The sequence below is a fragment of the Agarivorans sp. Toyoura001 genome, assembly GCF_005405585.1.
GTDB lineage: Bacteria > Pseudomonadota > Gammaproteobacteria > Enterobacterales > Celerinatantimonadaceae > Agarivorans.
Window position 1 is genome coordinate 57672 of record NZ_BJEQ01000008.1, and the last position, 57671, is coordinate 115342.

Sequence of the window (57671 nt, forward strand, 5' to 3'; positions counted from 1 at the left end):
TACCTAGTACATTAACAAGAATGATCGCTATTTTATAAGGGTGACTTTTGCGTATAGCAATGATTGTTGGAAGAAAAGCTAAAGGAAGGAATATAATTGTATCATTATGCCCTTAATGCCCAGAGCTAAGCTCAAGGCGTTATTGATGTCTATCAAAAAATATGCTTTTCTCATTTAAAATCCAATACACACAATATCCGATATAATGTATTGTATATCTCGTGTTCAAGAGTCGCTAAATCCAACACTCTTGTCTCAAAAAAAAACCGCCGAAGGCGGTTTAAAAATTAACTGTTATGGCGCCAACCTAACAAGTTAAAGAAAGCGCAGGAACCCAAAGCAAAGGGCCTGCGTTTTTTCTATAACAAGTATAACAGTCAACAAAAGGCTAAAGCCTTGAGAGACATTACTCATATAGTAAGTCCTAATTTTTCCGGTTTTTATCGGATTTGTAGCTTTTAGCTACAGCTCAAATATTTAAGCCTCCTCGTGTTGCCGGTATCCCACAAGTATTTGTGCTATATGATAAAACTCCCTTGTTTTTCATCATATTGTGGCTAACAATTGTAAATACCACTAGATGTAGTAGTCGAGTAATTTTATTCATAAATCAAATACATATGATTAAGATCAAGTGGACTTAAGAAAGGTGTTTCGTTTGCTCATAAATCCCCCAGTAATCACAAAAAATTAATGAGCCTTTCCAATTGATTAAAACCTCTGAGATCAACGACAATTGACTCTAGAGATTACAAATTTGAGGCTTCCTATTCTGTCTAACCAACATTTACACAGCCCCAAAAAATACAATCAGACACATTAATTAAATGTTTGGCGCACCGTTTCCCCTGCTTTTATCTCACGAATAACTTTAGCCGGATTTCCACCCACCAATACGCCTGCGGGCACATCTTTAGTTACTACCGCGCCAGCAGCCACAACGGATCCATTACCAACCGTTACGCCTGCAAGAATAACGGCATGACCACCAATCCATACATCATCACCAATGGTAATGGGCGCGGGGTAGTCGATCACTTCTCGCTCGCCTTGTTGATTAATGTAGGTTTTGCGTAGCTCAGGATCTAAGGCGTGATTAATCGAGAACAAACTGACATTGGGCGCAATCATCACCCGATTACCAATAGTAATTTTGCCCGAGTTAACCAAAGTGAAATTGGTATTAATGAATACGTCGTCGCCAATAAATACCGTATCGCCATAATCCACAGTAAGTGGTGGGCATACTTCGATATTGCTGCCTACTTTTACAAATAGATCACGCACCAAGGTTTCGCGCAGTTCGGCTTCTTCGGGTGCCGTTTGATTAAACTTGTGGGTAATTTGCCTGGTAGCTAAACGGCGCTCGCCCAAGTCTTTATCCCAGCGATTAAAACTAAGGCCGGCCATCATTCGCTCAAATTGGCTTTGCATTGTTGCTCCCATTATTCATTTGGCTATTTAGCCACTGTGCTAGCAAAGCAGAGGCTTGTCTATTAGCTGGCTAACATTAACCACTATTCACAAATGGTCGAATAAACAACGTAAGCAGCAAGCTGCTAAATTAGCGAACTTGTTGCGCTTTGTGCTAAGTTAAGAAAATCATTCTCTATCCAATAAAAATTTAATACAGCTCTTAAAAATGGATTTTGTAAGGAACATAAATGGAATTAAACAATGTTATTAACAGTAGAAATAACTGCTTCAACCTGATAAGAATGGTAGCTGCTAGCTTAGTTATCTTTAGTCATAGCTTCGCGCTTTCAACTGGTTTACGCACTAGTGAGCCAGTGACTCAATATCTCGGTGTATCATTAGGCTATATTGCCGTAGACATTTTTTTTCTTACTAGTGGGCTTCTGGTTTGCAAAAGCCTATTAACTACTAACTCCATTAAGTATTTTGTTGTAGCAAGATGTCTACGAATATATCCAGCGTTACTAGTATCTGTATTATTTTGCTGCTGTATAGGAATAGTGGTAACCGATTTACACACGCTGAATTTCTTAACCCATTCAGAAACGCTACAATTTGTAGTTTACAACTCTTCTATTATTCTGACCGATGCTCAGTATTTACCTAGTGTATTTTTAGACGCACCATTAGACAGGAGCGTAAATGGCTCTTTATGGACCCTGCCATGGGAACTACGGATGTATTTTTTACTAATACTACTAGGTGGCGCTTATTTTTTTACTAGAAAACTTGCTATAGATGTCTCATGGTTGCCATTCGCTACAATAACTATAGCCATATTTAGCACCTCATTCTTACTCTACTCTCATCTAAACGATGTTAAACCACATTGGTTTTATACTAAATTCTTCAGATTTTCGAGCGCTTTTTTCATTGGTGGTAGTTTATATATTATAAGAAATAGAATTAGTTTAACCTATCCACTGATGCTTACGGCTTCTGCTATTCTAGCGAGTAGTTTTTTGATTTTAAACACACAGTACTCTTTCGTTGTTTATATTTTATTTACCCCCTACCTTATTCTATGCGCAGCTTACTTACCAAATGGGAAAATACTAAATTACAATAAATTAGGAGACTATTCTTATGGTATGTACATCTATGCTTGGCCAATTCAACAATGCATAGCTATCAGCATTCCAGGTATTAAACCATTTGAAATGTTTATTTTGGCGTTTGTTGGAACTCTAATGCTGGCATATTGCTCTTGGAATTATATAGAAAAGCCTGCGTTAAGGATAAAAAGTAATCTGAGTATCAAGGGTAATATAACTCGTTGAATAAAAAACTAGGACAAGGTTTTTTACTGACCGCCAATAGTTACGATCGCCAAGGCCGCGCTTGCATTCAATTGTGGCTGGCCAGCGACAATGGGCCAATCCGCCTAGAGGTAAATGACCAGCAGCCGGTATTTTTTGTATTAAGCTCAGAACTCCCACAAGTACAAGACGTGCTAGGGAGTGCACTGGCCAAACATCAGCAGCTTGAGTTAAACACTTTTCAGCATCAAGCCATCAGCGCTTGTTACTTTGCCAGCATAGACGAGCACTACAACGCAGCCCAACAACTAAGGCAGGCTGGTTTACACTGCTTTGAAAGCGACATAAAACTGCATGAGCGCTTTCTTACCGAGCGTTTTTGTTATGGCAGCATGGCCTTTGCCGGCGAGCAAAGCACTAATCCGCAATACCCGGCAGTGCAACAGGCCAAAATCAAAACGGCCCAATATACGCCTACGCTGTCGGTATTATCGCTAGACATAGAATGCAGCGAAAAAGGCCAGCTATATTCCATTGGTTTATACAGCGATAACTACCAACGGGTATTGATGATCGGCCCCGAGCAAGCCGCCGATACGCCCATCACATGGTTAGCCAACGAATATGCTCTGCTAAAGCAGCTAGAACTTGAGTTTCAAAGCATTGACCCGGACATCATAATTGGTTGGAATGTCATCAATTTTGATTTTAGATTGCTGGTTAAACGTGCTGCCTTACATGGCTTAAAACTGGCGATTGGCCGTGAGCAAGGGGCTGCCCGCTGGCGCGAGCGCAGCGATAATGAGCACACTGGCTTTATAAGTATTCCTGGGCGCGTGGTGGTGGACGGCATCGACTCACTAAAGTCGGCTACTTACCAGTTCGATAGTTTTAGCCTAGAAAATGTTGCCCAGCAGCTATTAAATCGCGGCAAACTGGTGGATGAAGTGCACGACCGTATGGCCGAAATTAACCACAACTTCGCCCATAACAAACCGCAACTAGCGGCTTACAACCTCGAAGACTGCAAACTGGTATTAGATATTTTTAAACACACCCAGATTTTGGAATATTTGTGTTTGCGTAGCCAGCTCACCGGCTTGATGTTAGACCGAAGCGGTGGCTCGGTGGCCGCCTTTACCAACGTATATTTACCTAAACTGCATCGCGCCGGTTATATAGCGCCCAATTTAACCCGCGACTTTGTGGCCGATAGCCCCGGTGGCTATGTGATGAACTCTAAACCGGGTTTGTACAAAAATGTGTTGGTATTGGATTTTAAGAGCCTGTATCCCTCTATCATTCGTACTTTTAAAATTGACCCATTAGGGCTTATTGAAGGCCTAGCTAAGCCAGACACTGCCGTTGAGGGCTTTAGAGGCGGTGTATTTAGTCGCGACAAGCATTTCTTGCCAGAGATAATTAATCAGCTGTGGTTACAGCGCGATCAAGCTAAAGCCGATAAAGACAGCGCGCGCTCGCAAGCGATTAAAATTTTAATGAATAGCTTTTATGGGGTACTGGGATCGACCGGTTGCCGTTTTCACGATCCGCGCTTAGCCAGCTCAATTACCATGCGCGGCCACCAGCTGATGCAAGAAACCGCTGATTGGATCGTCAAGCAAGGTCATGAAGTAATTTACGGCGATACCGATTCTACCTTTGTGTGGCTAAACCAAGAGGTGAATCCAGAGCAAGCCAAACAAATTGGCCTGCAACTGGCCGAAGGTATAAATCAATATTGGCAGCAAAAATTGGCCAATGAGATGCAACTAGACAGCCATTTGGAAATTGAGTTTGAAACCCATTTTTCGCGATTCTTAATGCCCACCATTCGTGGCTCGGAAACTGGTAGCAAGAAACGCTACGCCGGTTTAACTGCGCAAAACCAAATGGTAATTAAAGGCCTAGAAACAGTGCGTTCTGATTGGACCGAAATGGCTAAGATATTTCAAACCGGCCTGTTAGAGCGTTTGTTTGCAGACCAAGATCCGCGACAGTTTGTATTAGATACTGTGGAACAGCTAATGGCGGGAAATTTCGATCAGCAGCTCATTTACCGCAAACGACTACGCCGCAAGCTAGCCGAATATGTAAAAAATGTGCCGCCTCAAGTGCGCGCAGCACGCCTAGCCGATGAACATAACAAAGCCTTAGGCAAAGCACTGCAATATCAAAACAAGGGTAGCATTGCTTATTGGATGACCATAAATGGCCCCGAACCCATTACTAACCGTATTAACCAAATTGATTATCAGCACTACTTAGATAAGCAATTACAGCCAATTGCCGATGGAATTTTGCCTTTTATTAACTTAGATTTTGAGCAAATCACCAGCGCTCAATTAGGCTTGTTTTAAATCGCTTGTTTTAAATCGCTTGTTTTTACTCGTGCGATATTGCCTGCATTGACTTCCATGGTGCAACTTACCATCAGCAATAAGGTAACCGACGCTAGTATCGTTCTCAGCAGCATGGTCCTTTGATAGAGCGCTTTATTTAGTTTCTGAGTATTCACAGTAATATTGTTCCGTTTGCTTATCACTTAACTATTCACTGCGATAACAGTGAGCAAATAATCGTTCTCATTCACATCAGTAGTGCCGCTCACTTCGATGAACCTAACAACCTTGCTAGTTCCATAGTTAAGCGGCGTCAGTTAACCCAGCAATGCGCTGAATTCAGGCCGATATTATGAAATGAACAAGTAACAAAAACTGACTAATTACGAATACAACAAGAATTTGTTATCTCAGCATAAAAATCCAACCTGAGTCACTTTTATCAAACAAATATCCGTAAGCTATTAAAAAAGTGAAACTTTCCGTTAATACTGCTCTCAAATCATTTGATAGCAAATAAACAAACATTCACAAGGACGGAGGCAAAGAGGAACAGAACATGGCGTTTTTATCGATTGGTGTGCGGGTTTTATTATTGGTGTTGATGTTGGGTAGCGTGTTTAGCTATTCACACGCTTCCCACCCATCTTGGGCTAAGCATTGCCCAGCCCTTATTACAGATAAAGCTGCTTAGCAGACATCCTCAATACGTTTTTCTATTTGCGGGTTAGCCACAAATATCATTACCGAGCGCGCCGCGACTTTAACCGAACCGGTTTCGAGCATAGGTGCCGTTTTAAAGTCATACACATCTTCTGGCGATTTTGCGGAAGTATTTACCAGCATAAACCAATGCCCTTCAATGCTTGGAACTTCAAACTCTAACTCTTCCCAGTAGGAGTTAAACACCATATACATGCGATCTTTGCTATATGGGTCTAACATGGTCATGGCAACAGAGTGACTATTCTCAGACCAATCTGGTTGACCTTGCTTTACCCCATGCCATTCAATATTGGCATCGTGAATCACATCTGACAGGCTTAAGTGAATTTTCTCTTCCAGTACATCGTCGTAACGGCGCAGCTTAATCAGCTCTTGCACAAAACGCAGTAGCTCTGGATTTTTGTCCACTAGGGTCCAATCAAACCATGAGGTTTCGTTATCTTGGCAATAGGCATTGTTATTACCACCTTGAGTACGCTTAACTTCGTCGCCCATGGTAATCATTGGTGTACCTAGCGACAGCAGCAAGGTAACAAAGAAGTTCTTCATTTGCTGTTCGCGCAAGTCATTCACTTTAGGGTTTAAGGTTGGCCCTTCTACACCGTAGTTATAACTAATGTTGTGGTTGTCACCATCACGATTGTTTTCGCCATTTTCAAGATTGTGTTTATCGTTGTAGCTGACTAAATCATTGAGGGTGAAACCATCGTGAGCGGTCACCAAGTTAACTGAGCGCTGTGGCGAGTGGTTATCTTTGTAGTAAATGTCTGGGCTGCCTAATAAACGCGAAGCAAATTTACCCACTACGCCAGAGTCACTGCGGAAGAACGAACGTACGTCATCGCGGAATTTACCATTCCACTCATTCCAACGGTCGCCAACAAACTCACCGACTTGATACAGACCTGCGGCATCCCACGCTTCGGCAATAATTTTAGTGCCGGCGAGCGAAGGATCTGAATCGATTGACCATAGCAATGGCGGCTCTTTCATTACATGACCTTTAGAGTCACGCGCGAGTACCGAGGCTAAATCGAAACGAAAGCCGTCTACATGCATTTCGTTAACCCAAAAACGCAGTGCGTCTCGAATCATCCGGCGCATTACCGAGTGGTTAGCATTACAAGTATTGCCGCAGCCAGAATAGTTGCTATACCAACGTTTCTCATTCTCTAGCATGTAGTAGGTGTCGTTTTGCAAACCCTTCATGCTTAAGGTAGGTCCGTCGTGGCCACCTTCTGCGGTGTGGTTAAATACCACATCCAAAATAACCTCAATGCCGGCTTTATGTAGCTCACGCACCATGGTTCTAAATTCGTTAAAGGCGCCACAAACACTTTTATCTGAGCTGTAAGCATTATGCGGCGAGAAGAAGTTAATTGGGCTGTAGCCCCAATAGTTGTTCTTGCCTAGTGGTGCATCTTGTAAATCGAACTGCTGCACTGGCATCAGTTCAATGGCGGTAACTCCAAGCTCTTTAAGATAAGGGATTTTTTCAATTACCCCGGCATAAGTACCCCGTTTATGCTCTGGCACCCCCGAAGATGGATGCTTAGTAAAACCCGCTACGTGCAATTCGTAAATCACCGTATCTTGCAGCGAGCGCTTAATAGGATGTGTGCCTTGCCAGTCAAAGCCACGCGAATCTACCACTGCGCCTTTAATACACTGGTTGGTATTAACGTGACCATGGCGTGCAGCCACTTGGCGTAGGTAGTTATCGGGGAAATGAGTAATTTTAGCGTAGGGGTCGAGCAGGACTTTACTTGGGTCAAAACGCAAACCGCGCTCTGGCTCCCAAGGGCCGTCTATTTGATAGCCGTATAAGGTGCCAACTTCTAGATCTTCGACAAAGATATGCCAGTAGTGATCTGTTCGATTTAAGTTTGCATCTAAAGAGATTTCGGCAAAAGGTTTACGAGAGTTCACTTCTTTAAATAAAAAAAGCCTTACTCCCGTAGCACTTTTAGAGAAAATACTAAAATTTACGCCCTTACCTTGGTAAGTCGCGCCGAGTGGAAATGACACACCCGCTTGAGTTTTTAAGGTCATATACTGTGCTGTCTTATTTTATGCTGAATAACTGAGATGGAGAACCTATTCGTTGGCTCTTTGAATATAGTCTATCAGTATCAGACGATTACACAGTAAATATATTAAGGCTTAATGACTAAAGTTTGGCCGAAATTGAGTGCGAACGTCCGCTAGCTTGTCGCTTTCTGCGGCAACGTTGCGACCCCATTTGATCTAGCTCACTCAACTCATCAGGCAGCATTAAAGAAAGCAATTGCTCAAGTTTATCTTGATCGGCAACGACATTAGCAATGGTTTGGCTGGTTTTGGTTCTGAACATGGTTTACCCCTTAAATTTGATACCTATTAAGGGGTATGCAGATACAGTGCCAAGGCAATATTAAAGTTTTAAAAACCTTATTATTCAGATAGTTGCTGTCTAGCCTTGATCGGGTTTGCGTACATTGCGTACAACTGAGATCGGACCTCTGCACTAACATCGCGAGACTTCGCCTCAAAATAGCGCTTAGCGTTAGCCAATTCGTTAGCAGGAATACCTTCAGGAATCGCATCTCCCAGGGCTATCCAGTTGGTAGGCATGAGTTGGTAATTACCAATAATTGCTTTATCTAAGGCTTCGGCCACTTCTTTGGCTGACTCATATTCACCACTTAGCGGCTCAGCAAAGTGCACATGTACCTGGCCTTTTTGACCCACAATGCCTCGCGAAATGCTGTAAATGTCTTCGTGTTCTTGTTTTTGATATTCGCCATGTTCATTTTGCTCTACCAATTCATTGGCTTTGGCTAAGTCGCAAGGGTCAAACTCATAGGAAATAGACACAGGCACAATGTTTAACTGGCTAATGTATTCAGCAAAGCTTTGCTCTTTAGGTTTATTCAGCGCCAACATTGAAATAAGTGCCGAGTTGGTAATATCTAAACCGTCTTTAGCGCGGCCTTCACGCTGAGCAATCCAAATGTGGTCACCGGTTTCATTCAAAGTATGTTGAATGTATGCAGACAACTCTTTTAGGTTTGCCAACTTCTCTCGTTTAGCACTGGCCGAACGTTTAACAATAAAACTCCGGTTTAAACGCATCATATCCGCCACCCAAGGTTTGGTTAGCAGATTGTCTCCAATCGCAATTTGCACGGTGTCTTGGCCGTTGTTATGCAAAATGTAGTTTACAAAGGCGGGATCTAAAGCAATGTCGCGGTGGTTAGAAATAAACAAATGCGGTTTGCTTAAATCGAGGTGGTCTAAACCGCTAGAGCTTAATTGCGAGGTAGTTGTTTTCACCATGTGAGCCATGTAACGCTCTACCATTACTTGGAAGTCGTAAACTTTGTTCACATTTCTTACTTTAAACTTAAGCACTTGGCGCAAGGCAAATGAAGTTAGCGCTAAAAAGGCTCCACGGGCGCGTGGAAAGCGAAACTTAATCAGTGTAGAGGTAAATTCAGGGTCATTAATTAGACGTTTAAGCGTGCTTTTTACTTCAGAATCTTGGTAAGGGCGAATACTGTCAAACTGAGACATAACTTCTCTCGCAATTTAGGAAGGCGCAATTTACCGTTTTCCGCTCTTAAAAACAACAATAGCGATTAAAAAATGAACAGCTAATGGTAGTTTTTCATGCTAAAGCTGGATTCTTTCGCTAAAGCAGCTAGCCAAGTATACTGAGCGCAAGACCTTAAAGCCTGATGTTAATGGAACAACAACGCCAACAATTGCTTGATGCCCCCATCACGCCTCTTATCATTAAAAAAGCCAGCCCCAGTTTTGTGGGCATTTTTGCGATCATTTTCTTTAACCTTGTTGATACCTTTTTTGTGGCTATGTTAGGCACCGATCAACTCGCGGGTGTGTCTTTCACCTTTCCTATTACCTTTGCGATAACCAGTATTGCCATGGGTTTAGGCATTGGCTTGTCGTCTCACGTTGGTAGGCTATTGGGCGCTCAGCAGCAACAGCAAGCAGCTCGCTTAACCAGCCACGGATTACTACTCAGTTTATTGCTAATAATACTCATCGCCAGCCTAGGTTATGTAAGCATATTTCCCCTTTTTAGCAATTTGGGCGCTGAATTACCGGTAATGCCTTATATCGAGCAATATATGCAGATTTGGTACTTATCAGTACCCTTACTGGTGGTTCCCATGGTGGGAAATGCCGCTATTCGCGCCAGTGGCGACAGCAAAACCCCCAGTATGGTGATGTTAGTAGCGGGCATTGTGAATGGCGTACTCGATCCCATTCTTATTTTTGGTTGGGGGCCGATTCCCGCAATGGGCGTGCAAGGCGCTGCGCTAGCCACGGCAATTGCTTGGGCACTGACCTTCTTAGTGGCGTTTTACTTACTAAAATTTAAACTTAAATTACTGCGCTTTGAATTATGCTCGTGGCAACAATTGCTTAGTTCTTGGCAAAAGCTGTTAAGCATTGCGCTACCCGCAGTGTTTTCACAACTACTCACACCAATAGCAACTACCGTTACTTTAGTAATACTAGCCAGTGCAGGCACCGCGACGGTGGCGGCTTATGGTTTTGCAACTAGGGTTGAGGCCTTATTGTTTATTGGAGTAATGGCCATCAATTCAGTGATCCCTATGTTAGTGGGGCAAAATGTAGGCGCAGGCCAAGCGGCGCGTGCACAATATATTGTGCATCATGCAATTCGCTTGGCGGTTGTTTGGCAGCTACTACTGGCAGTATTAATGTACTTACTGGCCCCAGTTATTAGCCAAAGCTTAAACCATGATGCAGAGGTGGCAGAGCTGAGCCAATACTATTTGCAACTGGTGCCATTTTGTTACGGCATGATGGCGGTACCTTTGTTATTGGCACAAACTCTTAATGCGCTAGCTAAGCCGTTGCTGGCGATGGCCATTAACTTAATTCGCTTATTTGGTTTTATGTTACCGGCTATCTACTTAGGTGCACTAATGGGAAGCAGTAAATTGATTTTCTTGGCAATTATTATTGCCCATACCCTAGCGGGTTTAAGCAGTTTACTGGTGCTTAGCTATTTAATGAAGCAAGCAAATTGGTGGGGCACTAAGCAATAAAAAAAGGGCGACACCGAAGTATCGCCCTTTTTTAGTAGTCATATCGCTCAAATCCGTGAACGGGTAATTGCTCCCTGCAATCCTTTTTGACTTTTTTACACCAATCCTTAGTGTTTCCTCTTCCCAATTCCTTTGGGCTATCCTTTAGCCGTCTATGGCATAAGCATTCATATCCTAAACGCTTGCTCTCTCCATCCTGGAGGTGTCCTTTACTTCATCCTGAAGCTGTTTGGTACTTTGCTTTCTAGCACGCCTGTGCTGACATCCTTAACTCATCTACCTTGATAAGTCTGCTCATCCTGAGCCTTGCTTCCTTTGTACCTTGGCATCTTGCCCTGACTCTTCCTAAGCCTTGGCTCGTCCTGATGGTTAGTACTTTACCGTTTTGACTGACTAATCCCAGTAGCCCAAAAATTTATTTTTACTTTTTCTAGTTCAAGAAATACCCAGAAATCACCAAGCAACTGAAAAATAAAAAATATTTTAAATATCGAAAGTAAAAGCAGTGATATTTCTGAGCTTAGGTCGGGCAGATCTCTCACACCAAGGCTAGCGAATAAAGTAAAGCTGTTACTGGCTTATAAAAGATAAAAAGTTACCAGCAGCTATGCAAACCAACTAAAAAACTATTTGAACAATAATTAGCCTAGGAAAGCAGTAGAGGGGAAGTGAAATATTTAGCCTTAAGCAAAGAAAAAGGCGATACCGAAGTATCGCCTTTAAAGTAGTCATATCGCTCTAGTTCCCTGAACGTTAATTGCTCCCTGCAATCCTTTTTGACTTTTTTACACTAATCCTTAGCGTTTCCTCTTCCCAATTCCTTTGGGCTTTCCTTTAGCCTTCTATGGCATAAGCATTCATCCTAAACGCTTGCTCGCTCCGTCCTGGAGGTGTCCTGATACTTCATCCTGAAGCTGTTGGTATTTCGCCCTTCTAGCACTCCTGTGCTGACATCCTAAACTCATCTACCTTGATAAGCCGCTCATCCTGAGCCTTGCGTCCTATATACCTTGGCGTCCTGCCTAATTCTTCCTGAATCCTTGCTCTTCCTGATGGTTAGTACTTTACCGTAGTCACTATAAAAGCCTAGCCACCCCAAAATAAAAAACACCAAACAAAACTATTACTTAAGGGGTAACAAAAGGTAAGTATTTGAAATATAAATACAAGCTAGTTTACTTGCTGACAAACAAAAGGACTTATCCCGATAATAGAATGGTCGATCTCTTACACAGCTAAAGGAGGATCACCAGACAAGCATCTAACAGAAACAAACAAGTAAGTGATTAAAACCACCATATAGATCAAAATGCAGTTTAATAATCTATTTAACAAGATTAAGCAGATTTAAAGAGGTACAAAATAATAACTAACAGCACAAACAAAAAACCCAGCACTTGGCTGGGTCTTAGAAAAAGGTCGGGGCGACACTTACGTGTCGCCCCTAGTAGTCATATCGCTCAAATCCGTGAACGGGTAGTTGCTCCCTGCAATCCTTTTTGACTGTGTTACTACGTCCTGTAGTTATCCTTTTCTCAAATCCTTTGAGCTGTCCTTTAGCCTTCTATGGCATAACCGGTCTTCCATACCAGTTGCACGTCTCCTTCCTAGGAGGTGTCCCTTTACTACATCCTGTAGTTGTCCTTTTTAGCTCCTGCTACGTTTCTCTTCCTGATAAACGTCAGTGCCTCCGTGCACAAACAACTATACGGAAACTAATTTTTAGAAAAAGCCGATAAACAAAAAAACTTTCACTTTTTTACTTACAAAAACTGACAAAAACACTAAATCATTGTTTTTTATGATTAATTGTTTTTAAACTTTGTAAGCTTTGCTGCTGTTAACGCACAAGCTTGTGAGAGATATCGCACACAGCTTGTAGTTAATAAGTAATTACTGACGGTTTTTGGCAAGCTTAGGAAGCGACAAATGATAACGAATAGCCACTAAACGAATAATAAGCGCCGTAAAAATGCAGGCGCTGGTGGCAAGTGTGGCCGAAAACTCTAAAAATAATGCCGCCACCCAAACCAAACCACCAACAATACATGCAGTGGCGTACACTTCTCTTTGTAATACTAAGGGAACTTGATTAGCCAGCACGTCACGGATCATTCCTCCACCACAAGCAGTAATAACCCCCATGGTAACGGCCACAATCATTGGCGCGCCATATTGCAGGGCTTTTTCCGCACCAATCGCCATGAATACCGCCATTCCAATAGCATCGGCCACAGGTAGTAACCAACGAGGCGGTGTTGGAAAGTTATTGAGTAATAATACCGAGCTTAAGCTGGCAATGAGAATAACCCAAAGGTACAAGCCATTTTCTACCCAAAATACTGGGCTGGCACCTAACGCCATATCCCGAATGGTACCTCCGCCAATGGCAGTTACGCAGGCTAAAACTAAAGCACCAAATAAATCCATTTTTCTGCGGCTAGCAATTAGCACCCCAGAGATAGCAAATACTGCAGTGCCAAAAAGGTCGAGACTAAATAGGATGGTGTTGCCCAAAATGGATTCCTCAAAAAATTCGGCTGCAATTAGACAACAAGTCATGCTAACAATATAGGATGCAGATCAAACAAAGCCGAACCCTGGCGAGCTCGGCTTATACCCTATGGAAATGGGCTTAATCGTAAATGGTAGGTATCGCTTGGCGTTTATGTTGAGTACGCTGATAAATCGCCAACAGCTTCTGTTCTACTTCAGCCTCTACCGCTCTACCTTCTAAAAAGTCATCAATTTGATCGTATGTTACACCTAGCGCCACTTCGTCTGGCAATTGTGGGCGGTCTTCTTCTAAATCTGCAGTGGGTGCTTTACCAATCAGCGGCTCTGGTGCCCCTAAGTAAGCCGCCACCTGACGAACTTGGCGTTTATTCAAACCAAAGATAGGCGCAATATCACAGGCTCCGTCACCATGTTTAGTATAAAAACCGGTAAGATTCTCTGCCGAGTGATCGGTACCAATCACCAAGCCACCCGTAAGACCAGCAATTTCGTACTGTGCCACCATTCGCATTCTGGCTTTTACATTGCCCTTAGCAAAATCTACCGCAGCTTGGTTTGGCATCGTTAAACCTGCAGCGAGTAAGCTTTCACTGGCACTTTGGTGTAAACCCTCGGTGCCGGCTTTAATGTTGGTGGTAACAATATGAGAAGGTTTGATAAAGCTTAAAGCAAGCTGCGCATCGGCTTCGTCTTTTTGCTCACCAAAAGGCAAACGCATAGCGATAAAGCGATAATCTTGGCTATTAGTGTCTTTATTTAACTGTTCAACCGCTAGTTGAGCCAAACGTCCTGTGGTAGTTGAATCTACACCACCACTGATCCCGAGTATTAAGGTTTTTACTTTTGCTTGTTGTAAACGCTCTTTAATAAACTCGATTCGGCGTTTCACTTCGTATTCTGGATCGATTTCTGGCAGTACTTTCATTTCTGCCAAGATTGCTTGTTTCATCTTCTTCCCCACACGAATAATATCCCTAAAGGGCAATGTACTTGAGAGTTAAAAAAAAACCAAGAGACAAGCCGATTTACATATAATTAAAACAGTAACAGCGGATTTAAACAGACATCTCACTCTTTTTAAGGATAAGCAACATGTTAAGACGCACTAAAATTGTCACCACCTTAGGCCCCGCCACCGACAAAGACGATGTACTTGAGCAGTTAATTTTAAATGGCGCAAACATGGTGCGGCTAAACTTTTCCCACGGCACCGCTGAAGACCATTTAGCCCGCGCCAAACAAGTTCGCGAAATAGCGGCTAAACATAAAGTTCATGTGGCTATATTGGGTGACCTACAAGGTCCAAAAATTCGGGTATCTACCTTTAAAGATGGCAAAGTAAACCTTAACTTAGGTGACCAGTTTGTATTAGACAGTGAGCTAGGCAAAGGCCTGGGTGATGAAAAGCAAGTTGGCCTAGATTACAAACATCTACCAAACGACGTAGAGCCCGGTGATACCTTGTTACTTGATGATGGTCGTATCCAACTAAAAGTAACAGGTGTACAAAATAGTCAGGTAACTACTGAAGTAACCATTGGTGGCATTTTGTCTAACAACAAAGGCATTAACAAACTGGGTGGAGGCTTATCTGCTGCGGCACTTACCGACAAAGACAAAGCCGATATTCTAACCGCTGCAAAAATTGAAGTTGATTACTTAGCCGTTTCCTTCCCCAATAGTGGCGAAGACATGCACTATGCAAGACGTCTTACTCAACAAGCTGGCTTGGCCACAAAGCTCGTAGCCAAAGTAGAGCGCGCAGAAACCGTTGCAACAGAAGAAGCAATGATCGACATTATTAAAGCCTCAGACGCAGTAATGGTAGCGCGTGGCGATTTAGGTGTTGAGATTGGTGATGCAGAGCTCGTTGGCGTTCAAAAAACCTTAATTCGTTTAACCCGCAAATATAATCGAGCAGTGATTACCGCCACGCAAATGATGGAATCGATGATTAGCGCACCCATGCCAACCCGCGCTGAAGTCATGGATGTGGCCAACGCGGTACTCGACGGTACCGACGCGGTAATGCTTTCAGGTGAAACGGCCGCTGGCGAATACCCTATTGAAACCGTACAAGCCATGGCAACCGTATGTTTAGGCGCAGAAAAGCAACGCAGCATAAACGTTTCTAAATACCGAATTAACGAGGTGTTTGAAAGCATTTCTGAAACAGTAGCCATGAGCACCATGTTTGCTGCTAACCACATGAAGGGCATGAAAGCGATTATCGCCTTAACTGAATCTGGCAGCACACCGCTACTGATGTCGCGTTTAAGTAGTGGTTTACCGATTTTCTCTTTATCACGCCATGCCAAAACGCTCAGCCGCTGTGCGCTTTATCGCGGGGTTTACCCAATTCATTTTGATGAAAGCAGCGAAGATATTATTTCGGTTTCACACACCGCGATAGCCTTGTTAAAAGAGCAGGGTTATTTAAATAAAGGGGATTTAGTCATACTGACTCATGGTGATGTGTTTGACCAAACCGGCCATACCAACACCAGTAAAATTCTAAAAGTAAGCTAAAGGTATTGGCTTAACTTGCTCGGACTCACCGGGCAAGTTAATGCTGACGTAACAAAGTGGGTCCGCGTGCACCTTCAACCGGGCGATTAACCGACAACTTACGACCTTTCTTTATACCGGTTTGAAAATCAGGGGTTAACTGGCCCATTGAGGCTTTAATTTTAGCTTTAAAGGTTTCGCGATCTAACTTCTCAAACATTTCATCTAAGTAGTCATCCATATGCTCGTTGCGGCCATCGGTAACTAAGTCAGGCAGTTTTTCTAGCGCACCTTCTAACCATCCGGCAGTAAACGAGGCAACTCTGCGAGCAAGTGTTACGTTGTCGGTACCCGAACCAGCAAAACTATTACGGAACGACCCTACTTGCTGGTTCATTTCTCGGTAAACGATATCAAAAGCAAAAGCGGCAAATACTGCGCGTTCAGCTAAACCTACAAATTCAGCGCGTTTTAAGCCTTTGTGATTAATTAATACCGCTTCAACACCAAAGCGGCCATTAATACCGCGAATAATACGCAGGATGTTTTCACCAACATTGGCAGGCAGTAAGGTTTGGGTAGAGGTTTTGCCCATTTGAATCAGCTCAATATCGGCTTGATCTAAACCGTGTTTAAGCATTAAACGGTGGGCCATACGAATAGCTTGGGCGGCCTCATGAACATTTGAGGAGTTACCCAATTCTAAACACTTGGCAATTTTTTCTAGGGCACGTTGACGACTCACGAAACGGCTATAACCTCTGCTCAAAAATGAAGCGCTATTTTACTTATTTTAGCCAAATTTTCCAGCTATTCACGCAGCAAGATAACAGACCAAAACAAAAGGGCTTGGTAACAATCACCAAGCCCCTCGTCTAATCCCTTAAAAAGGAACGATAAGTACTATTTTTCGATTTGAGCAGCCTCTGCCGTGGCAGGGTAAAAATGCACATCGCGCTGCGGGAATGGAATAGAAATACCATCGTTGTCGAAGCGCATTTTAACTTCTCGAGTAATATCCCAGTACACATCCCAGTAATCGTCGGTTTTAACCCAAGGGCGCACAATAAAATCTACCGATGATTCGTTAAGTACGTGTAACTTCACCATTGGTTCTGGCTCTGGTAGCACCATTGGGTGTTTATCTAACAGCTCTTTAAGTACCGCTTCTGTTTTTTCAATATCGTCGGAGTAACCAATACCAAAAACTAAATCTACACGGCGTAACTTTTGAGCCGTCACGTTTTTAATCACGTCTCCCCAAATTTTACTGTTAGGTATTACTAAGGTTTGGTTATCAATGGTTAAAATGGTGGTTGATACCAAATTCATGCTTTTAACCTTACCAAATACACCACCTCCTACTTCAACCATGTCACCTACATCGTAAGGGCGATAGATTAAAATCATCAATCCAGCGGCAAAGTTACCAAGAGTATCTTGCAAAGCAAAACCGATAATGAAACCGGCCACACCTAAACCCGCCAAGATAGGAGCCAGCGAGATGCCCACCTGGGCTAGCGCGAACAAGATACCTATAATAATCACAATCCGCGCTACTGAAGAAATGATCATGTCTTTCATTAAAGATGATAAGTTCAGCTTTGATGAATCTAAACTCTTGGTCATTAACTTACGCACTAAGCGCGATAACGAACGGAACAAGTAGTAAATAGCCACCAGCAAAATGAGTTTAAAGATCCACTCACCACCATGCTCTACAAAATACTCAGTTAAGCGGTCAACCCAACGTTTAGCAATGCCACCAAGAATATTCACATCCAATACGTCAGTAGTGATTTGCCCGCCTAGCTTAAGTAAGGTTTGCTGATAGAACGAAGCATCAAAACCCAACTGAGTGAGTAAATCTACAGTAAGTTTAAAACTAACCCCAGCAACAGCGAGCTGCTCGGTAACCACCGCTAATTGGTCTTTTAAACTTTGGTCTTCAGGGGTAATTTTAATTAGCTTGCCTAACTCTTCGCGCTTTTTACCCACTAAGCCCACCATGCCTGAGAACGACTCTGCACGCGTGTATAGGTGGTCAACGGTATATTGCTTCTCGCTGGCAACATCAAAGCCTAGCGCTTGCTGATTAATAATTTGCTGAACCATGGCGGAATAAATTAAATCAGCACTTGATAGGTGTTCTATATAAAGCTGAAACGCTTTAATGCTATCTGCTTCTTCTTTGGCATAGTCTTCGTTAAATTGCTTTTGTTGCTTCTCAATACCGCTAACCAAATCTTGATTGTTTTGATTAATGATTTGCTCAACTTCAGCCAACACTTGCTTATCCGCTAGCCCTAGCGCATTTTGCTCGATCAAATATTGAGATAATTGATTTATGGTTTCAAAAGCATGCAAGTGTCGTTCTAACAAGCGATGTGAAATAGCGGCTTGTTCAATGGTAGAGACGGTATCTTGATTGGCTCTAATACGTTCAATCCGCTCTTGCTGGCGCTGATACTTATCCAGTAGTAGAGAAGCTTGATCGCTCCCTGATTCTTGAGCGTAAACCTTATGTACTGGGGATGCGAGCAGTGCAACACCCAAGACAATCGCACTCCAATAGCGCATTAGTTCCTTTAACATCTTCTTCTCCAGCAAATCTATTAGCTTCAAAGCCAAACCACAGTGTTAATTAAAACACTCAAACAAAGTACAACTGTAAGCTAATAATAGAGACTTGTTAGTATTTTACTATCAGATTTAAGCGCTTATACTAACAAATAGCTCACATTGATAGTGACTAAGGTAGAAGTAGCCTAATCGGAAGCTATTTCAAGCTCGTTACAAGGACAGTATATGAAAACCAAGCAGTGGCTTTGCCTCGCCGCGTTAACAACAATGATTAACGCCCCCGTGAATGCTGGTGAATGGGTGATAAAAGCCGGTGGTTTTTGGGCTCAAACCGATTCTTCTATGACCACAAAGACACTATTAGATAGAGATTTAACTCTTGATTTTGAAGATACTTTCAATCTAGAAGAAGAACAATTCCTTCCATTTGCCCAAATAGGTTACCAGTTTAACGACCGCCACCATGTTTTTGCTGACTGGAGAAGGCTACATCGCTCTGCGCAAACCAAAGCTGTAGGTGCTATAGAATCGCTTCCAAATTTTCCTGAATATGGCATTGCAGCAGGAGCAAGTATAAATACTCGAATGGATATAGATGTACTGCGTGCGGGCTATGGTTATTCTTTTTATAAAACCGAACGCGTGGAGATAGGCGGCTCACTGGGCTTACACGTAATGTTCATAGAAATGGGTTTTAGCGGAGAAATAGCGGGGTGTGTTGAAAACAACGGCCAATTGATTTGTGAGAGTACCAGCACAAGTGGCGAGGTAGTAGATGAATCAATAACCGCTCCTTTACCGGATATAGGATTTTGGGCAAGTTATGAATTTGCTGATGATTGGACAATTGCAGCCCATTCAGAGGTATTTTACATAAGCCTTGATAATGTTAGTGGGTACTTAACAGACCTCAACGCTACGATATCTTACGCCATTTCGCCAAACTGGGATGCTGAGATAGGTTATAACTATTACCAAGTAGGTGCGGATTGGGACGAAACCTCTCTTAAGTACAAATACCAAGGCCCTATGTTTAACGTGGCTTATAAGTTCTAAAAAACTGGCCACAAACCTTTAGTTTGTGGCCAAACTATTTATATCAGTGACGCAATACCATATTGCTTACCGTAGTTCTCCACCACAAAGTCGATATCTTTATCGCCCCTGCCTGACAAGTTAATCAAAATTGTTCCTTTAGAACCTTTCTTGGCGAGGTTAATCGCATGAGCAACCGCATGGGCCGATTCAATGGCTGGAATAATGCCTTCTAGTCGCGACAACTCAAAAAAAGCATCTATCGCTTCTTTGTCGCTTACCACTCCATATTGCACGCGGCCGAGGTCTTTCAGGTAAGCATGTTGTGGGCCTACGGCTGGGTAATCTAAACCACTGGCTACCGAGTAAACTTTCTCTGGTTCACCTTTATCATCTTTAAGCATATAGGAGTGAAATCCATGCATTGTGCCTGGTTCACCTTTAGTTAGGGTGGCAGCATGCTCGCCCACTTCATCTAAGCTTCGGCCTGCGGGTTCACAACCATGCATGGCCACGTTACTGTCTTCTAAAAAGGCGCTGAACAAGCCCATAGCATTTGAACCGCCGCCTACACAAGCCACCAAATGGTCTGGCAGTTGGCCTTTCATATCTTGAAACTGCTGACGCGCTTCAATACCAATAATCGATTGAAAATCGCGAACCATCATTGGGAATGGGTGAGGACCAACCACCGAGCCAATAGCATATAACTGAGTATGCGGATCAGCCATATAAGCCTGGAAAGCACTATCTACCGCTTCTTTAAGGGTTTTTCGGCCATGAGTTGCAGGAATAACATTAGCGCCGAGGATACGCATTCTCACCACATTAGGGTGCTCTTTTGCAATATCCACTTCCCCCATATGAATATCACACTCTAAGCCTAATAGCGCAGCCGCCGTAGCCAACGCTACACCATGTTGGCCAGCTCCAGTTTCGGCAATGACTTTAGTTTTTCCCATTTTCTTAGCGAGCAGTACTTCGCCCAAGCAATGGTTAATTTTATGGGCTCCAGTATGGTTTAGATCTTCTCGTTTAAGATAAATGTCACAACCATAGGTTTGAGAAAGGTGTTGAGCATGGAAAATAGGGCTAGGGCGGCCAACATAATCTTGATACAAACGGGTTAATTCAGCTACAAACTCAGGATCTTGACGAATCTCTTGGTACGCCTGGTTAATATCGTTCATCACCGCTTGTAACTCGGGTGGAATAAAGCTGCCACCATACTCACCAAAGTAACCTTCGCTATTTGGTAGCGTGTGCTCAAACTGTTTATTCATGGTCTATCCCTACAGACAAAAGCCTAGTTATACCTAATAAAAGTAAGGATTTATGTGCGCTAGTTACAGCTTCAAAGGATTCAATTTTTTATAAAATGGTCCCTAAAACAAAAAAAGCGACCTAAGGTCGCTTTTTTAACAGAGTATTAATTAGTTAAGACTTTTTAACTGGTCGTTGCCAACCGCTAATATTACGCTGTTTGGTACGAGAAATAGCTAAGGTTTCTGGCTCTACATTGCTGGTAATAGTAGACCCAGCCCCTACCGTTGCGTTCTTACCCACGGTAACTGGCGCTACTAACTGAGTATCACTGCCAATGAATACGCCATCTTCAATAATGGTTTGAAACTTGTTTACACCATCATAGTTACAGGTAATCGTGCCGGCACCAATATTCACTTTTGCACCCACCGTAGTATCACCTAGGTAAGTTAAATGCCCCGCTTTAGAGCCTTTGCCTAATGTTGATTTCTTCATTTCTACGAAGTTACCCACATGAGCGTCTTGCTCTAATTTAGCGCCAGGGCGTAGGCGAGCAAATGGACCCGCTGAAGCATCAGCCGCTAAGCTCGCTTGCTCAATAATGCTGTTAGCCTTAATGGTTACGTTATCGCCAATCTCACAGTCAATTAAAATGGCATTCGCTTCGATAGTGACATTGTTACCAATGGTAACTTTACCTTTAATAATAACGTTGATGTCGATGAAACAATCGTTGCCAATACTTAACTCGCCACGTAAGTCAAAACGATTAGCATCGGCTAGGCTCACGCCATCTCGCAATAACTGCTCCGCTTGCCCTTTCTGGTAGGCACGCTCTAAGCCATTAAGTTGAACCCGGTCATTTACCCCTTGAACTTCAACAATAGAGTCTGGTTGAACCGCTTGTACCACGTTGCCTTCTTTCGTCGCCATTTCAATAATGTCGGTAACGTAATATTCACCCTGAGCATTATCGTTACTTAACTGAGCTAACCAACGGGTAAAGTCATTGCTGTTTGCCACTAGCACACCAGTATTTACTTCGGTAATAGCCAGTTGCTCTGGAGTGGCATCTTTATGCTCTACAATCGCTGCTACGCTGCCGTTTTCACGCACAATACGTCCATAACCAGTAGGGTCAGCTTGGTCAACCGTTAGCAAGCCAATACCATTGTTAGGTAAAGCTTCAATCAAACGTTGAATGGTTTGCTCGCTAATCAGTGGCGTATCGCCATATAACATCACAACCGGCTGATTAGCAGCGAAGTGAGGGGCCGCTTGTTGCATCGCATGGCCTGTACCTAACTGCTCAGCTTGTACTACCCAGTTTAAACTTGGGTCTTGGATTTGCTGTTGAATTAAATCGCCGCCATGGCCGTAGATAAGGTGAATGGCATCTGGTTTCAGTTTTTTAGCGGTATCGATAACATGTTGCACCATTGGTTTGTCTGCTAATTTGTGCAGAACCTTAGGTAATGTTGAACGCATCCTTGTTCCTTTACCCGCAGCCAAAATCACGACACTAAAGTTCATTTTGTTTCCTTTTTTACGGCTAATTTTTCCCAATTAACCAATCTGATTCGATAACCTAACAAGTGTAAGCGAAACTGATTCGCTTTGGAATTAGCGTTTAAACAAGCGCTGAATGGGTGAGCGAGTGTAGTCCCACAAATGATCGAAAATTTGCATTAGCTCTGGATTACCGTAGCTAGATAAGTTTAAGGCATGAAAACGGTTTTTCTCTGCTTTTAGCTGCTCGATTTTTTGCGTCAAGGCTGCTGGTGGCGAGGGAGCAATAAAATCTGATAGCACCACTAAATCAGCATTTTTATATTTGTCATCGAGCATCTGTTCGATGGCTCGTTCAAGCGCAGACGGCATATCTGTGCCGCCATGAAAACTATAAGACAAGAAATTGAGGACTTCTCGCAGACCATCTTTTTTAGTGAGTTCGTAGGTAATGAGTTCGGTAGAAAACATCACTACATAGCAATCGCGCTCTTCCGCCAAGGCTATCTGCATCAAACCATAAGCCAGAGCTTTAGCGCATTTCTCAGGGAAACCTTCCATAGATCCCGAGCTATCAATAGCTAAAATAAACGGGCCTTTATCTAACATGGCTTGTTCAGCAGCTTTTTTGTGGGTTTTTACTTTGCGTAACTTACGCTGCTTACCCTGCATATGGTAATTCATTAATTGATGATCGACTAAGTGCTTATAGAAAATCACTTCGAGCTCAGGGTAGGCCAAAAACATGGTTTCATTGGGCAGTAATTTGGACAAATCATTACCTTCATGAATCCCCACAATATCGTCGGTAACTTGATCTAACTGTTCTTCAACCAGCTCAAGTTCTTCCACTGGAGCTTTGGAACTATTAGGGTCACTTACTTGGTCAGCCATTCTTCCCAGCTGCTCAGCTATTTTTTGCAAACCCTTTTGCCCTTTTAAAAAAGCGGCAAATTGCTGAAGCAGATTGACTTCAGTTTTACTGAGTTTAGCGGCAGCCATATCCCACAGACGGCCAAGTTTATTAGCGTCGCCAGACTCTGTCATTTCAGGCATCGCGTTTAAGGTATCAACTCGCTGATAGAGATCAGTTAACAAGGCTTGTTTGTGTTGTTTCACTTCATCACTTTGGGCTTGCTTAAGCTCAGCGGCAATGCTTTCAAACCATTGGTTGCAAAAGTAACTCTGAAACATAGGGCTGTAACGATGATGAGGGTGGGCGGCTAATTCGCTGGCTTTACCAAAGAAAGCCGAACAAACGCTGAGTTGTATAAGAATATCGTCCAGCCGTTTTACAAATTCAGTGCTTTCTAATTCAATAGACAATTGATAGAGCGCGATCTCTTCGGCAAACTTTTCTTCAATAGTCACTTGACCAAGTTGAGCGCGAATTTGGTTTTTCCATTTGCTCACTTGGCTTTTCATTGCACTTTGAATACCAGGGCTAGATTCTGCAATCATCATTAGCTGCGGGCGCATCATCACTTCACGCACCGCTTCGTCAAGCAGCCCCGACTCGGCCAACATAACCCCAAATTGCAGGCTATCTAGCATAGATTATTCAAAAAACTCGTTAATATTGCGCATTCTGTAAGCCTGCTTGTCCAATAACTCACTCACTGCATTCACCATTTGATCCACTTCCATTAAGCTTATTTCAATCGCTTCAGGGAGTTGGTTAGCAATGAAATTATGCGGTAAAGCCCCGTGAAATTGACCACGACAACGCTTCAATTCAAATTCAGCTTGTTTGATGGTAGCCAATACCGCGTCAATTTGCTGCTGCCAACCTTTAACCAGCTCTTCTGCTAAAGCTTGCTGTTTAGCTAAACCGAGTAATAGCGGTCGGTTGGCAATATCTTTAATCACCAGCTGGTGGTTGATATCAATCTCAAATTGTAGTCGACATAATTCAGAACCTTGGTTAATTCGACCCAGCATTTCACAACTGCCGCTTTTTATTTTCTTAGTAAACTCTGCTGCATCAACGTATACCCAACGCGTTTCACCTTTATCTTTTTCACTCACCGCTAGGTTGCTTTGCAGAACCACTAACTTAAACAATTCACCGCCATGTTTGTTGGCGTAACGTTTAGCGTCGCCAAAATCAAACTTGTATTGGTCTTTGCGCAAACCAGAGTCATGGGTGAACTGCACACGCAGTTGCTCACAAATATCGTCTACCGTAGCGTTATAGTGGCGCTCTGCGCCCTCAGCAAGCTCTTTAAGCTTAAGCTGGTCAAAGGCATGATTAACCGCATAATCACTGATACAGGTCTGTACAAATTGCCGATCTTCTAAGTTATGCCACAGACAGTCTTGTAGCAGGATGAGATCCAATGGATTGATTTCTGAACGACCATTAAAAAACGCACTGGTTTGCAGTAAGTGAACCGACTTTTTCCAGCGCCTGTCCGATACATACAAATCGCTAATAATGGTGGCATCGCCTGCAACTGGTGAGCCTTGTTCAATCAGGCCTTTAATCAGGTACATTTTTTCAAAAACGCTATCGCTCATGCTTACTTGGCCAAGTTGATTTTGCCAAGCTTGATACTCAGAATCCTTAATCACTAAGTGTTCAGGAATATCCTGCAGAGTTTGGTTGTCTAACAGTAGCGCTTTAAAGTTATCTTTGTGCTGAATGCGGTTTACAAATACCCGCAGTAACATACGGTCATAAAGTGCTTCTAAGCCGCTGTCTTCTTCGGGTAATTCGTTAGACGCAGAGATAAGTAAGCGCATCGGTACCGGTAGGTTTTCATAGCTATTTCTAAAGGTACGCTCGTTAACTACGGTAAGTAGGGTATTAAGAATTGCAGGTCCGGCTTTCCAAATTTCATCGAGAAATACGATATGTGCAGTGGGCAAGTAACCTTCGGTTAAACGCACATACTTGCCGTTATCTTTGAGTTCTTGAATCGATAAGGGGCCAAACACTTCTTCTGGCGTAGAGAAGCGAGTCATTAGATAATCAAAAAAGCTTTGGCTTTCAAACGCTTTAACTAAACGTTTGGCAATCATGCTTTTGGCAATGCCTGGCGGACCCAATAGGAATACGCTCTCTCCCGCTAAGGCCGCTAACAAACATAACTTAAAGCTTTCTTCACGCTCGTAAATGCCCGCCGAAAGGGCCTTAATAAGGCCTTGAATACGCTCCGACAATAACGCTTTATTAGCCTGATTTAATGGCGCAATTGTTGCCATAACCATCCTTTGCCTTTTGGTCGCAAAGCTCTCGCTCTGTCAACCAACTATTGTAAATGTACTAATTAACACTGTTAACTAGCGGTCTGTATTAAAACCTATAGTAGCGGGTAAATTGCGATCTTTCGTTGATGTTAACATCATTTTACACAGACAAAAAAGGCGCTCTGAGAGCGCCTTTTTATTATCAAACTAAACCTATCGGATGTTTTTTCCGAGGATTTCGATAACCTGAAGTTGAGCCATCGCTTTGGCTAATTCAACTTGAGCTCTCGCAAAATCCACATCGCTGTTTGGATTGCTAATGCTTTCCTCAGCTGCTTGTTTAGCTTGCTGGGCTTTGGCTTTATCGAGCTCGTTGCCTCGAATCGCGGTATCAGCCAGTACGGTTACATTTCCTGGTTGTACTTCCAAGAAACCACCCGAGATGTAAATCACCTCTTCGTGACCGTGCTGTTTTACCATGCGAACCATACCAGGCTTAATTGGGGTTAGTAGTGGAGCATGACCATGCAATACTCCTAACTCACCCTCTTCACCGGTTACTCGTAGATGTTCAACGCGACCCGAGAAAATCTTCTCTTCGGCGCTAACCACGTCCAAGTGAACTGTCATCGCTGCCATTTCAGCCTCCTGTTACGCCAATTGGCGAAGCTTACATATTTTTGGCGCGCTCAAGCACGTCATCAATATCGCCTGCATACAAGAACGCTTGCTCTGGAATATCGTCGTAATCGCCAGCCAATAGGCCTTTAAAGCTACGGATAGTATCTTTAAGCGGAATAAGTTTACCTGGGTTACCAGTGAAAACTTCGGCTACGTGATAATCTTGAGTTAAGAATTTCTCAATCTTACGCGCACGAGCTACGGTTTGTTTGTCTTCTTCAGACAATTCATCCATACCTAGAATCGCAATAATATCTTTCAATTCTTTATAACGTTGTAGTACACCTTGAACGCCACGAGCAATGTCGTAGTGCTCTTGACCAACCACTAGTGGATCTAACTGACGAGAGTTTGAATCCAATGGGTCAATGGCAGGGTATAAGCCCATAGCAGCAATGTTACGGTTTAGAGTAACGGTTGCGTCTAAGTGAGCGAAGGTGGTTGCTGGAGATGGGTCAGTCAAGTCATCCGCAGGTACATATACCGCCTGGATCGAAGTAATCGAACCAGTCTTAGTAGATGTAATACGTTCTTGAAGAACACCCATTTCTTCAGCCAATGTTGGCTGATAACCTACCGCTGATGGCATACGACCTAATAGTGCAGATACTTCAGTTCCGGCTAAGGTATAACGGTAGATGTTGTCGATGAACAACAATACGTCTTTACCTTCGTCACGGAACTTCTCAGCCATAGTCAAACCAGTTAACGCTACGCGTAAACGGTTTCCTGGTGGCTCGTTCATCTGACCGTAAACCATGGCTACTTTATCTAGTACCCCGGCTTCTTCCATCTCGTAGTAGAAATCGTTACCTTCACGAGTACGCTCACCAACACCAGCAAACACAGATAAACCTGAGTGTGCTTTAGCAATGTTGTTGATTAACTCCATCATGTTTACGGTTTTACCTACACCGGCACCACCAAACAGACCAATTTTACCACCCTTAGCGAATGGACAAATCAAGTCGATAACTTTAACGCCCGTTTCTAACAATTCGTTAGACGTAGCTTGCTCTTCGTAAGAAGGAGCAGCACGGTGAATTTTGTAGCGCTCTTCAGTCTCAATTTCACCTTTGTGGTCAATTGTATGACCTAGTACGTTCATAATGCGACCTAGGGTGGCTTCACCCACAGGTACTTTAATCGCGTCACCAGTATCAACCACTTCTAGGCCGCGACGAATACCTTCCGATGCACCCATACAGATACAACGAACTACGCCACCACCAATCTGCTGTTGAACTTCAAGTACGAGATCTTCGCCTTGAACTTCTAGAGCATTGTATACCTTCGGTACACTGTCATGTGGAAATTCAACGTCCACAACAGCGCCAATTACTTGGACGATGTTACCGTTACTCATGTTGATTCCTCTAAATATTTTTGCTTAATGCCTCGCCTTAAACGGCTGCAGCTCCCGCAGAAATTTCGCTCAATTCTTGAGTAATTGCTGCTTGACGTTCTTTGTTGTAAATCAACTGAAGATCGTCAATTAAATTACCCGCATTGTCGGTTGCCGCTTTCATTGCAACCATTCGTGCAGCTTGTTCACAAGCGAGGTTTTCTACCACACCTTGATAAACTTGAGATTCGATATAACGTACCAATAAACCGTCGAGTATCTCTTCGGCACTTGGTTCGTATAAATAATCCCAACTGCGAGACGCAATTTCTGGGTCATCTGCTTTAGGCAGCGGCAATAATTGGTCCATTGTTGGTTCTTGTACCATGGTGTTAACAAAATGGTTATACACCACATAAATGCGATCCAATTTGCCTTCATCGTAGGCTTCAAGCATCACTTTTACGGTACCGATTAGCTCTTCAACGGTTGGGTTATCACCCAAGCCTGAGTTTTGAGCTACCACATTGCCACCGTGGTTATTAAAAAATGCGGTTGCTTTTCCGCCAATAACGGCTAAATCAGCTTCTACACCTTTATCTTTCCACTGCTGCATGTCTGTAACAACTTTCTTAAACAAGTTAATGTTTAAGCCGCCACACAGACCGCGGTCAGTAGACACCACGATGTAACCAACACGCTTAGCTTCTCGTTCTACAGCATACGGATGCTTATATTCGAGTTTACCAAGCGCGATATGACCAATTACTTTGCGCATAGCTACTGCGTAGGGGCGGCTGCTTTCCATGCTGTCCTGAGAACGACGCATTTTACTCGCTGCAACCATCTCCATCGCTTTGGTAATTTTTTGAGTGTTTTTAACACTACCAATCTTACCTTTAATTTCTTTAGCGCCGGCCATATCTATTCGCTCCTATTCGTCAGGGTTGATTACCAAGATTGCGTAGATTTAAAGCTTTCTAACAAGCCTTTAATCGAAGCTTCAATCTCGTCGTTGTAATCGCCTTTTTCGTTAATAGACGCCAATAGATCAGCATGCTCGTTGTTAGCGTAAGCTAGCAACGCGGTTTCAAAATCAACAATCTTGTTAATTTCGATATCCATTAAGAAACCTTTTTCCGCTGCGTATAAACCTAGCGCCTGTTCAGCTACAGATAATGGGCTGAATTGCTTCTGCTTCATTAGCTCTGTTACTTTTTGGCCATGGTCTAACTGCTTACGGGTTGCATCATCTAAGTCAGATGCAAACTGAGCAAATGCCGCTAATTCGCGGTATTGCGCCAGTGCGGTACGAATACCACCAGACAGTTTCTTAATAATCTTAGTTTGTGCAGCACCACCAACACGAGATACCGAAATACCTGGGTCAACCGCCGGACGAGTACCAGAGTTAAACAACTGGCCTGTTAGGAAGATTTGACCATCGGTAATCGAAATTACGTTGGTAGGTACGAATGCAGATACGTCACCGGCTTGAGTTTCAATAATCGGCAATGCCGTTAATGAACCTGATTTGCCTTTAACTTCACCTTTAGTGAACTCTTCTACGTATTTCTCGTTAACTTGAGACGCACGCTCTAATAGACGAGAGTGAAGGTAGAAAACATCACCAGGGTAAGCTTCACGACCAGGAGGTCGACGTAGTAGCAATGAAATTTGACGATAAGCAACAGCTTGCTTAGATAAATCATCATAGATGATTAACGCGTCTTCACCGCGATCACGGAAGTATTCACCCATAGTACAACCCGCGTAAGGCGCTAGGTATTGTAATGCGGCTGAATCAGAAGCAGATGCTGCAACAATCGTGGTGTATTCCATTGCGCCATATTCTTCTAACTTACGAACAACGTTCGCGATAGTTGAAGCTTTTTGGCCAATAGCAACGTACACACACTTAATGCCAGAGCTTTTCTGGTTAATGATGGTATCTACAGCGATAGCTGTTTTACCGATCTGACGGTCACCAATAATCAACTCACGTTGACCACGGCCGATTGGAATCATAGAGTCAATCGCTTTAATCCCTGTTTGCACAGGTTTGTCTACCGATTTACGTTCCATTACGCCAGGTGCAATCACTTCGATTGGTGAGAAACCATCGTTGTCTACTGCGCCTTTACCATCAATTGGCTCACCCAGTGTATTAAGAACACGTCCTAGCAGGCCACGACCTACTGGAACTTCCAAAATACGACCAGAACTTTTAACTTTATCGCCCTCTGCTAAATCAGCATAAGGACCCATTACTACAGCACCAACAGAGTCACGCTCTAGGTTTAATGCGATAGCATAACGGCTACCAGGAAGCTCAATCATCTCGCCTTGCATTACATCGGCAAGACCATTAATACGAATAATACCATCACTTACAGAAACGATAGTACCTTCGTTACGAGCTTCACTGACAACTTCGAACTGTTCAATTCTTTGCTTGATCAGTTCACTTATTTCAGTGGAATTCAGTTGCATACTCTATTCCCCAATTACGCTTGCAGTGCGTCGGATAGTTTTGCCAATTGCCCTTTTACAGAGCTATCAATCACTAAATCGCCAGCGTGAACAATCACTCCGGCCATTAGCGAGGCATCAACACTACAGTTAAGCTTCACTTTGCGTGATAAACGCTGTTCCAAGGAAGCACTAATTTGCGCTTGCTGCGCGGCATCTAGTTCTGTAGCAGAAATAACATCAGCTGTTATCTCTTTAGCCAATTCGGCTTTGTACTCCAAAAACAGTGCTAACACAGCAGGCAACGCGTCTAAACGTGCATTTTCAGCCATTAACTTAATTAAGTTAAGGCCATACTCGTTAAGCTGCTCAGCACATACAGTGGTAAATAAATTAACCAAAGTACCTGCAGATTCCTTTTTCAGTTGCACAGAAACATGCTCGTTGGCTGCCACTTCGGCAACAAACGCTAACATTTCAGTCCACTCATCTAAGGCTTTGTGCTCAACGGCAAAATCAAACGCAGCTTTAGCGTAGGGACGAGCAATGGTGGTTAAATCAGCCATAAGCTCTACCTTTTATCCCTTATTTCAGCTCAGCGACTAGCTTATCAACAATATGCTTGTTGGCTTCTTTGTCGATTGAACGCTCAAGAATTTTCTCAGCGCCAGCGATGGCTAAAGCAGCAACTTGTGCACGTAACTCTTCGCGAGCACGATTACGTTCTGCTTCAACTTCAGCATTACCTTGAGCAAGAATTTTCTCACGCTCTAGGTTAGCCAACTCTTTTGCTTCGTCGATGATTTGAATTTTGCGCTTATTAGCTTGCTCAACAATCACAGCAGCTTCCGATTTAGCATCTTTCATTTGCTCAGACGCTTTCGCTTGAGCTAATTGAAGATCTTTACCGGCACGTTCAGCGTCAGCTAAACCATCCGCAATTTTCTTTTGACGAGCTTCAATCGCGTCGATTAATGGTGGCCATACGTATTTAACGCAGAACCAACAGAAGATCGCGAACGAAATTGCTTGTCCAAACATGGTTGCATTGATATTCACAACGACACCTCCCTATTTGTTAGGAATCGAAGGATTAACCTAACAAGGCAACAAACGGGTTAGCGAATACGAAGAATAACGCGATACCCACAGCAATCATTGAGATCGCATCTAGTAGACCAGCAATAATAAACATTTTAGTTTGTAGTGCAGGGGCTAGCTCAGGTTGACGGGCTGATGCTTCTAATAATTTACCGCCTAAAAGTGCAAAACCGATAGCAGTACCAAGAGCGGCCATGCTCAGCATGATTGCAACAGCGATAATAGTAAAACCAACAACAGTTTCCATGAATTTCTCCAAAAGTATTTATTAGGTTAAAACAGTTTTTATTAAACTTAATTAGTGATCTTCATGGGCTAAGGCTAGATAAACTATCGTTAGCATCATGAAAATAAACGCCTGAAGCACAATGACCAAAATATGGAAAATTGCCCATGGAACAGAAAGTGTCCATTGAGCCCATAAAGGAACAAGTGCGGCAATAAGAATAAAGATCAATTCACCTGCATACAGGTTACCGAACAAACGCAAAGCGAGCGAAAATGGCTTGGCCAATAAAGTGACCGTTTCCAATAAGAAGTTAAAAGGAATAAAAGCCCAGTGATTAAAAGGTTGAAGCGTAAGCTCTTTAGTAAACCCTTTAACACCCTTCACTTTAATACTGTAAAAAATGATTAAACCAAACACAGCAATAGACATGCCTAATGTAATGTTTAAATCAGTGGTAGGTACAATTTTAAAGTACTCAGCGCCCATCAGTCCGGCGACGTGGGGTATAAAGTCAACAGGGACTAAATCCATCAAGTTCATGAGGAAAATCCACACAAAGATGGTTAAGCCAATTGGCGCAATAACACGGTCAGTGCGATGGAAGGCATCTCGTACCGCCCCATCAACAAACTCAACCATCATTTCAACAAAACATTGAAACTTGCCAGGTACGCCAGTTGTTGCTTTTTGCCCAGCCTTATAAAAAAGAAATAAGAACAAGGCACCCAAGCCAACTGAAAACAGGAGTGAATCAATGTGCCAGGTCCAGAACCCTGCATCCTTACAAGCGTAATTAAATGCCAGACCGCCATCGGCCATACACATTTGAGCGTTTGTCAGGTGGTGCTGGATATAGCCTGAAACGTTACCTTCAGCAGCCATTTATCATCCTATTTTTGTTACTAAGAAAAATAGAGGCAGTCCATTGCGTTAACGTACTAAGTATAAAACCAAGCAATAGGGCCAAAGGCTCTACATTTAGCAAGGCAAATACCAGTATGAACATTATGGCTGTAAGAGAAAGTTTTACGACTTCCCCGAGATAAAAACTTAATACTACGTATTTTTGATGTCTAGCGCCGACAAACATAAATGCCATCAACGTAAACAACGCATTCGGTAGTAAGAAGATCAAACCTCCGATTAACACAGAAACAGCGACGTCTTTATCAAAAAAGAAACCACTTTTAAGTGTTAGCAGTGCGACAAACCCTGTCTGAAAAATAACAAAATATAGCGCCTTAAGGCGAACTTCTGTTGTTAAAGACCCAGACATTCTCGACCTCTACTAGTTTTTACATTTAACCCATTACCTAAAAATAGGTAAAAAGGGCTTGCGAAAAAGCCTAATGATTATACGTTGAAAGTGTGGTTTTGCAATCAGTAGCGGTGCCCAAGACACTAATTTGTAACAGGCTATATAAACAAATAGCGGTTATTGTTAAATTTTGTGTTACAAACCAGTGATTTTGGTCATTTTAAGGTGAAAAGAAGGTAAGTGAGATCAAAGAAATGTAGGCGAAGATAGTTTATAAAAACTAAAGTGTTTCATCAGAATCGATGAAGAGCGCCAAAATAGCATCTAACTCATCCAAATTAGCATAATCAATAACCAGTTTTCCTTGGCCTTTCTTATTTTGTTGGATTTTAACGCCAGCTCCTAACCGTTCGCTTATTCTTTGCTCTAGTCTGTTAATGTCTGGATCAACTTTAGCTTCGGGTTTAGGTGCTTTAGGGTTCAAAACAGTCTTAACTAGCTTTTCAGTATCGCGCACCGTTAAGCCTTTGGCTGCCACATTTCGAGCCGTTTCAGCTTGAGTTTCACCACTTAACGCCAGCAACGCACGAGCATGACCCATTTCAATGTCGCCATGCTCCAGTAAGATTTTTACGTCTTCGTCTAAGCTATTTAAGCGCAATAAGTTAGTCACGGTTGTACGTGATTTCCCCACAGCTTCAGCCACTTGTTGGTGGGTTAACTCAAACTCGGTCATTAAGCGATCTAGCGCCACCGCTTCTTCCATGGCGTTAAGGTCTTCACGTTGAATGTTTTCAATCAGCGCAATAGCCACTGCATTTTCATCACTAACGTTCTTAATTAAACAAGGCACTTCATGCAGGTGAATTTGTTGTGAAGCACGCCAGCGACGCTCTCCGGCAATAATTTCAAACTGGTTTTCACCCAACTCACGAACCACAATAGGTTGAATAACACCTTGTGCTTCAATCGAATGGGCAAGTTCTTCAAGGGCTTCTGCCGACATGTCTTTACGCGGCTGGTATTTTCCAGGACGTAGCCATTCAATGGGTAATTTGCGTAAATCTCCGCGGTTTTGATCAACGGTTTGTTGATTAGAATCGGCTTTTGTATCTTCTTCAACTTGGCGTTGACGAGCGTTATTACTGGTACTCAGTAATAAGTCTAAACCTTTGCCTAATCCACGTTTTCTCGCTGACATGTCTTTATCCGTATTCATTAATCGACAACCACTGCTTCGGTTTCTTCTTCGTGTCGGCGAATAATTTCACCGGCTAAAGCGAGGTAAGCCTTAGAACCATTTGATGTTTTATCATAATACATGGCTGGTTTACCAAAGCTAGGCGCTTCGGCCAAACGTACATTTCTTGGGATCACAGTACGGTAAACCTTCTTACCAAAGTGCTGTTTAAGTTGATCACTCACATCTGAGGACAAACGATTTCGAGGATCAAACATAGTTCGAAGAATCCCTTCAACTTGTAGATCTGGGTTTACTACCGAGGCTAACTTACTAATGGTATCTACCAAAGCCGTTAAACCCTCTAAAGCATAGTATTCACATTGCATTGGCACCAGCACACTGTCTGCTGCGGCCATTGCATTCACGGTAAGCATGTTTAGCGAGGGCGGACAATCAATGAAAATGTAGTCGTAATAGTCACGTACAGGTGCTAGTGCATTGCGCAGTCGCACTTCGCGAGCAAAGAACTCCATTAATTTTATTTCAGCAGCCGTCACATCAGAGTTGGCTGCCACTAAATCAAAAAAGCCGCTGGTATCTTTAACGGTCACTTGATCGATAGGTTCTTCATCAATCAACAATTCGTAGGCTGTTTTTGGTACTTCGTATTTATCTACACCACTGCCCATGGTGGCATTCCCTTGTGGGTCTAGGTCAATTAACAAGACTTTGCGTTTAGTGGCCGCCATTGACGCCGCTAAATTTACGCTGGTTGTTGTTTTTCCTACGCCACCTTTCTGGTTGGCTACCGCAATTACTCTACCCACAATATTTTCGCCTAAGGGTTATTTTTATCAATAATAACTAGATGTCGCTGACCTTCAAGTTCGGGAACCGATAAACTCTCGATACTGTATAAGTTTAGCCCTTCTGGCAGGTTTTCTAGTTCTTGTTCAGGCACTAAGCCTTTTAAGGCATAGAATTTACCACTATTTGCCGGTAGGTGAGAACACCAACTCAGCATATCCTGCAAAGAAGCGAAGGCTCTGCTTATTACGCCATCAAATTCGAGGTTTTGTTGGTAATCTTCTACTCGACATTGCACCGCAGTCACGTTTTCTAATTTAAGCAAGTGGCTTACTTGGCGAATAAAAGTAATGCGTTTACCTAAACTGTCGAGCAATACAAACTGTTTATCAGGATTAATAATGGCTAAAGGCAAACCGGGTAAGCCAGGCCCCGTTCCCACATCAATAAAACGCTCACCTTGTAAGTGAGGGCTCACCACTAAACTATCGAGAATGTGTTTTACCATCATCTCCATAGGATCTCTTACCGAGGTAAGATTATACGCTTTGTTCCATTTATCGAGCTGCTCAACCAAAGTGACCAGTTGAGATATTTGCAGCTCGGTGAGCTGTAAGTTCGTTTGGGCTAATAAACCCTGTAAGCGAGATTTTAACACCCGATCATCCTAAGCCGACTTGCGCGCTAAGTCGTGTTTCTTCAAATAAACCAATAATAGCGATACGGCCGCTGGAGTAACACCTGAAATACGCGCGGCTTTACCAATGGTCTCTGGGCGAGAATTAGTTAGCTTAGCCACCACTTCGTTTGATAAACCACTGATCTTAGAAAAATCCAGATCGATAGGCAGTAGGGTGTTTTCGTGTTTTTGGGTTTTCTTAATTTCTTCGAGTTGACGCTTAATGTAACCGTCGTACTTAATTTGAATTTCTACTTGTTCCGCTGCTGCGGGTAAATCGACTCCAGGTCCAAAACCATCAATACGCATAAGTTGTTGATAAGTTAACTCTGGTCTGCGGATCAATTCTTCTAAAGAATGCTCGCGATTGATCGGATTTTTCAACATTGGATTAAGTTGATCCAATTGAGTCGAATTAGTGTGTACCCACGTGTCTTTTAAACGCTGCCGTTCTTGCTCAACCACTTCCATTTTGGTGTTAAATAATTGCCAGCGATGCTCGTCAACTAAACCTAGTTCGCGGCCTTGTTCAGTCAAACGTACATCGGCGTTATCTTCGCGCAATAACAAGCGGTATTCAGCTCGGCTAGTGAACATTCGGTAAGGTTCTTTGGTGCCTAATGTGGCGAGATCATCAATCAATACACCCATGTAGGCTTGATCGCGACGTGGCGCCCATGGATCTTTACCTTGAGCAAACAATGCTGCATTTGCACCAGCAATTAAGCCTTGAGCACCGGCTTCTTCGTAACCAGTGGTTCCGTTAATTTGGCCAGCAAAGAATAAACCTTTTAAGTATTTGTTTTCTAAACTTTGTTTTAAATCTCGAGGATCGAAAAAGTCGTATTCAATGGCGTAACCTGGACGCGTGATATGGGCATTTTCTAGCCCTTTCATTGAGTGTACTAGCTCAACTTGCACATCAAACGGCAAGCTGGTTGAGATGCCATTTGGGTAAACCTCGTGAGTGGTTAAGCCCTCAGGCTCAATGAAGATTTGATGAGAATTCTTGTCTGCAAATCGAGTAACTTTGTCTTCGATAGACGGACAATAACGTGGTCCAATACCTTCGATTACCCCAGTAAACATTGGGCTTCGGTCTAAACCACCACGAATAATATCGTGAGTAGATTCGTTAGTATGAGTGATGTAACAAGGGATCTGCTGTGGGTGATCACTTTGTTTACCAATAAACGAAAATAATGGTGTAGGGGTATCACCTGGTTGAGGCTGCATTTGGCTAAAGTCGATACTACGGGCATCAATACGTGGAGGTGTACCGGTTTTTAAGCGATCAACTCGCAATGGCAATTCGCGTAAACGTTGCGCTAAAGCGATCGACGGTGGATCGCCTGCTCGGCCACCAGCATGATTATTTAAACCAATGTGGATCATACCACCTAGAAAGGTCCCTACAGTGAGTACTACGCTGCGTGCGCGCAACTGTAAGCCCATTTGAGTCACTACCCCTACCACTTGGTCGTTTTCTACGATCAAATCGTCACAGGACTGCTGAAAGATAGTTAAGTTAGCTTGGTTTTCTAAACGTTCGCGAATAGCCGCTCGATATAATACGCGATCTGCTTGTGCGCGGGTGGCTCTAACTGCTGGGCCTTTTGACGAATTTAAGGTTCTAAATTGGATCCCAGCTAAATCTGCAGCTTGGGCCATCAAGCCGCCTAAGGCGTCAATTTCTTTGACTAAATGGCCTTTACCAATGCCACCAATGGCTGGGTTACATGACATCTGACCTAAGGTCTCAATGTTATGAGTAAGCAATAAGGTATTTTGTCCCATACGCGCAGCTGCCGCTGCAGCTTCTGTACCGGCATGACCACCACCGATCACAATGACGTCGTATTGTTGTTTATAGAACATGTGTTATTACCTCAAACCAAGCAGATCCCAAAAGGGTGCGATATTTTACTGGTTAAGTGACGATAAGGGAATGCTTAGATCAGAATTAGATCAAGGGTAGATCTCTTAATATATATATAAGATCTTTTTTTAAAGATCTTTTATTAGATCTACTATTAGGATCAGCCTGATCTGTAGATAAGTCATTTTTTAACTTTTAGATCATTAACTTAGATTAGATCAGATCATGTTGACGGATAGCGATCTAAACGGGGGACAAGCTGGGATCTAAATCAGTACTTATCCACAAACGAATAGTAGGTAAAGGTTATCCATAGGAATAACTATAGTAAATTAATAGCTAATCCCTATGCTTATCCACAGAGTTTAGGTTTAAATAAGTTCATTTTTCCAGCTTTTTAACCATAAAGCAGCTGGTTCTTCGGGTACAGGTTCAAGGTCTACGTCTATTTCTAGACGTGGCTTTAAGGATTTAGCACCTAATTTTTCCATTTGTTGGTCGAGATCTTTGCCTGCACCACAAAAAGTATCGTAGCTACTACTCCCTATTGCTACAACACTGTAAGACACCATTGAAAGATCAGGTTGTTGTTCAAGTAAGTGCTGGAAAAAAGGCTGCAAATTGTCTGGTACATCACCTGCACCATGCGTTGAGCTGCAAATTAGCCAAAAAGCACTTGGATTTAACTCTGAAAACTCAGCATTTAGATGAATTTTTACCTGATGGTCATCCTTTAGTAGCGCTTCTAGCTCATCGGCTACGTATTCAGCCGAACCTAAAGTTGAACCTACAATAATCTCTATATCCATTTACGATCCTGTTAACAGCAGAGGTTTTAACCATTGTAACGTGATCATGACTGAATTAACTAGCTGCGTGTTAGCTGTGATCTAGTTGTTGATAGTTTCACGTGGAACTATTCCAATATTGAATCTAATCCAGCAAAGATAATAGTGATCCCTTTTTTAAGGTGTGAATAAATACTTGTTCACAAACTAGCGACTTAAGCCGAGGACTCGTTGTTGAACTCTGCTTTACACATTTTGATTAAAGCCTGAAGTGTCGGATTTGGACTCGCGTGTTTGCTGTAAACTAATCCCAACTGTTCATTCGCAATGGCGTCGTTATGCGCAATCACTTTAAGCTCGCCAGATTTAATATAGGGAATGAGCTGCTGCTGTTGGCCTACAAATACGCCTACTCCCTGACGGCATAGTTCTATTGCGAGTGAGTGTTGCTCTACTTCAATTTGTCGTTGAATACTGTCTGGATCCCACACTTGGGTATTAGATGAAGCGAGAATGGTTACCCAAGTGTAACTTAGTACTTGTTGCAGATTGGGTGACTTTTCTTTTGTTAGTGGATGAGTTGCAGAACACACCGCCATTAGCGGCATTTCGCAAAGTGGTTCTATGGTGTAATCATTGGGAAAGGCATCTCGGTAAAAACAAATGGCTAAATCGAGTTTAGGGCCCTGCCAATTAAGTAGCAGTTCGTCGCGACGCTGAAAGATTTTTAAATCAACATTTGGATAAGCGTGATTAAATCGACTTAGTATTTTAGCCACGGTACTGTCTTGTAAAAAACTACTTACCCCTAGGTTTAATCTAAAACACCCTTGCTGTGCTATCTGTTCTACTTGCTGGCTAAGATGGTTTTGCGCTTTAAGCATTTGCTCACACAAAGGCAGCATTTTTAAACCCTGTTCACTGAGCACTGGTTTATGGCCGCTGCGGGTAAACAATTCAACGTTCCAATCTATCTCTAGATTACTGATCCATTGGCTTAACTGGGCGCGGTTTTTTTGCATATGTTTAGCTGCGGCAGAAATACTGCCCAGCTGATGACTCAGTACAAATGCTTCAATGGCTTGCAGGTTCATGTTGTCGATCTCTCTGTTAATAAAAGCTAACACAGTCTGATTTGTTCAGGTTGCCCAATCTCATCATCATAGCGCCGATGGATATATTTGTGAGTATGTTACTGATACTCAGCGATGCACGGATGTTTTAGTAAAAATCTACTGAAAGGTTCCAAAATGAAAAAAATTATAGTTGCTTCAACACTTTCTCTTGCTGCTTTTAGTCAGTTTGCTGCCGCAGACGCTATTCGTGGTGAAGTTGCTGGCGAGAGTAATCGAAATGGTCCGCACCTGGGTATTCTAAAAGGTGGTTATGAGTTTGATACTGATTATGGTCAGTTTGGTTTTGATGTTGAAGCAAAAAGCCGTTTAGGTGGTCGCCCTTATGGTGAAAACCAGCACGAGTCTGGTTTACATGAAGCCACCTTTGCTGCCGATTACACCTACAAGTTTGGTAACGCTTATGTTCAACCGCGTGCTGAATACACCCGTAATGTAGCGAATGATGCAAATACTGGTAAGTTTGCCTTAAAAGGTGGTTATAACTTTGATAATGGTATTTTTGTCGCTGCCCGTTACCGTTATGAGGATACGCAAAACAACGGCTTTAGTAAGACCGAACTTGGTGATGTGAAAACAAACCGTACCGATTTAACCGCGGGTTGGGCTGGCGATATCGTTGGTATATCTTTTAACTACATCAATAAAGATGCAAACGCTGAACACAAAAACAACAACCTGAAGGTGAATGAACTAGAAACCAAAGTGTTTCTTACTAACTTAGGCAGTTATCAGCCTTACGTTCAATACACGCAGAAAAACTTCGATAGTACCGGCTACGATAGTTCTCCTATTAAAGATGATAGCCAAATCAAACTTGGCGTAAGCATGAAGTTTTAAGGTTTATCCTGATAAAAAAAGAGCGCCAATTGGCGCTCTTTTTGTTTGTGTTAGTAACTTAGTGGTAGTTAAGAGAGGTAGCTTTACCTCTAAATACCCAATATGAAAAAGCGGTATAAGCCAGAATCACTGGCACTACAATTAGTGCTCCAATCAAAATCACCGATAAAGACTCCGGTGCCGATGCTGCTTCCCATACGTCCATTTGGCCCGGTACAACATCGGGGAAGAAGCTGAATCCCAGTGCGCTAAAACACAGTAAGAAAATAAGCATCACTAGGCAAAATGGTACCCAGCAATGGCGATCGTCTGATTTGGGTAAACGACCCAATAAAAAGTCATTAAACAAAAATGCGGTGAAACATAGGGCTGGGATCAGCAATACAAACATCACCAGTGGAAAATCAAACCAGCGATCAAATACACCAGGGTTAACCAGTGGGTTTACTATTGATACGGCAATCACGCCAACTAAACAAAAGCGGCCAGTAAGTTTTGCCCAAGTAACGGCCCGCTGTTGTAGTTGGTGTTCGGTTTTCATTACCAACCATGCCGCGCCAATATAGCTATAGGCCGCAGTAACACCTAAGCCACTTAATAAGCCAAATAAGTGAGTGGTTACGCCTCCTTCAAAGCCCATTACATATAAACCTAGCATGTAGCCTTGAGCTAATGTTGTGAGGATAGAACCGGCTTTGAAAGTACGATCCCAGGCTAACTTATGGTCTACCGCTGCTTTAGCTCTAAAGTCGAAGGCTACGCCACGCATAATAAGTCCGATCAGCATAATCGCCACCGGAATATACAAATGGTAAAGCACAATGCTATGGGCAGCCGGGAAGGCGATAAGCATGATACCAACGGCCAGTACTAGCCATGTTTCGTTGGCATCCCAAAATGGGCCAATTGACGCAATCATGGTATCGCGCTGCGCTTCATCGGCTTCGCCCATAGGCAGTAAAATACCTACCCCTAAATCATAACCGTCGAGAATTGCGTAAATAAGAACCGACAGGCCCATTAAACCGATGAAAATTACCGGTAACCAGTAAGCGTCCATCATGCTTTGGCACTCCCTTCAGCAGTGTCTTGCGGATTGTTAATATTAGTTAAGTTGCCGTCTGGTTGGGGCTCATTGGTTTCAAACTCTTCTTCTTTAATCGCTTTTCGTGCCATTAAGAATACCGTGTGAATGTAGGCAATCAGCAAGAAGGTATAAACGATTAAATACAGCGCCAATGAAAAGGCAACGTTTGAAGCGGGCAATGTTGTTACCGCATCTTCGGTACGTAAAACACCGGTGACTAACCAGGGCTGACGGCCTATTTCGGTCACATACCAACCAGCTAGGGTAGCAACCCAACCAGAGAACGTGGTGGCCACTAGTACCTTGAGCATCCAGTTAGGCATTTTGCCTTTGCGAACCATGTGGTAAGAACCAAACCAGCTTAGTGCCAACATCAGTAAACCTAAGCCAACCATGACTCGGAAACTCCAAAATACCGGAGCTACTGGCGGATGTTCGTTTTCAAACTCGTTAAGGCCTTTTAACTCACCGTCTAGTTCGTGGGTTAAAATTAGGCTGGCCAGTTTAGGAATACCAATCGCGTACTTATTGGTTTTGGTTTCTTCGTCTGGCAATGCAAACAATAATAAGGGTGCGCCTTTCTCGGTATGCCAAATACCTTCAATGGCCGCTATTTTTGCTGGCTGATGTTCAAGCGTATTCAAGCCATGAAAATCACCGACTAAAGCTTGAGTTGGCGCTAATACAGCGGCCACCAGCAAGCTGATTTTTAGGGTTAGGCGAGGGGCTTTTTTTACATCACCTTTCAATATGCGATAAGCAGAAATGCCTGCAATAAAGAACGATGCCGTTAAGCCAGACGCAATTAACATATGAGTTAAGCGGTAAGGAAATGAAGGGTTAAATACAATGGCTACCCAGTCTGTTGGAAATGCGACGCCATCGCGCATTTCAAAACCGGTTGGCGTTTGCATCCACGAATCTAGCGCTAGGATCCAGAAGGCCGATAAACTCGTGCCTACTGCGACTAAAACAGTCGCTAAGGTATGTACCTTATTGGGTACCCGCTTTATGCCGAATAACATAATGCCCAAGAAGGTGGCTTCCAAGAAAAAGGCGGTGAGTACTTCGTAACCTAGTAATGGTCCAGCAATGTTACCTACGGTTTCCATGTAGCCAGGCCAGTTAGTACCAAACTGGAATGACATAGTAATACCGCTTACGACTCCAATGGCAAAAGAGAGCGCAAAGACTTTTACCCAAAAGCGATAAGCGCGCATCCATACCGGATTGCCGGTCATATCATGGCGTACTTTAAAAAAAACTAAGAACCAACACATCGCAATGGTGATGGTGGGAAACAGGATGTGAAAGCTGATATTGGCAGCAAACTGTATCCTTGAGAGCATTAGGGCATCAAGCATGGTTAAGCCTCGTTAAGGTTGATAATCTCATTAGCTGGCGGCAGATCCCTTGTTACCAACGATTTTGTCTTTTAACTCTAAAATTCTGCTAATACCTGAGCCCATCTTCATTAAACTCTGTAGTTTGTCTGGATTCATCGTATTAAGTGCGTATGACCATTGAGTTATTAACTCTAAGAGATCGTGGATCTCTTCCATTTTTTGCTGAGTAAACTGGTCTGCTTCGTTTTCTGGTTCTTCCAATAAATTAGAACGTAGTAAAGAGAGGGTTGGGTCAACTTCGCGCTTACTGCGTTCTTCAAATACAGTTCTCGCCATATCCCAAATGGATCCGGCGGAAGTAAAAAATTCTCGGCGTTGACCTGCTTGATGGCTTAGCTTTACTAAGCGCCAAGACTGTAATTCTTTTAAACCCATGCTGACGTTGCCGCGGCTAATGCCCAGCTGTTGCATAATTTGTTCGGCGTGCAAAGACTCTTTGTTAATCACTAACAAAGCCAATATTTGACCAACCGTTCGGTTAAAACCCCAACGGCTGCCCATTTCGCCAAAATGAAGAACAAAAGCTTGGCTCTTCTCTGATAATTGCACGCGACAAATTCCTTTTATTGAACTTTCAGAAAACAGTGAAACTTTAATCTAAAATTGATTTAAGTCAATATTTTTAGCGATAATTGATGGAGAGTGATGAAACTGTGAGGCAGATTTAGCTTAGTTTGAGAGTGGGTTTATCTGTTAATCGAAAACCTGATAATAGCTTTATGTTTGCTTGCTGTTTATCAGGTTTTGTTGGTCTTAATCTTTGTTTTTAGGGTGGCTTGGCAATAGTGAATACTTACTTATTAAGCTATTTTCCGATACAGAAAGTGAAGACGCCCATAAACACAGGTGTGGTTGCACACTTGGGGGACCGATTGGGGACCAAATTGATAAATGTGCTCTCAACCCAAGTGCACTTTCCTAATAGAATATAGTTTATTTAAAATTAGTGCATTGGCTTTCTGACATTGAAGTTTCTGAATCGCCACATTCTAATTTATGGGTACCATCACGATAATTAGTATATTTTTCCCACTTACCATCGCTATTATGGCTAGTCATAACTTGAGAGGGCTTACTGACGTTTTCACTGAAGTCATTTTTCGTTCTCGACCAATAGTCAGCGCCATGAGATTCATCACTGTAAAAATCGGTGTCTACTACCTCTCTAATCGGGGTTAAGTCTTCTTGAGTCACTGAATCTGTTACTCCAATTAGATGGCTAAACCCACTATTGTTGTCGGTATGGTAAACGTGTTCAGTAGAGCTAGATAGCTCAGAACCGCTATAGTTTTTTGTGATTAAAGATTGCATTACCTCACTACCGGCGATCATTTGAGATTCACATTCTGTCCAATCGGTGACGTCATAATATACTGAGTTTCTAACGCCTGATGACTGCTGTAAGGTTGTTTCTAGCCATTCACTCACCGAGCATCCGTAGCCAAACTCTGCATAGACTAAGTTGACAGTTTTCTCTATGTTCATACCACTACGCTGAACCGTTTTCATCGAACTTTTATCGAATAGACTCACCTTAGTACTGAGGTCATCAGACATAACAAAAGTCTCAGAATCGAAGTTACCATTAGATGTTTGAACAAATTCATAACGGTACCAATCGTCATATAGTGAATCCTTATTTGCTAGCCGCCCTAAGAAATATTCAACCCAAGCAAAATCTGCGTTTGGATGCTGATCTAGTAATTGCTTGGTTTCTTCATATGACTTTTGCAATCCGGGTACCAGTTTTTGTGCAAGTTGATGGAGTGAATCATCTCCGGAGTGGATATAGTCAGCGTACAATTCGCTAACCGTAATGTTGTATCGATTAGCAATTCGCCATTCTTGCTCTCGCAATCTATGTGCTATATCTTCTCGAAGTTCTTGTCCGGCAATAATAGACTGACAAGATAAATTTCCTGATTGGTAAACGCGGAGTTCTTGCTCAACTTGCTTCCAAACAACGGAGGTTAACGGCGTCAAATTCAACAAATATTGATCTGTCATTAATGCAAATTGAGGTGGAAAAACCATCGAATAAGCATTTTCTATAGGTGTATTAATAAAATCGGTATCTATCGCACCCACAGGCACATTTACGACTATAGGCACGTACTGAGCACATTGGCTATAACGTGACGGAATAACTAGCTCAAACTCTCCCTCTTCTTGCGTCACAACACTGGGTTCACCTGCATCATGTAAACTGTTGAAGTTTAGATCTAGGAAAACAGTAGCGCCGATGATATAGCCATCAATCGCTCTTCCTTTAAAGGCTTTAACTGGGTTATCGTTGTCAGTGCTGCCACCGCAACTTACCAATAGGGTTAATATGGAACAGTGTATTATGAGTTTAAATAGGCTCATTATTAATCCTTAGATACAGTGATCCATTCAGGCTGGTTTGAAGCCTGAATGGATATTTTAGTGACTCTTTTTTAGAGGGTTAAATTAAGATTTTTTGTACTTTCAGTAGCTTTTATGTTGAAGAAAATGGCATAAAGTACAGGCACTATAATTAAGGTGAGTAAGGTCGCGAAAGTAAGCCCAAATACCAATACAACTGACATCGATTTAAAGAATGCGTCAAAGAATAAAGGAATAACCCCTAGCACTGTGGTTAATGCTCCCATCATTACGGGTCTAACTCGGCTGGCCGCTGCGTCAACAACTGCATCGTGCCTTGGTTTCCCTTCAATAATTTCTAAATCAATTTGGTCAACCAACACAATGGCATTTTTAATTAGTAAGCCAGACAACGACAGAAGGCCCAAAATAGCCATAAACTCCATTGGTGTTCCTGTGGCTAACAAGCCTGTAGACACTCCGATCAAGGCCAAAGGTACTACCAGCCAAATAACTATTGGTTGCCTCACCGAGCCAAACAACACAAAAACAGTAATCACCATCGCAATAAGACCTAATGGAATGGTTGATGCCAAATTGTCATTAGATTCTTTAGAATCTCCATACTCTCCACCCCATTTCAAGGCGTAACCTTCTGGGAGGTCAATCGCTTCAATTTTTGGTTTTATGCGATTGAATAGATCGGTTGTAAGCTCACCGGGAACAGGATCTGACTGCGCCTTAATTTCCCATTGGCGGTCAACTCGCCTTACTAAACCATCACGCCAAACCGTTCTATACCCGTTAGTTATTTGACCAATAGGTACGCTGGCTCCGGTGATAGAACTAATAACTTGTAAGTTTTTGATATCGGTAACGCTGTTGCTCTCAGCTTTCGGTGCTTTGGCAATAATTGGGATCAGCTCATCGTTATCGCGGTAGGTACCTATTCTCATTCCTGAGAAGTTAGTCTCTAGCGCTGAGGCTAAGTCTTCTCTAGATACACCTACTCTTTGGGCTGCTTGAACTGCGTAAATAGGCTCGATTACGCTAATAGCTTGCCGCCAATCATCTTTAATAGATAAGGCTTTACCATCTTCGGCCATTATTGCTTTGGCTTGGTCAGCAAGGTGGTGCAATACTTTAGGAGCAGGGCCACTAAATTTTGCCTCTATGCGTGAACCTCCACCAGGTCCTAATACAAACTTCCATGTTTTACCTTGGGCATCAGGGTAGGCGTTATCAATATAGCGTTGAATATCGACAAGTAACCCATCGATAACTTTGTCATCTTGGGTACGTATTAATAATTGGCCGTAAGCAGAGTTTTGTGACTCTGGGGCATATACAAGCATGAAACGCGGTACGCCTCCACCAATCGACGCTTGTACAGTTTTTACTCCTTCTAAAGACTGAATATGCTTCCCTAGGCTTTCTATATCTTTCTTTGTTTTAGTAATATCGGTTCCTTGTGGAAGCCAGTAATCAACAACAAACATAGGCGTCGTAGAAGCAGGGAAAAAGCCCGGTTTAACAAATTGGAATCCCCATACAGAGGCACAAAACAGCGCAACAACTCCCACCACAACAATAAAGCGTTGCTGGAGAGTGGCGTAAAGTAGTTTTTTGTATAATGTAGAGAAGCGGCTATCTGCTTGTTGGCTAAGATTGTCACCCAAAGATTCTTTGAACAACCAGAAGCAGAATAGCGGCGTTAAAGTAATAGCAAATAACCAGCTATACATTAAAGAAATAAGGATTACCCAGAACAGGTGACCGGTATATTCTGCGGTTGAACCAGGGGCGAAGCCAATGGGAGCAAAAGCTATAATTCCTACTAGTGTTCCTCCCAACAAAGGCCAAACTGAGCGTTTAACAATTTGTTTGGCAATGGCTAATTTTTTAGTACCATTTAAAATACCTACCAATATCCCTTCGGTGACAACAATCGCATTGTCTACCATCATTCCTAAGGCAATAATGAGCGCACCTAATGAAATGCGATGCATAGGAATATCAACAAAATTCATCGTTGCAAGTGTGGCAAAAATAGTCAAAAGCAAAATCGCGCCAATAACAATGGCTGACTTAAAGCCCATAAAAATAAGCAGGGTTACAATCACTATCACCAGTGCCGCAATCACATTCACTACAAAGTTTTCAACTGACGAATCGACAATTTTACCTTGGTGATAAAACTCATGTAATTCAATTCCTAGTGGTCTTAGGTTTTTGGTTTCTGCTATCTTGGAGTCAATATCTGAACCAATTTTTACGATGTTGCTGCCTAGTAGGCCTGAAATACCAATAGCCACAGCAGGTTTACCGTTATATAGATATTCTTTTTCTTCTGGTTCGCTATAACCGCGCCACACTCGCGCGATGTCTTTGAGATAAATAAGTTTACCGTCTGCGTCGGTGCTTATAAGGAGGTTTTGAATCGACTCAACCGAGTCAACAACATTGGTTGGGTCTATAACTAAGCGCTTATTACCAACTTTAACGTTACCCGACGAAACCACTGCGTTTTGTTGAGACAGTAGGCTAAAAACATTAGAAATAGCTAAGCCTAACCTTTTAGCATCTTGATTCGATATCTCGACATAAATGGCTTCTTTTTGTAACCCGTCAAGGGTAACTCGAGCAACACCGTCTACTTGTAGCAATGAACTCTGTAAGGTTTTTGCGTATTTTTTTAACTCAGCGTTTGAATAACCGTCGCCCGTTACAAAATAGAGCAGACCAAATACGTCACCAAAGTCATCTGCCACATAAGGTTTACCGGCGCCTGTTGGTAAAGCCGACGAAATATCACTGATTTTATTACGCAGTTTGTTCCAAACTAACTGTAAATCACTTCGAGTTTTTGACGCGTCATATCTTACTTCTACGTTTATTTCAGACTTTCCATAGGTTGAAACAGATTCAATAGTCTTTACTTCGGCTAACTGTTGAATGGCTTTTTCTAAAGGCTCGGTAATTTCCAGCGCGACTTCATGAGGGCTTGCGCCAGGATAGCTAGTAACAATAACAGCTTGTCTAATCGTAAATTCAGGGTCTTCGAACCTCGCCATGTTTTGATAGGCATGCCATCCACCAACTATTGTTAACAACATAACAATAACGCTCAACACTGTATTTTTTATTGTAAATTCAGCAATATTCATTAGTTCTCGCCTGCTCACGGATAACTTTTACAAAATGACTCAATAAGATTATTTCCATTTTCTTACCTTCATCCCTTCGTATAAGTAGGTCGCTCCCGCACTGACTATTAGTTCATCTTTTGCTATTCCTGATGTAGCAGCGAGCATTTCACCAACACCTTCTGCTATGTGTATTTTCCGTTTCGTAACCGTCATGTTTTCACTATTTACTACCCAAACGTAAGCATCACTGCCATCACTTGTTATTGCGCTTAATGGTATTAGGGGGTGATTTTCCGAATGGTCTGCCAACGTGTGTATTTCGATGGTTGCATTCATTCCTGGAAGAACTAACAAGTTGCTAGGAGCTGAAAACTCAAAAGTAATGTTATAAGTTTGTGTTGCGCTATCTGCCAATAAGGTGGCTTCTCGATAATAAGCGGCAATTTTTCTCTCTGGGGCAATATCAAGAACAATAAAAGTGTTGGTATTATTTTGCTTATTTGTGCTTTGGTATAATTCCGCTAAATAGTTTGCTGGCATGTCGATAGATGCTTCTTGAGTATCGCCGCCAATAAACTTCACTATAGCCTGAGCGCTTGATACGGTTTGCCCATTATCGACCATTTTTTTAGCAATAACGCCATCAAATGGCGCGGTTAAAACAGAATCATTTATGGCTTGTAGGGCACTGTCTAATTGGGATTGCTTTACGTCGCGTTCAGTTAAACGTTCTTGCAAAGCGCTTTGGGAAATAGCATTGTTTTTAGATAATTGCCGCGCTCTATTGTACTCAATTTCGGCACTTCTAAATTGAGCTTTAAATTTGTTTAGGCTATTTTTCAGTTCGCGTTGGTCAAGGCTTGCAATCACCTCTCCTTTTTTCACGAATTGTGCATTTTTTACCGGAAGAGAAATAACTTTACCGCCTGATGTAAAGCTTAAATCAACAAGGCGATTATCATTAATGATTGCTGGAAATATAGATACTTCCTTGTCGCCAGCAACTGAAATTTTCATTATTTTTACGGGACGAACATCTTCATTTAGTGGACGCATAGAGTCCTCACCATTACAAGCAAGCATACCCGCTATAAAAACAGTTACCGTTATTAGTCGAAAACCCGCGCTATGAAACATTTTTAACCCCCTTTAAAATAGATAACTGTTCTATAACCACTTGTTTTCGATGATGCCGCACATAATTGCGAGTTCTAATTTGTTGGTATTGTCTAAGCGTCTGAACTCCTTCTCTTGTGCTCTTTTCATGTCTTTTTTCCACCAATGGTTACGGCTAGCAATTTTGTACCTAGCTATCACTTTAAAGTTTGCTGCATCTTTATCTGATTTATCTATCTCACCAGCTAAATGGCAGGCGGTTATTTGCGCAAAGGTTTTTCCTGCGTCTTTTTGCTCACTGGCGTTAACCAACATAGGAGTCATTAAGGCCAACAAAACAATAAATTTTTTCATTCTTTTTCCATATAGACCAAGCACTGTGGCCATTATTGAGTGAGAAATGTAAGACCCCTTTGAGGTTTCTTAGCAAGGTGAGTTTTTGGTTATGCAAATAGGGCAAGAAGTGAGTTAGTACACTAGCTTTCTATTATCCACCCATAAAAAGGACGCCGTCCTTTTTATGGGTGGATAATAGAGTGATGCTGCTGCTGGGTCAACAGATTTTTGACTAACTTTTACACAAAGGTTGCTTTAATTTTATGATCATCAATTCAAAAGAATCGTATAGGTCAAAAGTCTTGCCGGTCTAGTAAAGTAAATATTGCTAGTGCTACTATTGAAAAACATAGTGACAAAGAGTTACAACAAAATGCCGGCCAATTTAATGAGTATGAAATCGGAACGAACCAGAGCTAAGATTATTGATGCAGCCTTAAAAATAACCATGAGTGAAGGGTTTGATAAAGCTACATTTGTACATATAGCTGAAACGGCGGGCATTTCTAAGTCTGGGATTAATGCCCATTTTAAGAGAAAATCTGACATAGCAGCACAGCTAGCGCCGATTTACATTCAAATGATTAAAGAGCCTCTTAATTTTGACTCCACCACCGACTTTTATAATTCTTGGGTGGATTCGTTCAATACAAACGCACAATTTAAAGCGGCTATATTGTCTGTGGGACCAATCATCCCAAAGTTAGACGGTGTAAAAGGTTTATTCGATACCATCAATGGGCACCCGGAAGATGTTAAGCGGTGTGTGTATATGTGTGTTGGATTTTCCGTTATAAACAGTTAAAAAAGCGCGTAAAGTTCCCCCCGCTTCCTTAAAAACATTCGAATAACTCCCATACTAATTAACCGAAACCAAACTTTCTCAAACTTGGTTTCGGTTGAATCATCAGCTTGAGTACTTAAGTATTTGCTAATGGTTAACACTCATATTGGTAGCTCCTAATTTAAGTTTCGATGCTTAAAGTGATTTTTCTTGACAACCATTTTCATACAACACAATATAAAAAGGATAATGTCCTTTTTTGTGGGGTGTCGTAGTTTTGTTGCAAAGTTTGCAACTAAGTTTCAGCAGTAAGACTGTTGGAAACAAGCAAAGCAAGTCGCTCTTGAACTGGGCGCTGTTTAATCCATAGAGAAGTATCAAAATGAAAAACATATTAGCTATTACAGCGCTATCTTTCGCTCTAATACTAACCGGTTGTGGTGAGCCTACATTATCAGCCGAAGGTGAAGCTGCTGTTAACTATTTAACTAACTACAACTATCTAAAGGACAATTGTGAAATAGATAGTATGGAAGATTTAGGTATGGCTATGGGCGTAGTAATGGTAAGCCCAGTGCTGTTAGCCGAACTAGGCCAAGATAAAGAAGGAAATGAAGAATTCTTAGCCAAGAGACAAGCCTTAATCACGGGTTCATGTGGTGACGTTAGGCAAGCTATTAAAGACGCTGGTAAAGCATTTAAAGCTGTTAGCAAATAGCAAACCCTAAACCCTCGAAAGAGGGAAAACCGAACAGAGAGAAAACATGAATAAATTGCTCGCCTTATCAGCGTTAGTTATTGTCCTAGTTGGCTGCGATGCCGAGGTTATCGTGCCTGTAAACATTAGCCAAGTTAGCAACTTAGAGCTAAACGATACGGTCATTACTTCTCAAGCAAAAATTACCATCGATGGTTCATGTAAAGACCGCGAAACAGGTGCCGAGTCCGATTCATTGAGTAAAGCAAATGGAATGATGTGGAACTTGTTTGCCCGTGAGCATGAGTTTGTATCATGCAAAGCAACTAGCAAGTACGCATTCGATTCAATTGTTACATATAACATCGAAACCCAATTGGTCACGAAACAAGGGGGCATGAATAGTTCAAAGAATAAACGTGAATTAGGGTTAGGTTTAGCCGACGGTAAAGTGTTGCTTATGGTATCTGATAAGCTCAAACAACGCTTGAAAGCCCGCACAGGTGAACTTGATTCAGTTGAACCAACCTTTAACGTAAAGCTAGTAAACGATACAACTGAACTAGTAGAAGCAAGTTCGAAAGGTGTCTATATCTATACAGGAAAAAGCTTCACGCCGTATCAAGAAGCAGGCTACACAATTAAACCTAAAGGCTCGTTCTACATAAGAACTGGCTCAGTTGGAGCTGATGCCCTCACTACTCATGGTTACACACATTTCGCAACAATCACTAAATAGTTAAACCTATCTAACCAAGAAGAACACAATGTCTAAAACTACTTTAATAAACTGCCCAACTTGTTCAAAAGAAATAGCTTCAACATCTCATAAATGTGTTGGCTGTGGCTCATTAATCAATAAGCCTAAACGCTCTATCTTCGGCAAGCTAATCAAGTGGTCGTTCATCTTATTTAACATATTTATGGCTTGGTGGATGTTTGCAGGTATGGACGCTGCAACCACTACTATGGATAGTTTAGAAGGTGCCGAGGCAGCAGGGGCAGCTATTGGTACGGGTATCGGGGCAATGCTTATATCAGGCATTTGGGTTATAGGTGACATCATTTTAGGCTTATTTGTATTGTTTACCCGCCCTAAATCTTAATAACTAACTCTTCGAATGGCTAACTAACCATCTAACTAAATAGTTAGCCTCAAATAACCAGGGCGACATAAAAATGAAAGCACTTAGAATACTTCAAATAACAATTATCGTTATTTTGCTGGTAGCAGCATTTATGCCGGTTAAAGCATTTTCAGCCAATCCAAAACTGATCCCTGCCACTACTTCTAGCCACGTTCACACCACCATTATCAAAGGTTTTTCACCCACATAAACCCAAACGATTGTTTACAAAGTTGCTACTAATTAAAGACCTGAAGTGTATGGCGCTAAGTAAAGCGTAATAGCCACTCAATAGTGGGGGCGGCAATAAAACAGAGAGAAAACAACACATGTTAGCAATTACTAAATATGTCATAGCTTACTTCGTAATAGTAACTCTATTAACGCTAGGCCTATGTATTAGCGATGCCAAAGCAACCCCTGATTCAAAACAGAAAAAAATCAGGGACGAAAACCAAGGCGCATTGGTTAGCTATAACCCAGTAGTAAAGACACTGCGGCTCTGAATGATCAACCCACCAGATAATTAAACACTACTAATTGCTTGAAGTGCCAAGTAACCACAACCTTTTTATGTATATGAGTCTATAGATGTTAGGCATCCAATAGCGGGGAACAAATGAAGTACAACTTGTTGGCAACCTTGCTGCTTGTATGCGGTTTTGATGCTGAACCAGTAATAACATTCATAACAAATTTAACTCTATAACTACGGTCTCGTTTGAGGCCAATCAACCTAAATGGAAACCGCACACATGAAAAATGTATTAACTTTCGCAGCATTTACAACAACTCTTGTTCTAACGGGTTGTGGTGAAACCAAGTTATCACCGAAAGGGGAAGCAGCAATGAGTTATATGGCTAATTACGTTTATCTTAAGAATAACTGTGAAGTCGATTCAATGGCCGATTTAGGTATGGCTATGGGAATGGCTATGATGGCCCCTATTGTATCGGCTGAACTGAACGGTGATAAAGATGCTAGCGATTCATTGCTAAAAGAACGTTCTGCTAGGGTAACTGGTTCATGTAAAGAAGTAGACCAAGCAATCTCGGATGCAGGCAAAGCATTCAAAGCAGCTAGCCAATAATAACTAATCATGGCCTCTACGGAGACCTTTTTAAGCAAGAGATCCCTACTATGAAAAACTCAACTAGATTAAACATAGGCTATAGCCTACTTTACTTAAGCTTAGTATTCCTATTTGCAGGCCTAAAACTGCATCATGTAGATTGGTTCGCATTTTCCGGAGTATCAGCCGCATGCGCAATACTTCTAATCATCACAGGAACAATACACAACAGCATCGTTAAGTCTCACAACAAGATGATCAAACAAATTGAAGAGATGTTCGTAGTAGAAAGAGATAAGTATGAATAGTTCTGTTAAACGTCTTATCAATGTACTTAGTGCTATTGGCTACCTAACCTCAATCGGTTTTCTTGTGGCCGGGTTTGTTAATATCCGTCACGACGATGTGTTCTGGTGGGCATACCCAGTTATGGTTTTAATGGCCTTGGGTATTCCAGCTTTTATAACAGCAGGTCTAAGTTACTTAATTGGCATAGGGTTCAAACCATGGCATAAAAATTAAGCTCTATATTATCAGTGAACAATTGATCAAATTTGTCTACTTTTCTTCTGTCATCCCGATTTTTAGCATTAACACTATATTTTGAGTATACCCAAGTGACCACATTTGTCAGATCTTGGTTTCCGTATTCAATAGGGTGGATATAACGTTTTGAACACAAACGTTTCATTAACTCTAGAGTCAATTGAATACAGGTGATGGCATGAAAGGGCTGAATATTGGGTACATACGAGTAAGTACCGCCGAGCAGAAAACTTTAAGGCAGTTGCACGGCATAGAGCTTGATATAGTTTTTGAAGACAATATTTCTGGCTCTGTTAAACAGCGACCTGGATTAGACGGGCTACTTGCACATATTCGATCTGGGGACGTTGTTCACGTTCATGACATTTCACGTTTAGCAAGAAATACTGGGCATTTGCTCTCCCTCGTCGAGTTGTTCCTATCTAAAGGGGTATCACTACACTTCCACAAGGAAAATTTAGCCTTTACCGCCGATAATTCCAGCCCAATGAACCAACTTTTACTCACCCTATTAGGCGCTATTTATCAGTTTGAACGCGCGATGATTCGAGAGCGGCAAGCCGAGGGCATCGCATTAGCCAAAAAGCGCGGTGTATACAAAGGGCGAAAAAGTACAATTAATAAAGACGCTGTAGTGGAGTTGAGGCTAGCAGGTTTAAGTTACAGAAAGATCGCTAAGGAGCTAAGAATAAGCTTGTCGAGCGTGCAGCGAGCCTTGAAAAAGCCATAGCATTATGGTGTTCCTCTAACCTACTCTGAAGTTTATGAGCCTCAGCGAAAAGGGCTGTAAATCCTAAATTTCCCTTCAAAAAAATATTTTTGAGTAAACGCGACAATTGAGCCAAAAAGTTTGACTACATAAGGTTGGTCTTTTTTCCTCGGCTGCAAATTTGTCAGACATTCAGCTCTTGATTTAATGGCTAGGCACTAAATCAACCGAGGAAATATGATGTTTTCAAACTTAGAGGTAGCTTTACTCGTTGCATGGCTTGATGGTAACGACCTTGCAGCGCGAGATATAGCAGCAATGCTGGATCCTTACGTTATCTACAAATTACCTAAGAAGTATTTACAATCAATCACACCCTTTCCTGACATCGATGAGTTCAATTGTATCGTTGAAATTATTAGTGAAAAGGTAAAGTTAGAGCTGGCTCGCCATCCTAAATTGAATCGAAATATTTCTTCAAATTAGTGAGAGTAACAATAAGGGCTGCTAGGCGGCCCTTGTCGGCGAACAATAAAGTTTGATCAGTTTTCAACTCGTATTTGGACAAAAGTGTGGTTGAGCAGTCACTTGTGAAAAGGTACTTGTTTAACGCCTTTGCACTGGCCAAGGTATGGCGAGGGAGAATGCTGGATGCGATTAACCACCACAAGGCGCTGCCTCTGCCCAGGGCGATACCTGCTAAGTGGGTGGTTGATTGTCGCAACGTAGGTTTTGGACTGCCCGCGCTACAGTACTTATCTCGCTACTTGTATCGCGGTGTATTACCCGATAACGACATCATCAGTACCCATAACGGCCAAGTGAGTTTTAGGTATCAAGATAGCCAAAGCCACACCACCAAAATCCGCACCCTGCCTACCTTGCAATTCTTAAAGCTTATCTTGCAGCATGTATTACCCAAGGGATTACAGCGGGTGAGAGATTATGGTTTCTTGCGGGGCAACGCCAAACAGGTATTGCGGCGCATTCAGTTACTACTGCGAGTGCCTCAACGCGTTAACCTCACCGCGCTCCAAACCGACAACAGCGCGACCCGGCCATGCCCTTGCTGCCAACACCCCATGCACTGCACAGGCATAAGCCGAACGAGCTAGCCGAAAGGCGAACAGTATAAGGATAATGGCAGGGCTTAACACGAGGATGAAAATACACAAAAAATAACAACTTAGCACTACGCCAAACGGGTAAGGGCTTAACGCCGTTGACCCCGTCTTAGCCAAACTCGCCTTGCGAAAACTAACAAGGCCTTGGCCCCGCCAACATCAACACCGTTATTTACTATAGAAGGGAGCATCGGGCTTGTTCAACACCCGAATAGGGTGTCGGCTGCGCGACACCTATTCTTATTCGTTAGCTCCGTCTCTCTAATAACTTTTTGAACTTCTGTATAGCCATTATAATTTCAAAGTAGAAAGGTATAGTTACATACCATGAAGAATTAACGACAACATCATTTTTCAACCTCTTCATTTCTTCTGAGGAAGGGCTACTAGAAGCTAGTTCACTATAGTTAGTATGCAGGACAGAACGAACAGCCCAAAATTGATTCATTTCTAACATTCTAATCTCACGAACTTCAAATGGAAAACTGCTTATTAGTACAAGCACCGATACTACAAGGATTCTGATCACTGCCCCTGTATCTATGTAAATGTGAGGAAAATAAAAACTATGAAGAACTAAGAAAACAACAACGAAGTACATTGAAAACTTGGAAAAAGTGGCAACATAATCTGGAAGCATATTTTTAATTTTAAAAAGGGAGTCATACTCTTTATGTGTTCTTAACATCTCGGCTTCCATGACATAGCTTGATTGAATGCTATCTATATACGGGCGCCTGCGAAGTAGTATGAGCTTCTCGGTGTCAGACAAATGCTGAACTACACTACCAGAAACAATGATGATATTTAGGGGTAAATTACAAATTAGTACGTAGAGTGGACTTCCTAAAACGTAGAGTAGCAGCACCATGGATACCAAAACGAATACTGTAGGGGCAAAGCTTAGTTCATACTGCTTTAGGACGTCCTGTAGTTCACTATATCTGGCTGCATATTGATCAATATGAATTATTATGTTGTCCACGGCAATACCCAGTAAAGGCGGTGAGATTAACTGAACCAATATGTAGCTAATCCAGAACATCAAAACTGGTCGCCATAGAAACGTCCACAGACTTTCTGCGGATGAATATAATTCCGTAAACTTCAATACATCCTCCTAGGAGCTAACGCCTGCTTCATCGGCATATTTAGTTAGCGCTCTTTTTGCGCTTTTGTTGTTCTGCAAAAAACGGATCAACTACAATGTCCCTTGCAAGCGATAGTTAGGTTTGTTCGCAGCAAGTTAGAATCTGGTTTATTAAATAATAAAAAACCTGATTCATTTAACATGTATATATAGTCCAGTGCCATTCTCGCTTTGAGTTCTCTCTAAAGTTAGGCCGAAACCGTTAAACATACTATCAATAACTTTCACTATATCGTCGAATGCATCGTAGCTTTCAATCAACCCTTGCTCATATAATTCTGTAACAATTTTAAAGCTAGCTCCTAATTGATGAAGCGTATCCGATAACTGACTTTCTTTAAGACTCTTAGTGATATTGGGGAAGCAACTTTCTAAGTCGAAACCAAGTGCATCAACACACCCAAAGGCATATGCATACGCATTTGATATAAGCTTAATTCTATTCTTAACAGCTAAGTACATTTCATTAAGTGGAATTAAGCGATGCTGATACTTACTAATTAGAGATTCTATTTCGTTTGGAACTTCCTTGATTATCGTATCCAATTGTTCAAGGAATAGCTCGACTGTTTCATCTGGAGCTGACGATGCCGATTTATAATTAGCCAGATATTCTGACCAAGATCTTTTGGCTGACATTAATAGAGCATCATCATAATCATCAAATAAAAGAGAACCGTCTAGTTGCTCCAAAACATTCTTCTCATGAACATGGATCAACTCATGATGAATTCGGTGTAAAACAACAGGTATGTTGTCTTTTCTAATTTCACACCGACCATCACTATTGAACCACTCATAGAAAAAATTAATGCCGAGTACAAGCGTAAACTCTTCACGAGTACCTTTCGTTACTAATTGTGCTATAGCTATCGCTTGTTTGGATTCGGTAAATGAAGAAGGTGATATATGACCGTATTCCTCGGTCACTTTCTTTAGCGCACTTGCAAAATCGAATGAGATCAATACTCTCTTTAAACCTGTTAAATCAAGTTGGTGCTGCTGATGTAAAGCTTGAATAGCACTCATCACGCTATTACCCAAAGAATTTGCATCTGCTTCATTAGAAAAGTTTTCAAGTGATACAGTAAGATCTGGTTCCATTGCATTCTCCTAAAAACCTAACGCC

54 protein-coding genes (1 of these 54 only partly in view) are annotated in these 57671 nt (G+C 42.3%); 17 read left to right on the forward strand and 37 right to left on the reverse strand.

Translation table 11 applies throughout. From position 1 onward, the window contains the following. Together FFR00_RS21820 and FFR00_RS11305 are read right to left on the reverse strand one after the other, a co-directional pair. Positions 1 to 97, reverse strand: partial view of an SHOCT domain-containing protein gene (locus FFR00_RS21820; protein WP_137673603.1) — the 5' portion only. It extends 182 nt beyond the left edge of the window; 97 of the gene's 279 nt are visible here — the first part of the coding sequence; its start codon is at positions 95 to 97; the stop codon falls past the left edge of the window. Positions 98 to 819: 722 nt separating this feature from the next. Continuing rightward, on the reverse strand, positions 820 to 1434 hold the full coding sequence (locus FFR00_RS11305; RefSeq protein ID WP_235836211.1) for a sugar O-acetyltransferase: 615 nt from the start codon (positions 1432 to 1434) through the stop codon (positions 820 to 822). A 230-nt stretch (positions 1435 to 1664) separates the two neighbouring features. On the opposite strand from FFR00_RS11305, the gene FFR00_RS11310 reads away from it, so the two are divergent. The 3 genes from FFR00_RS11310 (at position 1665) to FFR00_RS21975 (ending at position 5771) form a co-directional block, all read left to right on the forward strand. Next, a complete protein-coding gene (locus FFR00_RS11310) occupies positions 1665 to 2756 on the forward strand; it encodes an acyltransferase (protein ID WP_137673508.1) in 1092 nt (363 codons plus the stop codon). Continuing rightward, the gene (locus tag FFR00_RS11315; protein ID WP_137673509.1) at positions 2753 to 5095 is read left to right on the forward strand and encodes a DNA polymerase II; all 2343 of its coding nucleotides are present in this window, start codon (positions 2753 to 2755) and stop codon (positions 5093 to 5095) included. The genes FFR00_RS11310 and FFR00_RS11315 overlap by 4 nt, the downstream gene beginning before the upstream one ends. Positions 5096 to 5636: 541 nt before the next feature. Next, positions 5637 to 5771 (forward strand): hypothetical protein, encoded by a 135-nt coding sequence (locus tag FFR00_RS21975; RefSeq protein ID WP_255437875.1) that lies wholly within the window; start codon positions 5637 to 5639, stop codon positions 5769 to 5771. Here FFR00_RS21975 and glgX read toward each other — a convergent pair. The 3 genes from glgX to FFR00_RS11330 all read right to left on the reverse strand — a co-directional run bounded on the left by glgX (position 5768) and on the right by FFR00_RS11330 (position 9358). Next, complete coding sequence (gene glgX, locus FFR00_RS11320) at positions 5768 to 7855, reverse strand: glycogen debranching protein GlgX (RefSeq protein ID WP_137673510.1); 2088 nt, start codon at positions 7853 to 7855, stop codon at positions 5768 to 5770. The two genes, FFR00_RS21975 and glgX, sit on opposite strands and share 4 nt — an antisense overlap. A 118-nt stretch (positions 7856 to 7973) precedes the next feature. Then, the gene (locus FFR00_RS11325; protein WP_137673511.1) at positions 7974 to 8156 is read right to left on the reverse strand and encodes a hypothetical protein; all 183 of its coding nucleotides are present in this window, start codon (positions 8154 to 8156) and stop codon (positions 7974 to 7976) included. Positions 8157 to 8236: 80 nt separating this feature from the next. Beyond that, the gene (locus tag FFR00_RS11330) at positions 8237 to 9358 is read right to left on the reverse strand and encodes a 1-acyl-sn-glycerol-3-phosphate acyltransferase (protein WP_137673512.1); all 1122 of its coding nucleotides are present in this window, start codon (positions 9356 to 9358) and stop codon (positions 8237 to 8239) included. A gap of 170 nt (positions 9359 to 9528) precedes the next feature. Between FFR00_RS11330 and FFR00_RS11335 the strand changes: the two genes are divergently transcribed. Continuing rightward, on the forward strand, positions 9529 to 10887 hold the full coding sequence (locus tag FFR00_RS11335; protein ID WP_161985153.1) for an MATE family efflux transporter: 1359 nt from the start codon (positions 9529 to 9531) through the stop codon (positions 10885 to 10887). A gap of 1893 nt (positions 10888 to 12780) precedes the next feature. On the opposite strand, the gene FFR00_RS11340 is transcribed toward FFR00_RS11335, so the two are convergent. Together FFR00_RS11340 and nadE are read right to left on the reverse strand one after the other, a co-directional pair. Next, entirely contained in the window at positions 12781 to 13449 is a 669-nt protein-coding gene (locus FFR00_RS11340) for a trimeric intracellular cation channel family protein (protein ID WP_373681407.1), read from the reverse strand. A 73-nt stretch (positions 13450 to 13522) separates the two neighbouring features. Next, positions 13523 to 14353, reverse strand: coding sequence for an ammonia-dependent NAD(+) synthetase (gene nadE, locus FFR00_RS11345; RefSeq protein WP_137673515.1), 831 nt, complete (start codon positions 14351 to 14353; stop codon positions 13523 to 13525). A 143-nt stretch (positions 14354 to 14496) separates the two neighbouring features. Here nadE and pyk point away from each other — a divergent pair, with 143 nt between their 5' ends. Continuing rightward, complete coding sequence (gene pyk, locus FFR00_RS11350) at positions 14497 to 15933, forward strand: pyruvate kinase (RefSeq protein WP_235836212.1); 1437 nt, start codon at positions 14497 to 14499, stop codon at positions 15931 to 15933. 37 nt (positions 15934 to 15970) lie between these two features. Here the strand turns inward: pyk and FFR00_RS11355 are convergent, their stop codons facing one another. Next, positions 15971 to 16657 (reverse strand): DUF2786 domain-containing protein, encoded by a 687-nt coding sequence (locus FFR00_RS11355; protein ID WP_137673517.1) that lies wholly within the window; start codon positions 16655 to 16657, stop codon positions 15971 to 15973. A gap of 158 nt (positions 16658 to 16815) precedes the next feature. Continuing rightward, a complete protein-coding gene (locus FFR00_RS11360; protein WP_137673518.1) occupies positions 16816 to 18507 on the reverse strand; it encodes a mechanosensitive ion channel family protein in 1692 nt (563 codons plus the stop codon). 213 nt (positions 18508 to 18720) lie between these two features. Between FFR00_RS11360 and FFR00_RS11365 the strand changes: the two genes are divergently transcribed. After that, the gene (locus FFR00_RS11365; protein WP_137673519.1) at positions 18721 to 19551 is read left to right on the forward strand and encodes an outer membrane beta-barrel protein; all 831 of its coding nucleotides are present in this window, start codon (positions 18721 to 18723) and stop codon (positions 19549 to 19551) included. A gap of 38 nt (positions 19552 to 19589) precedes the next feature. On the opposite strand, the gene trpB is transcribed toward FFR00_RS11365, so the two are convergent. The 19 genes from trpB to FFR00_RS11460 all read right to left on the reverse strand — a co-directional run bounded on the left by trpB (position 19590) and on the right by FFR00_RS11460 (position 39013). Further along, positions 19590 to 20813, reverse strand: coding sequence for a tryptophan synthase subunit beta (trpB, locus tag FFR00_RS11370; protein ID WP_137673520.1), 1224 nt, complete (start codon positions 20811 to 20813; stop codon positions 19590 to 19592). A gap of 154 nt (positions 20814 to 20967) precedes the next feature. Continuing rightward, on the reverse strand, positions 20968 to 22329 hold the full coding sequence (gene glmU, locus FFR00_RS11375; RefSeq protein WP_137673521.1) for a bifunctional UDP-N-acetylglucosamine diphosphorylase/glucosamine-1-phosphate N-acetyltransferase GlmU: 1362 nt from the start codon (positions 22327 to 22329) through the stop codon (positions 20968 to 20970). 90 nt (positions 22330 to 22419) lie between these two features. Next, positions 22420 to 23859: an ATPase RavA stimulator ViaA gene (viaA, locus tag FFR00_RS11380; protein ID WP_137673522.1), complete on the reverse strand. Its 1440-nt coding sequence runs from the start codon at positions 23857 to 23859 to the stop codon at positions 22420 to 22422. A 3-nt stretch (positions 23860 to 23862) separates the two neighbouring features. After that, entirely contained in the window at positions 23863 to 25512 is a 1650-nt protein-coding gene (locus FFR00_RS11385; protein ID WP_137673523.1) for an ATPase RavA domain-containing protein, read from the reverse strand. 198 nt (positions 25513 to 25710) lie between these two features. Beyond that, positions 25711 to 26136, reverse strand: a complete 426-nt coding sequence (locus FFR00_RS11390) for a F0F1 ATP synthase subunit epsilon (protein ID WP_137673524.1) — start codon at positions 26134 to 26136, stop codon at positions 25711 to 25713. Between the two features lie 31 nt (positions 26137 to 26167). Next, on the reverse strand, positions 26168 to 27544 hold the full coding sequence (gene atpD, locus FFR00_RS11395) for a F0F1 ATP synthase subunit beta (protein WP_137673525.1): 1377 nt from the start codon (positions 27542 to 27544) through the stop codon (positions 26168 to 26170). A 37-nt stretch (positions 27545 to 27581) separates the two neighbouring features. Then, entirely contained in the window at positions 27582 to 28445 is an 864-nt protein-coding gene (gene atpG, locus FFR00_RS11400) for a F0F1 ATP synthase subunit gamma (RefSeq protein ID WP_137673526.1), read from the reverse strand. A 29-nt stretch (positions 28446 to 28474) separates the two neighbouring features. After that, complete coding sequence (gene atpA / locus FFR00_RS11405) at positions 28475 to 30016, reverse strand: F0F1 ATP synthase subunit alpha (RefSeq protein ID WP_137673527.1); 1542 nt, start codon at positions 30014 to 30016, stop codon at positions 28475 to 28477. Between the two features lie 14 nt (positions 30017 to 30030). Then, the gene (gene atpH, locus FFR00_RS11410) at positions 30031 to 30561 is read right to left on the reverse strand and encodes a F0F1 ATP synthase subunit delta (RefSeq protein ID WP_137673528.1); all 531 of its coding nucleotides are present in this window, start codon (positions 30559 to 30561) and stop codon (positions 30031 to 30033) included. A gap of 19 nt (positions 30562 to 30580) precedes the next feature. Continuing rightward, positions 30581 to 31054 (reverse strand): F0F1 ATP synthase subunit B, encoded by a 474-nt coding sequence (atpF, locus tag FFR00_RS11415; RefSeq protein WP_137673529.1) that lies wholly within the window; start codon positions 31052 to 31054, stop codon positions 30581 to 30583. Between the two features lie 34 nt (positions 31055 to 31088). After that, complete coding sequence (atpE, locus tag FFR00_RS11420; RefSeq protein ID WP_137673530.1) at positions 31089 to 31343, reverse strand: F0F1 ATP synthase subunit C; 255 nt, start codon at positions 31341 to 31343, stop codon at positions 31089 to 31091. 51 nt (positions 31344 to 31394) lie between these two features. Further along, positions 31395 to 32207 (reverse strand): F0F1 ATP synthase subunit A, encoded by an 813-nt coding sequence (gene atpB / locus FFR00_RS11425; RefSeq protein WP_137673531.1) that lies wholly within the window; start codon positions 32205 to 32207, stop codon positions 31395 to 31397. Further along, on the reverse strand, positions 32197 to 32601 hold the full coding sequence (locus tag FFR00_RS11430) for an ATP synthase subunit I (RefSeq protein ID WP_137673532.1): 405 nt from the start codon (positions 32599 to 32601) through the stop codon (positions 32197 to 32199). The genes atpB and FFR00_RS11430 overlap by 11 nt, the downstream gene beginning before the upstream one ends. 262 nt (positions 32602 to 32863) lie before the next feature. Further along, on the reverse strand, positions 32864 to 33784 hold the full coding sequence (locus tag FFR00_RS11435) for a ParB/RepB/Spo0J family partition protein (RefSeq protein ID WP_137673533.1): 921 nt from the start codon (positions 33782 to 33784) through the stop codon (positions 32864 to 32866). A 17-nt stretch (positions 33785 to 33801) separates the two neighbouring features. After that, complete coding sequence (locus FFR00_RS11440; protein WP_137673534.1) at positions 33802 to 34593, reverse strand: ParA family protein; 792 nt, start codon at positions 34591 to 34593, stop codon at positions 33802 to 33804. An 11-nt stretch (positions 34594 to 34604) separates the two neighbouring features. Next, complete coding sequence (gene rsmG / locus FFR00_RS11445; protein WP_137673535.1) at positions 34605 to 35231, reverse strand: 16S rRNA (guanine(527)-N(7))-methyltransferase RsmG; 627 nt, start codon at positions 35229 to 35231, stop codon at positions 34605 to 34607. Positions 35232 to 35240: 9 nt separating this feature from the next. Next, the gene (gene mnmG / locus FFR00_RS11450; protein ID WP_137673536.1) at positions 35241 to 37130 is read right to left on the reverse strand and encodes a tRNA uridine-5-carboxymethylaminomethyl(34) synthesis enzyme MnmG; all 1890 of its coding nucleotides are present in this window, start codon (positions 37128 to 37130) and stop codon (positions 35241 to 35243) included. Between the two features lie 372 nt (positions 37131 to 37502). Beyond that, the gene (gene mioC, locus FFR00_RS11455) at positions 37503 to 37940 is read right to left on the reverse strand and encodes an FMN-binding protein MioC (RefSeq protein WP_137673537.1); all 438 of its coding nucleotides are present in this window, start codon (positions 37938 to 37940) and stop codon (positions 37503 to 37505) included. 194 nt (positions 37941 to 38134) lie between these two features. Continuing rightward, entirely contained in the window at positions 38135 to 39013 is an 879-nt protein-coding gene (locus FFR00_RS11460) for a LysR family transcriptional regulator (protein WP_137673538.1), read from the reverse strand. A gap of 156 nt (positions 39014 to 39169) precedes the next feature. Between FFR00_RS11460 and FFR00_RS11465 the strand changes: the two genes are divergently transcribed. Further along, positions 39170 to 39892 carry an oligogalacturonate-specific porin KdgM family protein gene (locus tag FFR00_RS11465; RefSeq protein ID WP_161985154.1) on the forward strand — a complete coding sequence of 241 codons (723 nt, stop codon included), beginning with the start codon at positions 39170 to 39172 and terminating at the stop codon, positions 39890 to 39892. A 58-nt stretch (positions 39893 to 39950) separates the two neighbouring features. Here FFR00_RS11465 and FFR00_RS11470 read toward each other — a convergent pair whose 3' ends face one another. From FFR00_RS11470 to FFR00_RS11500, 7 genes are all read right to left on the reverse strand, one after another. Then, complete coding sequence (locus tag FFR00_RS11470) at positions 39951 to 40955, reverse strand: cytochrome d ubiquinol oxidase subunit II (protein ID WP_137673540.1); 1005 nt, start codon at positions 40953 to 40955, stop codon at positions 39951 to 39953. Next, the gene (locus tag FFR00_RS11475; protein WP_137673541.1) at positions 40952 to 42343 is read right to left on the reverse strand and encodes a cytochrome ubiquinol oxidase subunit I; all 1392 of its coding nucleotides are present in this window, start codon (positions 42341 to 42343) and stop codon (positions 40952 to 40954) included. Before FFR00_RS11475 ends, FFR00_RS11470 begins: the two co-directional genes overlap by 4 nt. 30 nt (positions 42344 to 42373) lie before the next feature. Continuing rightward, complete coding sequence (locus FFR00_RS11480) at positions 42374 to 42934, reverse strand: GbsR/MarR family transcriptional regulator (protein WP_137673542.1); 561 nt, start codon at positions 42932 to 42934, stop codon at positions 42374 to 42376. 384 nt (positions 42935 to 43318) lie between these two features. Then, a complete protein-coding gene (locus tag FFR00_RS11485; RefSeq protein WP_137673543.1) occupies positions 43319 to 44707 on the reverse strand; it encodes a hypothetical protein in 1389 nt (462 codons plus the stop codon). A 116-nt stretch (positions 44708 to 44823) separates the two neighbouring features. After that, complete coding sequence (locus FFR00_RS11490; protein ID WP_137673544.1) at positions 44824 to 47898, reverse strand: efflux RND transporter permease subunit; 3075 nt, start codon at positions 47896 to 47898, stop codon at positions 44824 to 44826. Between the two features lie 48 nt (positions 47899 to 47946). Continuing rightward, positions 47947 to 49017, reverse strand: a complete 1071-nt coding sequence (locus FFR00_RS11495) for an efflux RND transporter periplasmic adaptor subunit (protein WP_137673545.1) — start codon at positions 49015 to 49017, stop codon at positions 47947 to 47949. A gap of 30 nt (positions 49018 to 49047) precedes the next feature. Further along, the gene (locus FFR00_RS11500) at positions 49048 to 49350 is read right to left on the reverse strand and encodes a hypothetical protein (protein ID WP_137673546.1); all 303 of its coding nucleotides are present in this window, start codon (positions 49348 to 49350) and stop codon (positions 49048 to 49050) included. A 355-nt stretch (positions 49351 to 49705) separates the two neighbouring features. Here FFR00_RS11500 and FFR00_RS11505 point away from each other — a divergent pair, with 355 nt between their 5' ends. From FFR00_RS11505 to FFR00_RS11545, 10 genes are all read left to right on the forward strand, one after another. Next, positions 49706 to 50137, forward strand: a complete 432-nt coding sequence (locus FFR00_RS11505) for a TetR/AcrR family transcriptional regulator (protein ID WP_201798739.1) — start codon at positions 49706 to 49708, stop codon at positions 50135 to 50137. Positions 50138 to 50498: 361 nt separating this feature from the next. Next, on the forward strand, positions 50499 to 50834 hold the full coding sequence (locus FFR00_RS11510; RefSeq protein ID WP_137673547.1) for a hypothetical protein: 336 nt from the start codon (positions 50499 to 50501) through the stop codon (positions 50832 to 50834). Between the two features lie 46 nt (positions 50835 to 50880). Further along, positions 50881 to 51552 carry a hypothetical protein gene (locus FFR00_RS11515; protein WP_137673548.1) on the forward strand — a complete coding sequence of 224 codons (672 nt, stop codon included), beginning with the start codon at positions 50881 to 50883 and terminating at the stop codon, positions 51550 to 51552. Between the two features lie 28 nt (positions 51553 to 51580). Further along, on the forward strand, positions 51581 to 51919 hold the full coding sequence (locus tag FFR00_RS11520) for a hypothetical protein (RefSeq protein WP_137673549.1): 339 nt from the start codon (positions 51581 to 51583) through the stop codon (positions 51917 to 51919). 73 nt (positions 51920 to 51992) lie between these two features. Next, positions 51993 to 52151, forward strand: coding sequence for a hypothetical protein (locus FFR00_RS21650; protein ID WP_154675876.1), 159 nt, complete (start codon positions 51993 to 51995; stop codon positions 52149 to 52151). Positions 52152 to 52695: 544 nt separating this feature from the next. Further along, positions 52696 to 53031, forward strand: a complete 336-nt coding sequence (locus FFR00_RS11525; protein ID WP_137673550.1) for a hypothetical protein — start codon at positions 52696 to 52698, stop codon at positions 53029 to 53031. Between the two features lie 282 nt (positions 53032 to 53313). Next, complete coding sequence (locus tag FFR00_RS11530; protein ID WP_137673551.1) at positions 53314 to 53535, forward strand: hypothetical protein; 222 nt, start codon at positions 53314 to 53316, stop codon at positions 53533 to 53535. 202 nt (positions 53536 to 53737) lie between these two features. Continuing rightward, the gene (locus tag FFR00_RS11535; protein ID WP_137673552.1) at positions 53738 to 54289 is read left to right on the forward strand and encodes a recombinase family protein; all 552 of its coding nucleotides are present in this window, start codon (positions 53738 to 53740) and stop codon (positions 54287 to 54289) included. A gap of 216 nt (positions 54290 to 54505) precedes the next feature. Beyond that, positions 54506 to 54754 (forward strand): hypothetical protein, encoded by a 249-nt coding sequence (locus FFR00_RS11540; protein ID WP_137673553.1) that lies wholly within the window; start codon positions 54506 to 54508, stop codon positions 54752 to 54754. Positions 54755 to 54858: 104 nt separating this feature from the next. Further along, positions 54859 to 55383, forward strand: a complete 525-nt coding sequence (locus FFR00_RS11545) for a transposase (RefSeq protein ID WP_137673554.1) — start codon at positions 54859 to 54861, stop codon at positions 55381 to 55383. A gap of 256 nt (positions 55384 to 55639) precedes the next feature. On the opposite strand, the gene FFR00_RS11550 is transcribed toward FFR00_RS11545, so the two are convergent. Together FFR00_RS11550 and FFR00_RS11555 are read right to left on the reverse strand one after the other, a co-directional pair. Beyond that, a complete protein-coding gene (locus FFR00_RS11550) occupies positions 55640 to 56437 on the reverse strand; it encodes a hypothetical protein (protein WP_137673555.1) in 798 nt (265 codons plus the stop codon). 237 nt (positions 56438 to 56674) lie between these two features. Next, the gene (locus FFR00_RS11555) at positions 56675 to 57646 is read right to left on the reverse strand and encodes a hypothetical protein (protein WP_137673556.1); all 972 of its coding nucleotides are present in this window, start codon (positions 57644 to 57646) and stop codon (positions 56675 to 56677) included. Between the last annotated feature and the right edge of the window lie 25 nt (positions 57647 to 57671).

Excerpts from the sequence above, each read along its gene's own strand:
- FFR00_RS11390 (WP_137673524.1), bottom strand. The coding sequence starts at position 26,136 with ATGGCAGCGATGACAGTTCACTTGGACGTGGTTAGCGCCGAAGAGAAG.
- pyk (WP_235836212.1), top strand. The coding sequence starts at position 14,497 with ATGTTAAGACGCACTAAAATTGTCACCACCTTAGGCCCCGCCACCGAC.
- mioC (WP_137673537.1), bottom strand. The coding sequence starts at position 37,940 with ATGGATATAGAGATTATTGTAGGTTCAACTTTAGGTTCGGCTGAATAC.
- FFR00_RS11505 (WP_201798739.1), top strand. The coding sequence starts at position 49,706 with ATGCCGGCCAATTTAATGAGTATGAAATCGGAACGAACCAGAGCTAAG.
- FFR00_RS11310 (WP_137673508.1), top strand. The coding sequence starts at position 1,665 with ATGGAATTAAACAATGTTATTAACAGTAGAAATAACTGCTTCAACCTG.
- FFR00_RS11435 (WP_137673533.1), bottom strand. The coding sequence starts at position 33,784 with ATGTCAGCGAGAAAACGTGGATTAGGCAAAGGTTTAGACTTATTACTG.
- FFR00_RS11510 (WP_137673547.1), top strand. The coding sequence starts at position 50,499 with ATGAAAAACATATTAGCTATTACAGCGCTATCTTTCGCTCTAATACTA.
- FFR00_RS21975 (WP_255437875.1), top strand. The coding sequence starts at position 5,637 with ATGGCGTTTTTATCGATTGGTGTGCGGGTTTTATTATTGGTGTTGATG.
- glmU (WP_137673521.1), bottom strand. The coding sequence starts at position 22,329 with ATGAACTTTAGTGTCGTGATTTTGGCTGCGGGTAAAGGAACAAGGATG.
- FFR00_RS11490 (WP_137673544.1), bottom strand. The coding sequence starts at position 47,898 with ATGAATATTGCTGAATTTACAATAAAAAATACAGTGTTGAGCGTTATT.
- FFR00_RS11525 (WP_137673550.1), top strand. The coding sequence starts at position 52,696 with ATGAAAAATGTATTAACTTTCGCAGCATTTACAACAACTCTTGTTCTA.
- FFR00_RS11360 (WP_137673518.1), bottom strand. The coding sequence starts at position 18,507 with ATGTTAAAGGAACTAATGCGCTATTGGAGTGCGATTGTCTTGGGTGTT.
- atpG (WP_137673526.1), bottom strand. The coding sequence starts at position 28,445 with ATGGCCGGCGCTAAAGAAATTAAAGGTAAGATTGGTAGTGTTAAAAAC.
- FFR00_RS11340 (WP_373681407.1), bottom strand. The coding sequence starts at position 13,449 with ATGACTTGTTGTCTAATTGCAGCCGAATTTTTTGAGGAATCCATTTTG.
- trpB (WP_137673520.1), bottom strand. The coding sequence starts at position 20,813 with ATGAATAAACAGTTTGAGCACACGCTACCAAATAGCGAAGGTTACTTT.
- atpD (WP_137673525.1), bottom strand. The coding sequence starts at position 27,544 with ATGAGTAACGGTAACATCGTCCAAGTAATTGGCGCTGTTGTGGACGTT.
- atpA (WP_137673527.1), bottom strand. The coding sequence starts at position 30,016 with ATGCAACTGAATTCCACTGAAATAAGTGAACTGATCAAGCAAAGAATT.
- nadE (WP_137673515.1), bottom strand. The coding sequence starts at position 14,353 with ATGAAACAAGCAATCTTGGCAGAAATGAAAGTACTGCCAGAAATCGAT.
- FFR00_RS11325 (WP_137673511.1), bottom strand. The coding sequence starts at position 8,156 with ATGTTCAGAACCAAAACCAGCCAAACCATTGCTAATGTCGTTGCCGAT.
- FFR00_RS11520 (WP_137673549.1), top strand. The coding sequence starts at position 51,581 with ATGTCTAAAACTACTTTAATAAACTGCCCAACTTGTTCAAAAGAAATA.
- FFR00_RS11465 (WP_161985154.1), top strand. The coding sequence starts at position 39,170 with ATGAAAAAAATTATAGTTGCTTCAACACTTTCTCTTGCTGCTTTTAGT.
- atpH (WP_137673528.1), bottom strand. The coding sequence starts at position 30,561 with ATGGCTGATTTAACCACCATTGCTCGTCCCTACGCTAAAGCTGCGTTT.
- FFR00_RS11305 (WP_235836211.1), bottom strand. The coding sequence starts at position 1,434 with ATGCAAAGCCAATTTGAGCGAATGATGGCCGGCCTTAGTTTTAATCGC.
- glgX (WP_137673510.1), bottom strand. The coding sequence starts at position 7,855 with ATGACCTTAAAAACTCAAGCGGGTGTGTCATTTCCACTCGGCGCGACT.
- FFR00_RS21650 (WP_154675876.1), top strand. The coding sequence starts at position 51,993 with ATGAAAGCACTTAGAATACTTCAAATAACAATTATCGTTATTTTGCTG.
- FFR00_RS11540 (WP_137673553.1), top strand. The coding sequence starts at position 54,506 with ATGATGTTTTCAAACTTAGAGGTAGCTTTACTCGTTGCATGGCTTGAT.
- FFR00_RS11330 (WP_137673512.1), bottom strand. The coding sequence starts at position 9,358 with ATGTCTCAGTTTGACAGTATTCGCCCTTACCAAGATTCTGAAGTAAAA.
- FFR00_RS11335 (WP_161985153.1), top strand. The coding sequence starts at position 9,529 with ATGGAACAACAACGCCAACAATTGCTTGATGCCCCCATCACGCCTCTT.
- FFR00_RS11470 (WP_137673540.1), bottom strand. The coding sequence starts at position 40,955 with ATGATGGACGCTTACTGGTTACCGGTAATTTTCATCGGTTTAATGGGC.
- mnmG (WP_137673536.1), bottom strand. The coding sequence starts at position 37,130 with ATGTTCTATAAACAACAATACGACGTCATTGTGATCGGTGGTGGTCAT.
- FFR00_RS11530 (WP_137673551.1), top strand. The coding sequence starts at position 53,314 with ATGAATAGTTCTGTTAAACGTCTTATCAATGTACTTAGTGCTATTGGC.
- FFR00_RS11365 (WP_137673519.1), top strand. The coding sequence starts at position 18,721 with ATGAAAACCAAGCAGTGGCTTTGCCTCGCCGCGTTAACAACAATGATT.
- FFR00_RS11495 (WP_137673545.1), bottom strand. The coding sequence starts at position 49,017 with ATGTTTCATAGCGCGGGTTTTCGACTAATAACGGTAACTGTTTTTATA.
- FFR00_RS11430 (WP_137673532.1), bottom strand. The coding sequence starts at position 32,601 with ATGTCTGGGTCTTTAACAACAGAAGTTCGCCTTAAGGCGCTATATTTT.
- FFR00_RS11475 (WP_137673541.1), bottom strand. The coding sequence starts at position 42,343 with ATGCTTGATGCCCTAATGCTCTCAAGGATACAGTTTGCTGCCAATATC.
- FFR00_RS11555 (WP_137673556.1), bottom strand. The coding sequence starts at position 57,646 with ATGGAACCAGATCTTACTGTATCACTTGAAAACTTTTCTAATGAAGCA.
- FFR00_RS11535 (WP_137673552.1), top strand. The coding sequence starts at position 53,738 with ATGAAAGGGCTGAATATTGGGTACATACGAGTAAGTACCGCCGAGCAG.
- FFR00_RS11500 (WP_137673546.1), bottom strand. The coding sequence starts at position 49,350 with ATGAAAAAATTTATTGTTTTGTTGGCCTTAATGACTCCTATGTTGGTT.
- FFR00_RS11550 (WP_137673555.1), bottom strand. The coding sequence starts at position 56,437 with ATGTTCTGGATTAGCTACATATTGGTTCAGTTAATCTCACCGCCTTTA.
- viaA (WP_137673522.1), bottom strand. The coding sequence starts at position 23,859 with ATGCTAGATAGCCTGCAATTTGGGGTTATGTTGGCCGAGTCGGGGCTG.
- atpE (WP_137673530.1), bottom strand. The coding sequence starts at position 31,343 with ATGGAAACTGTTGTTGGTTTTACTATTATCGCTGTTGCAATCATGCTG.
- FFR00_RS11385 (WP_137673523.1), bottom strand. The coding sequence starts at position 25,512 with ATGGCAACAATTGCGCCATTAAATCAGGCTAATAAAGCGTTATTGTCG.
- atpB (WP_137673531.1), bottom strand. The coding sequence starts at position 32,207 with ATGGCTGCTGAAGGTAACGTTTCAGGCTATATCCAGCACCACCTGACA.
- FFR00_RS11515 (WP_137673548.1), top strand. The coding sequence starts at position 50,881 with ATGAATAAATTGCTCGCCTTATCAGCGTTAGTTATTGTCCTAGTTGGC.
- FFR00_RS11460 (WP_137673538.1), bottom strand. The coding sequence starts at position 39,013 with ATGAACCTGCAAGCCATTGAAGCATTTGTACTGAGTCATCAGCTGGGC.